Annotated in this window: 48 protein-coding genes and 2 tRNA genes (2 of these 50 cut by a window edge); 28 read left to right on the top strand and 22 right to left on the bottom strand. The window is 60.9% G+C overall.

Annotated features, from left to right (window positions below; all coding sequences use genetic code 11):
• From JDW18_RS18290 to JDW18_RS18315, 6 genes are all read right to left on the bottom strand, one after another.
• On the bottom strand, positions 1–525 hold the 5' portion of the coding sequence (locus JDW18_RS18290; RefSeq protein ID WP_218240999.1) for a phosphatase PAP2 family protein. It extends 165 nt beyond the left edge of the window; 525 of the gene's 690 nt are visible here — the first part of the coding sequence; it begins with the start codon at positions 523–525; its stop codon lies beyond the left edge, outside the window.
• 105 nt (positions 526–630) lie between these two features.
• A complete protein-coding gene (locus JDW18_RS18295) occupies positions 631–1,092 on the bottom strand; it encodes a c-type cytochrome (protein WP_218241001.1) in 462 nt (153 codons plus the stop codon).
• Between the two features lie 185 nt (positions 1,093–1,277).
• A complete protein-coding gene (gene purH / locus JDW18_RS18300; protein ID WP_218241003.1) occupies positions 1,278–2,864 on the bottom strand; it encodes a bifunctional phosphoribosylaminoimidazolecarboxamide formyltransferase/IMP cyclohydrolase in 1,587 nt (528 codons plus the stop codon).
• A gap of 87 nt (positions 2,865–2,951) precedes the next feature.
• Entirely contained in the window at positions 2,952–3,185 is a 234-nt protein-coding gene (locus JDW18_RS18305) for a Fis family transcriptional regulator (protein WP_218241005.1), read from the bottom strand.
• On the bottom strand, positions 3,182–4,243 hold the full coding sequence (gene dusB, locus JDW18_RS18310; protein ID WP_218241007.1) for a tRNA dihydrouridine synthase DusB: 1,062 nt from the start codon (positions 4,241–4,243) through the stop codon (positions 3,182–3,184). Before dusB ends, JDW18_RS18305 begins: the two co-directional genes overlap by 4 nt.
• A gap of 168 nt (positions 4,244–4,411) precedes the next feature.
• The gene (locus JDW18_RS18315) at positions 4,412–5,164 is read right to left on the bottom strand and encodes a M15 family metallopeptidase (RefSeq protein ID WP_218241009.1); all 753 of its coding nucleotides are present in this window, start codon (positions 5,162–5,164) and stop codon (positions 4,412–4,414) included.
• A gap of 92 nt (positions 5,165–5,256) precedes the next feature.
• On the opposite strand from JDW18_RS18315, the gene JDW18_RS18320 reads away from it, so the two are divergent.
• Positions 5,257–5,772 (top strand): YqaA family protein, encoded by a 516-nt coding sequence (locus tag JDW18_RS18320; protein ID WP_218241011.1) that lies wholly within the window; start codon positions 5,257–5,259, stop codon positions 5,770–5,772.
• On the opposite strand, the gene JDW18_RS18325 is transcribed toward JDW18_RS18320, so the two are convergent.
• From JDW18_RS18325 to JDW18_RS18335, 3 genes are all read right to left on the bottom strand, one after another.
• Complete coding sequence (locus JDW18_RS18325) at positions 5,769–7,217, bottom strand: carbohydrate porin (protein ID WP_218241013.1); 1,449 nt, start codon at positions 7,215–7,217, stop codon at positions 5,769–5,771. The two genes, JDW18_RS18320 and JDW18_RS18325, sit on opposite strands and share 4 nt — an antisense overlap.
• Positions 7,218–7,701: 484 nt before the next feature.
• The gene (locus JDW18_RS18330) at positions 7,702–9,024 is read right to left on the bottom strand and encodes an MFS transporter (protein WP_218241014.1); all 1,323 of its coding nucleotides are present in this window, start codon (positions 9,022–9,024) and stop codon (positions 7,702–7,704) included.
• A gap of 39 nt (positions 9,025–9,063) precedes the next feature.
• Positions 9,064–10,371 (bottom strand): gallate dioxygenase, encoded by a 1,308-nt coding sequence (locus JDW18_RS18335; RefSeq protein WP_218241016.1) that lies wholly within the window; start codon positions 10,369–10,371, stop codon positions 9,064–9,066.
• Between the two features lie 153 nt (positions 10,372–10,524).
• Between JDW18_RS18335 and JDW18_RS18340 the strand changes: the two genes are divergently transcribed.
• On the top strand, positions 10,525–11,424 hold the full coding sequence (locus JDW18_RS18340; RefSeq protein WP_218241017.1) for a LysR family transcriptional regulator: 900 nt from the start codon (positions 10,525–10,527) through the stop codon (positions 11,422–11,424).
• A gap of 262 nt (positions 11,425–11,686) precedes the next feature.
• On the opposite strand, the gene JDW18_RS18345 is transcribed toward JDW18_RS18340, so the two are convergent.
• The 8 genes from JDW18_RS18345 to JDW18_RS18380 all read right to left on the bottom strand — a co-directional run bounded on the left by JDW18_RS18345 (position 11,687) and on the right by JDW18_RS18380 (position 19,715).
• A complete protein-coding gene (locus JDW18_RS18345; RefSeq protein WP_218241019.1) occupies positions 11,687–12,196 on the bottom strand; it encodes a nuclear transport factor 2 family protein in 510 nt (169 codons plus the stop codon).
• Between the two features lie 125 nt (positions 12,197–12,321).
• On the bottom strand, positions 12,322–13,317 hold the full coding sequence (locus JDW18_RS18350; protein ID WP_218241021.1) for a tripartite tricarboxylate transporter substrate binding protein: 996 nt from the start codon (positions 13,315–13,317) through the stop codon (positions 12,322–12,324).
• A 132-nt stretch (positions 13,318–13,449) separates the two neighbouring features.
• On the bottom strand, positions 13,450–14,319 hold the full coding sequence (nadC, locus tag JDW18_RS18355) for a carboxylating nicotinate-nucleotide diphosphorylase (RefSeq protein ID WP_218241023.1): 870 nt from the start codon (positions 14,317–14,319) through the stop codon (positions 13,450–13,452).
• 161 nt (positions 14,320–14,480) lie between these two features.
• Positions 14,481–15,428: an NUDIX hydrolase gene (locus JDW18_RS18360; RefSeq protein WP_246610065.1), complete on the bottom strand. Its 948-nt coding sequence runs from the start codon at positions 15,426–15,428 to the stop codon at positions 14,481–14,483.
• A gap of 100 nt (positions 15,429–15,528) precedes the next feature.
• Positions 15,529–16,812 (bottom strand): sensor domain-containing diguanylate cyclase, encoded by a 1,284-nt coding sequence (locus JDW18_RS18365; RefSeq protein WP_218241025.1) that lies wholly within the window; start codon positions 16,810–16,812, stop codon positions 15,529–15,531.
• Between the two features lie 227 nt (positions 16,813–17,039).
• On the bottom strand, positions 17,040–18,134 hold the full coding sequence (gene ychF / locus JDW18_RS18370) for a redox-regulated ATPase YchF (protein WP_218241028.1): 1,095 nt from the start codon (positions 18,132–18,134) through the stop codon (positions 17,040–17,042).
• 251 nt (positions 18,135–18,385) lie between these two features.
• Entirely contained in the window at positions 18,386–18,604 is a 219-nt protein-coding gene (locus JDW18_RS18375; protein WP_246610067.1) for a hypothetical protein, read from the bottom strand.
• 223 nt (positions 18,605–18,827) lie between these two features.
• Positions 18,828–19,715: an MOSC domain-containing protein gene (locus tag JDW18_RS18380; protein WP_218241030.1), complete on the bottom strand. Its 888-nt coding sequence runs from the start codon at positions 19,713–19,715 to the stop codon at positions 18,828–18,830.
• A 178-nt stretch (positions 19,716–19,893) separates the two neighbouring features.
• Here JDW18_RS18380 and JDW18_RS18385 point away from each other — a divergent pair, with 178 nt between their 5' ends.
• The 4 genes from JDW18_RS18385 (at position 19,894) to JDW18_RS18400 (ending at position 24,642) form a co-directional block, all read left to right on the top strand.
• A complete protein-coding gene (locus JDW18_RS18385) occupies positions 19,894–21,018 on the top strand; it encodes an FAD-dependent monooxygenase (protein ID WP_218241031.1) in 1,125 nt (374 codons plus the stop codon).
• Between the two features lie 126 nt (positions 21,019–21,144).
• Positions 21,145–21,852, top strand: a complete 708-nt coding sequence (locus JDW18_RS18390) for a DsbC family protein (protein WP_218241032.1) — start codon at positions 21,145–21,147, stop codon at positions 21,850–21,852.
• A gap of 93 nt (positions 21,853–21,945) precedes the next feature.
• Complete coding sequence (locus JDW18_RS18395; protein ID WP_218241033.1) at positions 21,946–23,763, top strand: M61 family metallopeptidase; 1,818 nt, start codon at positions 21,946–21,948, stop codon at positions 23,761–23,763.
• 99 nt (positions 23,764–23,862) lie between these two features.
• The gene (locus tag JDW18_RS18400) at positions 23,863–24,642 is read left to right on the top strand and encodes an enoyl-CoA hydratase (protein ID WP_218241034.1); all 780 of its coding nucleotides are present in this window, start codon (positions 23,863–23,865) and stop codon (positions 24,640–24,642) included.
• A 75-nt stretch (positions 24,643–24,717) separates the two neighbouring features.
• Here the strand turns inward: JDW18_RS18400 and JDW18_RS18405 are convergent, their stop codons facing one another.
• Entirely contained in the window at positions 24,718–25,881 is a 1,164-nt protein-coding gene (locus tag JDW18_RS18405; protein ID WP_218241035.1) for an ABC transporter substrate-binding protein, read from the bottom strand.
• Positions 25,882–26,093: 212 nt separating this feature from the next.
• Here JDW18_RS18405 and JDW18_RS18410 point away from each other — a divergent pair.
• The 3 genes from JDW18_RS18410 (at position 26,094) to JDW18_RS18420 (ending at position 27,912) form a co-directional block, all read left to right on the top strand.
• Positions 26,094–26,170: transfer RNA gene (locus JDW18_RS18410), tRNA-Met, on the top strand.
• 121 nt (positions 26,171–26,291) lie between these two features.
• Positions 26,292–26,368: transfer RNA gene (locus tag JDW18_RS18415), tRNA-Met, on the top strand.
• 374 nt (positions 26,369–26,742) lie between these two features.
• Positions 26,743–27,912, top strand: a complete 1,170-nt coding sequence (locus JDW18_RS18420) for an MFS transporter (protein WP_246610576.1) — start codon at positions 26,743–26,745, stop codon at positions 27,910–27,912.
• A 79-nt stretch (positions 27,913–27,991) separates the two neighbouring features.
• Here the strand turns inward: JDW18_RS18420 and JDW18_RS18425 are convergent, their stop codons facing one another.
• Positions 27,992–28,864 (bottom strand): TOBE domain-containing protein, encoded by an 873-nt coding sequence (locus JDW18_RS18425; RefSeq protein ID WP_218241036.1) that lies wholly within the window; start codon positions 28,862–28,864, stop codon positions 27,992–27,994.
• Between the two features lie 97 nt (positions 28,865–28,961).
• On the opposite strand from JDW18_RS18425, the gene modA reads away from it, so the two are divergent.
• The 3 genes from modA (at position 28,962) to modC (ending at position 31,747) form a co-directional block, all read left to right on the top strand.
• On the top strand, positions 28,962–29,768 hold the full coding sequence (gene modA, locus JDW18_RS18430) for a molybdate ABC transporter substrate-binding protein (RefSeq protein ID WP_218241037.1): 807 nt from the start codon (positions 28,962–28,964) through the stop codon (positions 29,766–29,768).
• 115 nt (positions 29,769–29,883) lie between these two features.
• A complete protein-coding gene (gene modB, locus JDW18_RS18435; protein ID WP_218241038.1) occupies positions 29,884–30,552 on the top strand; it encodes a molybdate ABC transporter permease subunit in 669 nt (222 codons plus the stop codon).
• Positions 30,553–30,661: 109 nt separating this feature from the next.
• Entirely contained in the window at positions 30,662–31,747 is a 1,086-nt protein-coding gene (gene modC, locus JDW18_RS18440; protein WP_218241039.1) for a molybdenum ABC transporter ATP-binding protein, read from the top strand.
• Positions 31,748–31,769: 22 nt separating this feature from the next.
• On the opposite strand, the gene JDW18_RS18445 is transcribed toward modC, so the two are convergent.
• On the bottom strand, positions 31,770–33,011 hold the full coding sequence (locus JDW18_RS18445) for a cytochrome P450 (protein WP_218241040.1): 1,242 nt from the start codon (positions 33,009–33,011) through the stop codon (positions 31,770–31,772).
• Between the two features lie 115 nt (positions 33,012–33,126).
• On the opposite strand from JDW18_RS18445, the gene JDW18_RS18450 reads away from it, so the two are divergent.
• The 8 genes from JDW18_RS18450 to JDW18_RS18485 all read left to right on the top strand — a co-directional run bounded on the left by JDW18_RS18450 (position 33,127) and on the right by JDW18_RS18485 (position 41,943).
• Entirely contained in the window at positions 33,127–33,603 is a 477-nt protein-coding gene (locus JDW18_RS18450; RefSeq protein WP_218241041.1) for a helix-turn-helix domain-containing protein, read from the top strand.
• A 60-nt stretch (positions 33,604–33,663) separates the two neighbouring features.
• Complete coding sequence (gene fdhD, locus JDW18_RS18455) at positions 33,664–34,545, top strand: formate dehydrogenase accessory sulfurtransferase FdhD (RefSeq protein WP_218241042.1); 882 nt, start codon at positions 33,664–33,666, stop codon at positions 34,543–34,545.
• Between the two features lie 6 nt (positions 34,546–34,551).
• Positions 34,552–35,559 (top strand): ion transporter, encoded by a 1,008-nt coding sequence (locus JDW18_RS18460; protein ID WP_218241043.1) that lies wholly within the window; start codon positions 34,552–34,554, stop codon positions 35,557–35,559.
• 90 nt (positions 35,560–35,649) lie between these two features.
• A complete protein-coding gene (locus tag JDW18_RS18465; protein ID WP_218241044.1) occupies positions 35,650–36,075 on the top strand; it encodes a hypothetical protein in 426 nt (141 codons plus the stop codon).
• A 160-nt stretch (positions 36,076–36,235) separates the two neighbouring features.
• The gene (gene miaB, locus JDW18_RS18470) at positions 36,236–37,564 is read left to right on the top strand and encodes a tRNA (N6-isopentenyl adenosine(37)-C2)-methylthiotransferase MiaB (protein WP_218241045.1); all 1,329 of its coding nucleotides are present in this window, start codon (positions 36,236–36,238) and stop codon (positions 37,562–37,564) included.
• 172 nt (positions 37,565–37,736) lie between these two features.
• On the top strand, positions 37,737–40,049 hold the full coding sequence (locus JDW18_RS18475) for a hypothetical protein (protein WP_218241046.1): 2,313 nt from the start codon (positions 37,737–37,739) through the stop codon (positions 40,047–40,049).
• Complete coding sequence (locus tag JDW18_RS18480; RefSeq protein WP_218243978.1) at positions 40,031–41,230, top strand: hypothetical protein; 1,200 nt, start codon at positions 40,031–40,033, stop codon at positions 41,228–41,230. Before JDW18_RS18475 ends, JDW18_RS18480 begins: the two co-directional genes overlap by 19 nt.
• Positions 41,227–41,943: a DUF1266 domain-containing protein gene (locus tag JDW18_RS18485; protein ID WP_218241047.1), complete on the top strand. Its 717-nt coding sequence runs from the start codon at positions 41,227–41,229 to the stop codon at positions 41,941–41,943. Before JDW18_RS18480 ends, JDW18_RS18485 begins: the two co-directional genes overlap by 4 nt.
• 96 nt (positions 41,944–42,039) lie before the next feature.
• Here JDW18_RS18485 and JDW18_RS18490 read toward each other — a convergent pair whose 3' ends face one another.
• Together JDW18_RS18490 and ffh are read right to left on the bottom strand one after the other, a co-directional pair.
• A complete protein-coding gene (locus JDW18_RS18490; protein ID WP_218241048.1) occupies positions 42,040–42,618 on the bottom strand; it encodes a C40 family peptidase in 579 nt (192 codons plus the stop codon).
• Between the two features lie 296 nt (positions 42,619–42,914).
• Positions 42,915–44,303, bottom strand: coding sequence for a signal recognition particle protein (gene ffh / locus JDW18_RS18495; RefSeq protein ID WP_218241049.1), 1,389 nt, complete (start codon positions 44,301–44,303; stop codon positions 42,915–42,917).
• A gap of 254 nt (positions 44,304–44,557) precedes the next feature.
• On the opposite strand from ffh, the gene JDW18_RS18500 reads away from it, so the two are divergent.
• From JDW18_RS18500 to JDW18_RS18535, 8 genes are all read left to right on the top strand, one after another.
• Entirely contained in the window at positions 44,558–48,451 is a 3,894-nt protein-coding gene (locus tag JDW18_RS18500) for a response regulator (protein ID WP_218241050.1), read from the top strand.
• Between the two features lie 9 nt (positions 48,452–48,460).
• Positions 48,461–49,390 (top strand): diguanylate cyclase, encoded by a 930-nt coding sequence (locus tag JDW18_RS18505; RefSeq protein WP_218241051.1) that lies wholly within the window; start codon positions 48,461–48,463, stop codon positions 49,388–49,390.
• Positions 49,391–49,436: 46 nt separating this feature from the next.
• A complete protein-coding gene (locus JDW18_RS18510; protein WP_218241052.1) occupies positions 49,437–50,243 on the top strand; it encodes a cytochrome C assembly family protein in 807 nt (268 codons plus the stop codon).
• Complete coding sequence (locus JDW18_RS18515) at positions 50,240–50,491, top strand: PP0621 family protein (protein ID WP_218241053.1); 252 nt, start codon at positions 50,240–50,242, stop codon at positions 50,489–50,491. The genes JDW18_RS18510 and JDW18_RS18515 overlap by 4 nt, the downstream gene beginning before the upstream one ends.
• A gap of 3 nt (positions 50,492–50,494) precedes the next feature.
• Entirely contained in the window at positions 50,495–52,285 is a 1,791-nt protein-coding gene (locus JDW18_RS18520; RefSeq protein ID WP_218241054.1) for a sensor histidine kinase, read from the top strand.
• A 14-nt stretch (positions 52,286–52,299) separates the two neighbouring features.
• Positions 52,300–53,775 carry a sigma-54-dependent transcriptional regulator gene (locus JDW18_RS18525; protein WP_425514814.1) on the top strand — a complete coding sequence of 492 codons (1,476 nt, stop codon included), beginning with the start codon at positions 52,300–52,302 and terminating at the stop codon, positions 53,773–53,775.
• A complete protein-coding gene (gene ampD / locus JDW18_RS18530; RefSeq protein WP_218241056.1) occupies positions 53,759–54,367 on the top strand; it encodes a 1,6-anhydro-N-acetylmuramyl-L-alanine amidase AmpD in 609 nt (202 codons plus the stop codon). The genes JDW18_RS18525 and ampD overlap by 17 nt, the downstream gene beginning before the upstream one ends.
• Before the next feature lie 541 nt (positions 54,368–54,908).
• Positions 54,909–57,671, top strand: the 5' portion of a protein-coding gene (locus JDW18_RS18535) for a ribonucleoside-diphosphate reductase subunit alpha (protein WP_218241057.1). 150 nt of this gene lie beyond the right edge of the window; 2,763 of the gene's 2,913 nt are visible here — the first part of the coding sequence; it begins with the start codon at positions 54,909–54,911; its stop codon lies off the right edge, out of view.

Raw genomic sequence — 57,671 nt, forward strand, 5'->3', positions numbered from 1 at the left:
ACACAGCCAGACGCGCCCCTTGCCCCACTGACACTGGCAGATGGCCAGACAGGTCAGCGCCGTATAGACGATGTGCAGCGAGGGCAGCAGATTGTGCGGCTTGTCCACAAAAAACATGGCCGAGAAGATGCTGCGGTAAGGCTCCGCGTCCGGGATGACGCGCTCAAACGCCAGATTGGCCGGGAACAGCACAAAGACCAGCCCGCAGATCAGCGTGCCCGCAATCTGGCGCTTACCCAGCGCCGACAGCACCGGCTGCTGCACCAGCCACAGCGGTAGCAGCAGAAACGGAAAAAAGGAGAAATAGACAAAGATGAATTCCGGCACCAGCGGAATCATGGCGTCCCAGCGCGTGATGAAGTCATAGCGCTGATCGCGCAGACTGGCCAGCCAGTTGGCCGTGGGATAGACCGCATAAGACGCAATCAACACCCAGACCGCCCAGAACACAAAGCCGCGCTGCTTGCGCGAGGACGGGGGGTGGGGTTTGTGGGGCTGAGAGGCGGCGGTCACGGGCTCGGTCATGCGCGGATTATGAAATGGCTGCGCAAGCTGCACCGTAGTCTGAAAGGCAAAAAAGACAAAAGGCCCAAAGCATTACGCTTTGGGCCTTCGAGTATCACTGGCTGCTTACTTGTCTGATGCGTCTGGTGTCTCCAGAGCCTTGGCCGACATCACCCAGCGTGCCATTTGCAAGGCATCCGCCTCACTCACCTGAGGATGGCGCGGCATGATGACATTGCCCCAGACACCCACACTGCCGCCGCGAATCTTGCCAGCCAGATAGCTCTGAGCATCAGCCTGCGCCGCATACTTCTGCGCAATCTCGGTAAAGCCCGGGCCCACAAACTTGCGATCCAGCCCATGGCAGCGCATGCAGTCAGCGCCCTCCACGAGCTTGCGAGCCTGCGCCAGCTCAGGCTTGGTCTCCACCATCGCATCCGCCGCCTTCTCAGCTGTGCTGACCCGCATGATGCGCCAGCCAATATTGGCCACGCCCGCCGCAGAAGCCAGCATGACCAGCCCGATCAGCCAGCCAATCCAGCGCGGCCGAGGCGGGTAGTTTTCTTCGTCGTCGATAGGGTCAGTCATAGCAAAGCAGATTCACAAAAAAGTATGGCCAGCAAACGCCAGCCATTGAGCACATTACCCGAACAAGCACACCCCATCAAAGGGACAGCAAGCAAGGGCCGCCCCGCAGCGAGGCTGTCGTCCCCCTCCCTAGCGCGCAGCGCGTAGAGAGAGGGGGAAGGCGCAAAGCGCCTCAGGGGGTGTTTTTAGTGACGGAAATGGCGCACGCCGGTGAACACCATCGCCACGCCACGCTCGTTCGCCGCGTCGATCACTTCCTGATCACGCATGGAGCCGCCGGGCTGTGCCACGCAGGTTGCACCTGCATCGACCACCACATCCAGACCGTCGCGGAAGGGGAAGAAGGCATCCGACGCCACGACGGTGTTCTGCAGCGACAGCTTGGCCGCTTCTGCCTTGATGGAGGCGATGCGTGCCGAGTCCAGGCGCGACATCTGGCCAGCGCCCACGCCCATGGTCATGCCGTTCTTGCAGAAGACGATGGCGTTGGACTTGACGAACTTGGCAACCTTCCAGGCAAACAGCAGGTCTTGCAGTTCTTCTTGCGTGGGTTGCTTGATAGTCACGACCTTCAGCTCTTCGAGCTTGAGTTCATGGTTGTCAGCCGATTGCAGCAGCAGGCCCGAGCCCACGCGCTTGGTTTCCAGCGCATTGCGCACGGCACCGTAGTTGGCAGGCAGTGCAATCTTCATCAGGCGCACATTGACCTTGGCCTTGAAGATTTCCAGCGCTTCGGCGCTGAAGTCGGGGGCCATCAGCACTTCGACGAACTGCTTGGACACAGCTTCGGCAGCGGCCTTGTCCACAGGGCGGTTGAAGGCGATGATGCCGCCGAACGCGCTGGTGGGGTCGGTCTGGAAGGCCTTGGAATAAGCCTCGAAGGGGTTGGCACCCACGGCCACGCCGCAGGGGTTGGCGTGCTTGATGATGACGCAGGCTGGCACCTCAAAGCTCTTGACGCATTCCCAGGCGGCATCGGCATCAGCGATGTTGTTGTAGCTCAACTCCTTGCCCTGCAGTTGCACGCCAGTGGCCAGCGAGCCATCAGCCACGTTCACGTCGCGGTACCAGGCGGCTTGCTGGTGGCTGTTTTCGCCATAGCGCAGGTCTTGCACCTTCAGGTACTGCTCGTTGAACTGGCCCGGGAAGGATGCGCGCTCAGGCACATATTCTTCGCTCAGCTTTTCGTCTTCGAACTTCACGGAAGACAGGTAGTTGCTGATGGCACCGTCGTACTGGCTGATGCGGTTGAATGCAGCGACCGACAGATCGAAACGCAGCTTGTTGCTCAGCTTGCCAGCGGCCTTGAGCTCGCCCAGCACGGCTTCGTACTGGTCTGCAGCGGTGACAACGCCCACATCCTTCCAGTTCTTGGCGGCGGAACGCACCATGGCGGGGCCGCCGATGTCGATGTTCTCGATGGCGTCAGCCAGTGTGCAGCCAGCCTTGGCCACGGTGGCTTCAAAGGGGTAGAGGTTCACGACCAGCAGGTCGATGGTCTCGATGCCGTGCTCCTTCAGCGCTGCCATGTGGGCAGGCGTGTCGCGGCGGGCCAGCAGGCCGCCGTGCACCATGGGGTGCAGGGTCTTGACGCGGCCATCCAGCATTTCGGGGAATTTGGTGACTTCCGCCACTTCGGTCACAGGCAGGCCCTTGTCGGCCAGCAGCTTGGCAGTGCCACCGGTGGACAGCAGCTGCACGCCCAGAGCGTGCAGGGCTTGCGCAAATTCGACGATACCGGTCTTGTCAGAGACGGAGATCAGAGCTTTCATGGGCGTCAATTCAAAGTTTGGATAAAAACAAGCTGCAAGCGCATATGTATCAAACGCTTGCAGCTATGGATTTGGAAGCACTACAACTCAAAGCAGCTGGTGGTCCAGCAGTTTTTTGCGCAGGGTGTTGCGGTTCAGGCCCAGCCAGTCCGCAGCACGCGACTGGTTGTTGTCGGCCTGGTTCATGACGACTTCCAGCAAAGGCTTCTCGACGAGACGAATCACCATGTCATAGACATTGGCGGGTGTTTCGCCTTCGAGATCGCGGAAGTAGCCCTCCAGGCTGTCGCGCACGACTTGTTCTAAATTCTGATTGCTCATGCAGTCATTCCTGCGGGTTCTTCCAGCTCGCTGCTATCAGCAGCAGCCGTGACAGCCGGTATGCGGTCCATCTGCTGCGCCAAGGCATCCAGATAGTCCGCTACGGCCTGCCATTGCACCGCGCAGTCCTCAATAGTGTTGATGTGTTTTCTGAATTCTTCCCCACCCGGAAGAGCCCGCAGATACCACGCAATATGCTTGCGTGCGCTGCGAACACCCGTTCCCTCGCCATACAGGCTGTAGTGATCCTGTAGGTGCTCCAGCAGCAGGCGGCGCAGCTCGGCCACCAGGGGCGGCGCCATGTGCTCGCCCGTTGCCAGAAAGTGCGCGATCTCGCGAAAGATCCATGGCCTGCCCTGCGCTGCACGACCAACCATGATGGCGTCAGCCCCTGTGTAGGCCAGCACATCGCGGGCTTTCTCGGGGCTGTTGATATCGCCATTGGCCACCACGGGCACGCTCACGGCCTGCTTGACGGCAGCCATCGTGTCGTACTCGGCAAAGCCTTTGTAGCCTTGCTCGCGGGTGCGACCATGCACCGTCAGCATCTGAATGCCCACGTCTTCAAACTGGCGCGCCAGCAGAACGGCGTTTTTGTGCTCATCGCACCAGCCGGTGCGCATCTTCAGCGTAACGGGCACGTTGTAGGGGCGTGCAGCCTCGACGACAGCACGGGCAATCTCCACGGCCAGGGGTTCGTTCTGCATCAGGGCGGAACCCGCCCATTTGTTGCAGACCTTCTTGGCCGGGCAGCCCATGTTGATGTCGATGATCTGCGCGCCGCGCTCGATGTTGTAGACAGCCGCCTCGGCCATCATGGGCGCTTCGGTACCAGCGATCTGAACGGAGATCGGGCCTGGCTCGCCTTCATGATTGGCACGGCGGCTGGTTTTCAGGCTGTTCCACAGGTCTTTGCGCGATGTCACCATCTCGCTGACCGCGTAGCCCGCGCCCAGGGCCTTGCACAACTGGCGAAATGGCCTGTCCGTCACACCCGCCATGGGCGCGACAAACAAACGATTTGCCAATGGAATATGACCAATGTGCAGAGCGGGCATGAAAGGGGTTCTGGGGTCGCCGCAGGCAGTGCTTGCCTGAGGCCGACCGGGTGCTGGAAAAGAGGGCTGAATTATACCTGCTCAATTTTTCAGCAAAGGCAAACTCTCCGCATCACCCTGCAGGGCGAGTCACTATCGAGCCTCGCCCGCAGCCAGACTCGGTTTTTGTCAGTTCTTGCGCACCGGCACGTTGAAATACTGTTCGGGATAGGGCTCGCTGACCAGGGTGTAGTGCCACCATTCCTCGGGCAGATTCTTCCAGCCATGCTTTTGCATCAGCGCCCGCAGCCAGCGGCGGTTGTGCTGCACATCGGGGGACTGGCGGGTGTTGTCGGTATGCGACTGCTCGTCAAACATATCGAAGGGCGTGCCCATGTCCACATCAATACCGTCGGCCAGCGGGCCACGCACCAGCTTGCTGGCGCGCCGGGCATCCAGCACCACCAGCGTCATGTCCACCGTGCTGGCACGGCTGTGGCCGGATTTTTCGGCAATATAGCCGCGTTTGAACAGCTCGCTTTTGGGAACACGCGGGTAGTACATATCCTTGTTCACCTGATCGGCCTGATCCTTGCCCCAGCGCACAAAGTCATCCACAGCCACCTGCGGGCGGTAGCAGTCATAGACCTTGATCGCCAGCCCATTGGCCAGCAGTTCCTTTTGCACAGCAGCCAGCGATTGCGCCGCCGGGCGGCTGAGCCAGCACACGCCCGCCTCATAGCCCGCCACAGGCCGGCCCATGAAGTTGTGGCGCGTGGCATAGCGCATGTCCTGCCTCACCCCGGCAGCCACACTGGCCAGCGGCACCAGATCAGCCGCCGCTTTTTCCTCTGATGGTGGCGTAGTGCCCATATTCTGTGCGCAGCCAGCTATCAAAATTAAAGTAAAAGCCGCAACCGCAACCCGGGGCTGAAAACTCATGCTGATATCTCCATACGCTAGCGACCTTGCAGGATATTGGTCGAATGCGCGATTGTGCCGCAGCCTAAACTTACGCCCCTATGGAAGCATGGATGCATCAAGTGCTGCAATGGCTGGCCCTGCCGGAGCTGGGTCTGAGCACGGTTTTTATTGTGGCGCTGGTCTCGGCTACGCTGCTGCCGCTGGGCTCCGAGCCTGTGGTGGCCGCCCTGGTCACGGCCAGCCCCGAGCTGTTCTGGCCCGCCGTAGTGGTGGCCACGGCAGGCAACACCATTGGCGGCGCCATCAGTTGGTGGATGGGGCTGGGCGCACACAAGGCCTGGAACAAGGCCCGCAAGCTGCGCCACCAGCAAGAAACACCGCCGGCGCGCAAAAGCATGCACAACCAGTCACGCTGGCACCGCATTGCCCGCTACTGGCTGCGCAAGTACGGCGCCAAGGCCTGCCTGCTGAGCTGGCTGCCCGTGGTGGGCGACCCGCTGTGTGCCGTGGCCGGCTGGCTGCGCCTTCCCTTCTGGGCCTGCGTGTTCTATATGGCGATTGGCAAGTTTCTGCGCTACACGCTGATGACAGCGGGCCTGCACCAGATCATCAGCCACCTGTTTTAAAACTCGGTGTGCAGGCGCACCGCCAGCGCGTTGACCGGGCCGCGATCGGCGTTGTATGCGGGATTGCGAATATGCTGCCAGTCAAAGCTGACGCTGGATTTCTTGCCTAGCCCCACGCTGTAGAACATCTCCAGAATGTCCTCGGGCTTGTAGTTCATGCGGCCATCGCCAATGAACGGACCCATGCCGCCAGCGGCCAGATACTGCCGGTGGGTGGAAGACAGAAAGTTGCGCACCACGCCGATGCCCAGCGTATCCTTGGCGCGGCCCCATTTGCGCCCCTGAATCAGCAAACCGGCAGACAAAGAGCGGTCGATTTCCGTGAAGGCATAGATTTCGGTCTTGCCATCGGCCCAGCTGGCGCGGGCAAACAGGCCTACATCGTCCGTCAGCGCCTGCTCCAGATTCAGGCCAAAGCCATGCTTGCTTTTGGCGCCATAGCGGGCGGTATTCAGGTCGGGCACTGCCCCGGTCTGCGCCGCCTGGCTCAGGGCGTCGCTATAGCTGCTCATCACCGCATGATTGCGAAACGCCAACGCGCGCAGCTTGCCGGGCTGGCCAGCCAGCGTGTGGGCGTGGGCGATTTCGATCTGATCGCCATAGTGCTTGAAGATGCGGTAGTCCAGCGGCTGGCCATTGGGCTCCTTGGGCTGGATGAAGCGGCCAAAGCGCAGTTCCCAGTCATCATGGAACCACTCAATGACCGCGCCCCAGGTATAGCCACGCGCATCGGCTGCGTAGTCAAACGCGCCCTGCGTCATCAGCGACCAGTTCATGAACTGGGTGCGCGGGTCGTGGTTGTAGCGGTTGTCGTCAAAGAGATCGATGACCGCCATATTGCCCACCGTGAGCACGGTGCGGCGCTTGTCCACCATGCCAGCCAGCTGGCCAGCATCTGACTCCACCGCTTCCAGCTCGCCGCCCTGGTTCCAGGTCTGGCGCAGATAGGCGCGTGCGCGGTACACCTTGAATTGCGACCCCGCCGTCTTGGCCAGCTCGCCATTGGTGGGACCGCCAAGACCGGCCAGGTGCGATAGCGCAATGCCTTTGGCGCCTTCCAGATCCAGATACACCTCGCCGCCAGCCCAGGGGCGATAACCAAAGGAAGCTGTTGCGGTCAGCGAATAGCTGCGTTCACGCTCGGGCGACAAGCTCATCGGGCCGCTGTAAGGCGCAGAAAAGGCGCGCTTTCTTTGCCAGACATAAGTGCTTTGCAAGTGGGCATTCCACTTCTCTGGCTCTACCGTCGCTGCCGCTGTTTCTGCGGCAGACGAAACTGCGGCAGGCGAATCTGCGGCAGGCGAAACTGCAGGCGCGGCCGCCTGTGGTTCATCAACGACTTGAGCTACCGCCGGCACACCCCATGCCAGGCAAAGAGCGGCCACGCCGACCGCACAGACACGCCAGCCGCGCTCGCGTCGGCTCATTGATTTGGGTTCGCGCATTCAAATTCCTCGCTACGCATTCGCACCACTTTGAATTGGTGGCAGAAACAGCGTGCTATCCGCCCGGAAAAGAAGCCATCAGCCAGCAACGCATGCAGGCATGGCTCCAGGCAAGCCATGCGCAGATATCGTTGAGGGAAAATGGAAAAGGCCAGTGCCGCAAAGGGACGCCAGGAGCAGATCGCCCTCTGCACCCTGTGGCTCACACAAAGACGTCAGCGAGCCTGCAGCGCACCGATGCATGTCACCGGCCTACAACAATCACTTGAGCAGCTAGTCACTGCCGTCCTTATGAAATGAAATTGCGCGGATTATAGGCAGCCCATGCTGCACTGCAATATCGCTTTGTATCGCGGTGTGACTACGCCACAGGCCATGACCTTTGCTGCGTTGTCATCACATCGTCATATATGCACCAAGCCAGTGTCTTTATAGCGCAGGTAGCTATCAAAATAGAAAAGCCCGGATGGCCCGGGCTTGGTTCTTACTGAGTGCTCAACCCTCTTCGATTGAGCAGGATGGACAAGCTGGCAAGCACTGCAGGCACCGCCAGCGCGTAGAAGATGCCACTGAAGCCCCAGCCCTGGCTGAGCAGCACACCACCAATCGACGAGCCCACGATGGAGCCCAGCCGGCCCACGCCCAGCATCCAGCTGACACCCGTAGCTCGTGCCAGTGTGGGATAGCAGCCGGGAGCAAAGCCGTTGAGGCCAGTCTGCGCACCGCTGAGGCAAAAGCCCACACAGGTCACCAGCACCACCAGCGATGCCGACAGCAAGCCAATCTTGCCCGTGCAGACCAGCGCCACCGCGCCCAGCAGGTAGGAAGCGGCAATCACCCGGTTGGCGTTGAAGCGGTCCATCAGCCAGCCCACCAGCAGCGCACCCACGGTGCCGCCCACCTGAAACATGGCTGTCACGGTGGCAGCGCGGTCCACGCTCATGCCGGCATCCTTCATCATGGTTGGCAGCCAGCTGGTGGTGAGATAAATCACCAGCAGCCCCATGAAATAGGTGGACCACAGAGTCAGAGTGCGCAGCTTGAAGCCCTGGCTGAACAGAACGGCAATGGGCTGGCGTGCGGCCACCGCTGGCTCACCACTTTCAAAGCGCTGAATATCGGCCATGGGAACCTGGGTCACACGGCCCAGCACCTTGGCGATGCGATCCGCACTCATCCCACGTGTCACCATGAAACGCGCCGACTCTGGCAGGTACAGATACAGCAGCGGCAGCATGAGCAGGGGCAGCGCACCACCCACATAGAGCACCGACTGCCAGCCCCAGTGAGGGATGAGCCCCGCCGCGATAAAGCCCACCACGCCCGAGCCCAGATTGAAGCCCGTGAACATGGCAGCCACCAGAAAGGAGCGGCGGTGCTCAGGCACATATTCGGACAGCAGTGTTGTGGCATTGGGCATGGCCGCACCCAGGCCCAGGCCTGTCAGCAGACGCCATAGTGCCATCTCGGTCACATTCGAGGCATGGGCAGTGCACAGCGTGCACAGGCCGAAGAACAGCACCGAGCCCAGCAGCACCTTGCGCCGCCCCCACCAGTCCGATGACGAGCCCGCCACCAGCGCACCAATGGCCAGGCCAATGGGCGCAGCGCCCATCACGGCGCCGAATGCGGGGCGAGAGATTCCCCATTCAGCAATGATAGAAGGCGCGACAAAGCCCATGATGGCCACGTCCATGCCATCCACGGCAACGATACAAAAGCACAGCGCAATCAGCACCCACTGGTTGCGCGAAAGCGCATGCTGGTTGATGAACTCGCGGATATTGAGAGAGGAAGATTTCGACATGTCTGCTCCTTGGAATTTGTTTTTTGGCGACATGGCTTCTTACTGAGCCGTGGCCTTGAAGCCATCGGCAATCCGCGCCAGCCCTTCCTTGCCGGCCACGGAATACAGCGCGTTGGGCGCATTGCGTGTTTTCTGAAACTCCTCCAGGCTCTGGCCACGCATGGCCGCATAGATATGCAGATTGGAGACGCCGATAACCGCGCCCAGTTTTTCCAGCATGAAAAAGATCACGCCATAGTGAATCAGTCCGCGCCAGTTGCGGCTGCGCACCAGCTCCTGCTCCTCGGCAGTGAGACCGGCTTGCGCATAAGTGGCTTCTTCGTCAGCACGGAAGGCGCTGCGAAATTCGGGATGGATGAGTTCATGCAGATAGCGGTTGAGGCGGTAGGCCTTGACGCTGCGCTCCAGCGTGAACGGATAGCTGCCCGCCAGCTTTTCCGCTCCCGCCAGCTCCAGCGCCATGCGGGCCTGGTGCCGCGCAATCGGGCCGGGCAAGGGCTGCTGCTGGGCCTCGTTTTCATAGATGGCGACGGCAATGCCCGTCATGGAGGGCAGGTAATAGCTCTGATGCACCTTGCGCACATTGGCCGAGAGCGCACCGCGCATGATGAGCCACATGATGACTTCAGCACCTTCCATGCCGCCCAGCTCTGCCAGTTCTGCCTGCGTGAGCGAAGCCAGATACTCAGGGTCTTTTTCGATCAGCTGCAAAAACTCCTGATCCCAGGGCTGGTTGTTGAAGCCTGCACGCTCACCATGCACTTGGTGCGACAGGCCGCCCGTCGCCACAATGGCGACCTTGAGGTCTTCGGGATAGCTTTCGATGGCGCGACGCAGCGCCTGGCCCAGCTTGTAGCAGCGGCGGCCCGATGGCACGGGAAACTGCAGCACCCCCACCTGCAGCGGCACGATCTGCAGCGGCCAGCCCTGCTCTGTCTTGTCGCACATCACGGACAGCGGCGAGAAGCAGCCATGGTCCAGTGCCTTGTCCTGGAAAAAGGACATATCGAACTCTTCGCTCATCAGCGACTGGCCAATATGGCGTGCCAGCGCACTGTGGCCACCGATGGCAGGCAAATCGCGTGCGCCGCCGCCTTCATCGGCCACTTCGTACTTTTCGCCCACGCCCAGCGCAAACGCCGAGTAGTGGTCGAAGAAGAATGAAGTCACGTGGTCGTTGTAGATCATGAACAGCACATCGGGCTTGCGCTGTTTGATCCATTGCTGCACGGGCTCAAAGCCCTCGAAAATGGGCGCCCAAACGGGGTCCTGCTGTTTGTTGGCATCGACAGCAAAGCCGATGGTCGGGGTATGCGAGGCGGCAATTGCGCCAATGATCTGTGCCATGTTCTATCTCCTTGGGCTGGCCGCGGCCATGCGTTGCGGCCGAGCGCGCCATTGTTCGCAAGCCCCTGCTCACAGGGAAGATGCAGGCAAGCAAGGCGCGATAAACAGCGGTTATCGCTACAGTGCTTGGCACATGCACTGCCGCCCTTCGCCATGAAACTTGCCACCTTGAATGCCTTGATTGCTGCCGTTGAAGATGGCAGCCTGCGCTCAGCCGCAAGGCGCGTGGGCCTGTCTCAGCCTGCGCTGACCAAAACCATCCGCGAGCTGGAACTGGAGCTGGGTGCCGAGCTGCTGCAGCGCAGCTCTCGCGGCGTCACGCCCACGGCGCAGGGCCGCCTGCTGTACGAACATGCGCTCAGAGCCACGCGCGAGCTGGGCAGCGCCGTCACCGCCATACGCCAGATGAATGGGCAAATGGTGGGCGAGGTACATATCGGTGCCGTGCCGCTGGCCGTGATGCTGCTGATTCCCGAAACCCTGCGCACCTTTGGCCAGGAATTTCCGCAAATTCGCCTACGCGTGAGTGAGGAGCTTTATGTGGAGCCGCTGCACAGCCTGCGCAGCGAAGAAGTGGATGTGACCGTAGGCGGCATTCCCGCCGACCTGCCTGCCGGTGAGTTCATGGTCGAGCGCCTGCTGCAGACCACCATGGTGCCCACGGTACGCAAGGGCAGCCGCTGGCTCAAGGCCAAGGAATTGCGTGATCTTCAGGATGCCCGCTGGGTGCTGACTGGCGCCAGCGGCGAGTCAGGCTACGCCAAGCTGCTGTTTGCCCAGCATGGCCTGCCGCCACCCCATGTGGGGGCACTGGTCAACTCCACACTGGCTCTGCTGTCGCTGGTGGTCTCGGGCGACTGCATCGCCCTCATGCCAGAGCAGATTGCACGCGGTGCGCTGGCGGCAGCGCATATCTCCATCATTCCCATCCGCGAGCGCGGCCTGCCACTGGAAGTTGGAGCCATCATGCGCAGCAACGCCATGCTGTCACCGGTGCTGCGCCAGCTCACGGCGCACCTGCATCGCGCTGCGCACCATGTGCAAAAAATTTAGGGCCTGTTGAGAATTGAGCGAGGTCGCGAAGGATTCTGGCCGCTTGCCAATCTAGGCGCGTGACGCCGTGCGGGTGCCCACCCGCACAAGACGCGCAACGACGAGTGGCGAGCGGCCAGAGTCCCTCCCTTTGGGTTGCAGCGACAGGAAGCCGTCTGCGTTGTTGCATGCCCTTGCAAGGCATGAGCATTGCTTCGGTCATGCGCCTAGCATCCAGCCTCCTGTCGCTGCAATGCGATCCCCGCCTAAATCTCAACAGACCCTAGAACATTGAGTTTCCGCTAGCGGTTGACTCGGGCACAGGCTGAATCACATCCCAGTGCTCGACGATCTTGCCGTTGGCATCAAAGCGAAAGATATCCACGATCGCCACGCCGCGATCCTGCGGGCCGGTGGTGGTGTGCACATGCAGCGCCACCAGATCGCCATCCGCAATGGCCTGTGTGATGCGGCTTTGGCGCTGGGGGTTTTGCGCAAAAATCTGCTGGAAAGCACCCACGAAAGCGGCCTTGCCATTGGGCACACGCGGGTTGTGCTGGGTATAGCTGTCGCCAATAAAGCGGTCTGCCGCCGTCAGGTCGTGCTTGTTGAAAAACTGGTCGTAGAACGTGACTGCGCTTTGCTTGTTGCGCTGCGCCTTCACCGCCGCATCGATTTGCACAACAGCACTGCCCGCGCCCGCGTTACCGGGCTGGCTAGAGCAGGCACCAAGGGCCAGGGTGGCAGCAATCAGGCTCAAGGCCGCAAGCGAAGAAATACGTTTTTTGGACATGTCAGGCCATCCGTGAAGTGACAAAACCTGTTTATCGCTGACTTCAGCCCATGCCAGCCGCAGCCAGCGACATCAAGTCCTGTCGGTCAACTTCGCCCTTGGGACCCGACTGCCTGCAAAGCTGCTCAATCAACCTTCAAGCCCAGACTCTCGCTGAGCAAGGCATAGCGCTGCATATCGGCCTGTATCTGCTGCGCAAACTGCTGCGGTGTCTGCTCAAGCAAGCTATAGCCCTGCTGGCCCAGCGCCTGCTGCATTGCAGGTTGCTGCACGATCTCATTGAGCACCTGATTCAGCCTTGCCACCACCGCATCAGGTGTTGCCGCTGGTGCCAGCAGGCCATGCCACTGCTGCACGGCAAAGCCCTTCAAGCCCTGCTCTGCCACGACAGGAACCTGGGGCATCTGAGCCACACGCTTGGGCGCCGTAATTGCAATCGCCCTTATCCGCCCCGCCTCCATCAAAGGCGCAGCGCTGCTGGCAGTCACCATGCCTAGCGGAACCTGAGCGGCAGCCACCGCTGTGACAGCCGGGCCACAGCCCTTGTAAGGCACATGCTGCAAGTGCGTGCGAGCCGCCTGCGCCAGCATCTCACCCGCCATATGCTGAGGCGTGCCATTGCCGCAACTGGCAAAACCCAGGGGCAAGGCCTTTGAAGTCTTAGCCAGCACATCGGCCATGCTGTGAATGCTGCTGGATGCAGGCACCACCAGTACCGATGCAATCGTGCCCGCATTGAACACGGCCTTGAAGTCCTTCTGAGGGTCAAAATCCAGATGCCGGTACACACCCGGGTTGATGGCAAAGGTACTGTTGACCATCAGCAGCGTGCTGCCATCGCCCTTGGCCTGCGCCACTTCACGCGCACCGATATTGCCGCTGGCGCCGGGCCGGTTTTCCACCACCACCGTCTGCCCTATGCGCTGCTGCAGCTCAGCCCCCAGCTTGCGTGCCAGCAGGTCTGTGCCGCCACCTGGCGGAAAGGTCACAACAATGGTGATGGGCTTTTCAAAGCGCATGGCGGCAGTGCCCGTGCGGGCCTGCCACAGGCCAGCACAGGCCGTTGCCACAACCGCCGCAGCCAACACGACAAGCCCGCGACGCTTAGATGTCGATGACATCACACCCTCCTTCCAACCGACAAGCCTCAAACGAAGCACGGCCCAACCCAGAGACAGCAAGCAAGCGCCGCCGCGCAGCGAAGCTGTCGTCCCCCTTGGGGGAAGCCGCGCAGCGGCTCAGGGGGGGTAATTTCATACATCCAGGCCAATATCCAGCACCCTGGCGCTATGCGTCAGCCAGCCCACGGCGATCTGGCCCACGCCCGTGGCAGCCACAGCAGGGGCGGTTTCAGGTGTGATGCGGCCCGAGGCTTCGGTAATCGCCCGCCCCTTGCACATGCCCACAGCAGTGCGCAAATCGTCCAGACTCATGTTGTCCAGCAGCACCACATCCACACCCAGCGACAGCGCCATATCCAGCTGCGCCAGCGTGTCCACCTCCAGCTCAATCTTGACCATATGGCCCACGCCCGCCCGCGCCCGGCCCACGGCTGTAGCCAGATCTCCGGCCAAGGCAATGTGGTTGTCCTTGATGAGCACGGCATCATCCAGACCAAAGCGGTGATTGCTGCCGCCGCCCACGCGCACCGCGTACTTTTGCAGCGAACGCAGGCCCGGCATGGTCTTGCGCGTGCAAGTCACGCGGGTGCCAAAGGACTTGATGGCCTCGGCAATCGAATGCGTGGCTGTGGCCACACCGCTTAAATGGCAGAGGTAGTTGAGCGCAGTGCGCTCGGCCGTCAGCATGGCGCGGCTTTTGCCGCGAATGCAGGCGATTTCCGTGCCCGGTTGGAGCAGCGTGCCATCGCTGCAGCTGACTTCGAACTGCATCTGCCCATCCATCAGCGTAAATGCCAGACGCGCCAGATCAAGGCCTGCCAGCACGCCCTCCTGGCGAGCCACCAGACGCAATTCGTCCGTTGCGTCGGCAGGCACAATGGTGTCTGTGGTCAGGTCCCCCGCGCGGCCCAGGTCTTCCAGCAAGGCCATGCGCACCAGCGGCTCCAGCATCACATCGGGCAGGGGTGAAACGGGCAAGGCGGCGATTTTATTAATGCTCATTTTGAGTATTTGTATAGAGTAAAAAACGCGATGCCTGTCTCCTGCATCGCGTCGTAAGGGGTTTCACGCAATTATGCTAACTCTGAGCATTATTAAGGTCAAGACCCCGTTCGTCAATTCAGTCATCAGAACAGCGGGCGATGAACCTGAAAAAAGGCGGGTCAGTGATCTCTTGCCAGCGGCAGCTTGTTGCCTGCAATGGCGCGCTCCAGCATCACATTGCGCTGAAAACGAAACAGCTTGGCCGGGCGCCCTGCGCCAGCCGCTGTCATCTGGCCGGTTTCTTCGACCAGCGCCTGCTGCTCAATCAGGCGGCGAAAGTTCTGCTTGTGCAGGCAGCGCCCGGCCAAAGCTTCCACCGCCTGCTGCAGCTGCAGCAGCGAGAATTCCTCGGGCATCAGCTCAAACACCACGGGGCGGTATTTGATCTTGGCGCGCAGCCGCGCCATGCCGGTGGCCAGAATGCGGCGATGGTCGTTGCTCATGGCCATGCCCGGCAACAACTGCGCGGCAGGTGCAGGTGCACCGTCGCGCCAGGATTCGGCGACAAAACCGGCCTCGAACAGCAGCTCATAGCGCTGCAGCACCAGCTCTTCGTTCCACTCATGGTCACCCAGGCCAAAAGTCATTGCAGCCCTTTGCCAGCGTGCGCTTCTAGCTACGCTATCTGAAGCAGCCTCGCTCCAATCCTGCAGTGCAGGCGCAATTTTTTCCTGCACCACGGCAGGCATGCCTTCGCGCCAGTCTTCCCAGGGGAAGTAGCGGTACCAGTCCTGCCAGCCCGGCTGGGCCTGCCCCGCCTCATCGAGCTCGCGCGTCAGCGCCAGATAGCTGATGGAGATGGCGCGCATGCCCAGCTCCTGCGAGCGGTCGCGGTCTGCAAATGTGTAGAGCTGCTCCACAAAACCCAGCGGATGGTGGGTTTGTGTCTCCACCCAGGCCCGCAGGCTGGCCTGCAGCGAGCGGTGATTGCTGGTGAACGGCCCGGCAGGCAGCGCCAGCCCTGAGCGGGTGGTCAGAATGCGAGGCTGTCCGCCGGTGACGGCCACCAGAACCGCCACCAGATCGGCCTGCACTGAATGGGCTGTGAATTCGTTCGAACCGATCAAAACTTGTCGCGCTCCGGCATCTTGAAAATGGGCAAATTCTACGGGCTAGCAAAGACTGCGCGGCACACTCGGCAGCGCGAGGAGATCAACCAGCGCGTTCTTACATGCCTGTAGCCAACGCCACCTGGTTTCGTCCACGCTCCTTGGCCCGGTACAGCGCGCAATCGGTGCGGTGCAGCAGCGTCTCCTCGGTTTCATGCGATTGCCACACCCCCACGCCCAGCGAGATGGTAAGACGCCCAGCCTCGGCATCCTCGCACGCCGCCACGGCACTGCGAATGCGCTCGGCAGACTCCAGCGCTTCATTCACACTCACGTTCGAGAGGATGACCAGAAACTCCTCACCGCCCCAGCGCACCACCCGGTCGTAATGGCGCACCTTGTCAGACAGGGCTTTGCCCACCATCTGAATCACCCGGTCGCCCACGGCATGGCCAAACTGATCGTTCACGCGCTTGAAATAATCGATATCGACCAGAATCAACCCATACGACTGCCCTTGAGAAACCGCCAGCGCCTGGCAGCGCTTGAGTTCGGACTCGCCCGCATGGCGGTTGAGCAGCCCGCTGAGCTTGTCCCGGGTAGCCTGCTCGCGCAGTGCCATTTCGCGCTCAACCGCATCGCTCACATCTCTGGACACACCCACATAGTGGGTGATTTCACCCGCATCGTTGCGCAAAGCCGTCACGCTTTGCTCTGCGTAGTACAGGCTGCCACTTTTATGGCGATTGACGAACGTGGCCCGAAAACTCCGGCCATTGGCCACGGTGTCTTCCATCTGCCGGTAAAAATCCATCCCGTGAATGCCTGAGCGCAGCAGCGTGACAGACTGGCCCTTGAACTCGGCATAGGAATAGCCGGTCAGTTCCTCGAAGGCATGGTTGACAAAGACGACTCGCAACTGCTGGTCTGCCAGCAAAATCGCTTCATCCGCCGCATTCAGCGCCCGCGCCAGCAGTTGCAAATCCTGCTCGGCCCGCACCTGGGCAGAAATATCGCGCTGCACCGACACAAAATGGCATATCTGCCCATTGCTGTCGCGCACGGGGGAGATATTCCACTCCACGCAATAGGTTTCGCCATTCTTTCGGTAATTGATGGCGCGGCCTTCAAAATAGCGCCCTTCGCGCAAGCACTCGCGCAGTCGCTGCAATACCTCGCGATCGGTTTGCGGCCCGCCCAGAATGCGGGGCGACTGCCCTATCAGCTCATCGCGGGTATAACCCGTCATGGCGCACAGCGCTTCGTTGCAGTACTGAATCAGCGGCCCTTTTTCGTCCTGCGCCGCATTGGTAATCAGCACTGCACTGAATGATTGCTCCACGGCGACCTGCAACAGCGCCGCATTGACAGACGGTGTGCCTAAAACGCTCACTTCAGCCATGGACAGAGCTCCGCCAAACCCGATGGCGCAGTTGTACCTGAATCGTTTACTTATTGATACCTGTCAAGCAGCAGGCGAACGAAAAATTTGCCCCGTGCTGGTATCTCCGTGCCTGCCAGTTCATTGAAAACGGTACAAAAAAACCCGCTATCTGCATAGCGGGTTTGGATTGTTTTTGAGCCCTGGCGCACGACTGCCGGGCGCCAACACATCAAAATCAATAGCAATTAGACGTTGAACAGGAAGTTCAGCACATCGCCATCCTTGACGATGTATTCCTTGCCTTCAGCGCGCATCTTGCCGGCATCCTTGGCGCCCTGCTCGCCCTTGTACTGGATGTAGTCTTCAAACGCGATGGTCTGGGCACGGATGAAGCCGCGCTCGAAGTCGCCGTGAATCACGCCAGCAGCCTGAGGTGCGGTGGCGCCCACGCGCACGGTCCAGGCGCGCACTTCCTTTTCACCAGCGGTGAAATAGGTTTGCAGACCCAGCAGCTTGAAGCCAGCGCGAATCAGGCGGTTCAGGCCCGGCTCTTCCAGACCCAGCTCTTCCAGGAACATGTCGCGGTCAGCATCGTCCATTTCGGACATTTCGGCTTCGATCTTGGCGCAGATGGCCACCACAGGGGCGCCCTGGGCTTCGGCATAGGCCTTGAGCTGGTCCAGCAGGGGGTTGTTTTCAAAGCCGTCTTCGCTGACGTTGCCCACAAACATGGCAGGCTTGGCGGTGATCAGGCAGAAAGGCTTGAGCAGGGGCGCGTCTTCCTTGGACACCGGCACCACGCGGGCAGGCTTGCCAGCGTTGAGCGCTTCCAGAATGGGGGTCAGCAGGGAAACCAGCTTGGCGGCTTCCTTGTCGTTACCCGACTTGGCGGCCTTGCTATAGCGGTTGATAGCCTTTTCCACCGTGGCCATATCGGCCAGGCACAGCTCGGTCTGAATGACTTCGATGTCGGCAATCGGGTCCACCTTGTTGGCCACGTGGATCACGTTGGGGTCTTCAAAGCAGCGCACCACGTTGACGATAGCGTCGGTTTCGCGGATGTGGGCCAGGAACTGGTTGCCCAGACCTTCGCCCTTGGAAGCGCCAGCCACCAGACCGGCGATGTCCACAAATTCCACGATGGCGGGAACAATGCGCTCGGGCTTGACGATCTCGGACAGCTGATCCAGACGGGGATCAGGCACTTCCACCACACCGGTATTGGGTTCAATGGTGCAGAAGGGGTAATTTTCAGCAGCAATGCCCGCCTTGGTCAGCGCGTTGAAAAGAGTGGACTTGCCCACGTTGGGCAGGCCAACGATGCCGCATTTGAGGCTCATGGAATTTCCTTTGGTATCAATGCACTATCGAGCACCACACCCTCGTGGTCGAAGTGCCCGACCCGCATTGAGGCGAATCTGGTTGTTCTTGAGCGTGACCTTCCACCCAGCCATGGCGAATAAAGGTCACGAAAACCCTTGATTGTAATGAACCGGCGTTTATTGCTGACGAGCGTGCGGTGGATGCACCTATACCGCAGCAAAAAGCCTGCATTGCGCAGGCTTTGATGTGGGCCGCCGAAGGACCTGCTTCAGGCTAGCAGCGCACTCTGCAGCGATGGAAGCACGGGGCTGAAGAGCGAGTACAGCCCGGTTGCCTTCCCCAGCGGCTGCAACTGGCATTCAGGGCTGCACAGGTATTTGGTCATGCAGGGCTTGTCGCTGCCGCGATGCAGTGCTGCCACTTTCTGCGGGAACTCCAGCACCCACTCCCCCACGCTGCAGCCGATATGTGGACGCCCGTCAGGCAAGGCAAGGCAAAGTCTGCGTCAGGGGCGCGGCACAGCACGCGGGCGATCTTTCCTGCGAATGCGCTGTTGCCTGTCAAAACAACAAAGTCTCCTGATTTCAAAGCAGTCATGATGTCCCTCCTTGTGCCTGTCCGCCATCGTTCACTGGATTGAACCGTGAATCCCTGGCGCCGAACGCCTGATGGTGCCGCCATCGTGTGACAGACAAATGCTTACAACTACTTCATTCAAAGCAAAGTTGTCCGCCCAGCCGCTGACCGACGGTCAGCAGAACGCTGGCGCCCGCCTCCTGTGGCAATCCTTGAACGACGGCGTTCATGCCGAAAGTGATTGCTCCATCCATTCTGGGGTCTTGGCGGTATTGAAAAATTTCATTTCCAACCGCATCGCCAGGTATTGCGGTGTCGGGGTCAATATCAGGGATGGGGCAGCGGGTGCATGGCTTGCAAGGGCGCAGGCTCAAGCCGGACTGGCCCAGCAGGTCCAGTTGCTCCACTCTGTCCTCATCATGGGCTTCCAGGCCAGAAATCACGATATTCGGACGAAAGCGGCGCGCATCCACGGCAGCCGCGCCATTGCGAGCAAGGCGCTGGTTCAGATCATCCACCGCCGCCTGACTGAGGATCAGCAGCGGGTAGCCATCCGCAAAATGCACGGGCGCATCGCCCTTTTTCACCCAGCGGTCGCTGGCCTGGCGTGGCTGGGCCGGGTCAAAGCGCACCAGTCGGCAATCGGCCTCCAGTACTTTGCTGAGCCACTGCTGGGCAGGCAGCGCCCACTCGCCCAGGTCCCTGGCCTGCACCGTATCGCTCCAGACCGTCGCTTTGCAGGCCTGCCCCTGTGCCAGCAGCGGAATCTGCAAAGCACTGTGACCGGGCGCATGCAGAACCAGGTGCTCCTCCGTGATTTCCGGGCGAATCAGCACCATGCGCGGGTGGCTGCGCTGGGTGAGGAATTCGCCATCGGCATCAACCACCATCCAGTGCCTGTCCCACTGCAGGCCATGGCGCATCAAACGGGCCTGCGGCACGGAAATGCCCGCACAGGACTTGATCGGAAAAATCCACAACTGATCGATCTGGCCCGCGACGTCATAGTCAAGCTCATCCATGGGTGCTCCTTGCAGCATCGTTAAATTCAGGGTCATTTTGCCTTCAAGCCCAAAGGGGGCTTGCGCCAGGCGCTATGAATGATGCAGCCCGCACTGCAGACAGGTTCGTGCGGCTGACTGCAGCCTGCGGTTTCCACCATGATCACTGAGGCTGCCTGCGCCTCCTACAATGCCGGACATGGCGCAAACCTTTGATGTATGTATTCGCGGAGCCGGCATTGTGGGCCGGACCTTGGCTCTTTTGCTGGCGCGTGAGCGTCTGCGCGTGGCGCTGGTCGCCCCTGCGCAACCCAGATCCCAGCACAAGGATGTGCGCGCCTATGCGCTCAACGCCAGTTCCAGAGCCGTACTGCAGTCGCTGCGCTGCTGGCCTGATGATGAAGACGCCACGCCCGTGCTGGGCATGCAAGTGTTTGGCGATCTGGATGGACAGGTGCAGTTTGATGCCGCATCGCAGGATGTGGAGGCTCTGGCCTGGATTGTCGATGTGCCCGCGCTGGAGCAGCGTCTGTCCGAGGCCGTGCGCTATCAGCCCCAGGTGGAAATTGTCAAAGAGCCGGTGGAAGCCGCCCTCACCGCCGTCTGTGAAGGCCGCGCCAGCAGCACGCGCACCGAATTTGGCGTGGATTTCTCCGTCACCCCCTATTTCCAGCATGCCATTGCCACGCGCCTGCGCTGTGAGATCTCTCATGGCGGCATTGCCCGCCAGTGGTTCACGCCCGAAGGCATCCTCGCCTTCCTGCCCATGGGCGGCACCGAGGGCCATGAGGTCGCCGTGGTCTGGTCGCTGGAAAAATCTCTGGTGCCCGAATGGCTGGACAGCGATGAAGAAAGCTTTACCACGCGCCTGCAAGCCATCAGCCAGAACGCGCTGGGCCAGCTGGAGCTGACGGCCGAGCGCGCCACCTGGCCGCTGCAGCAGGCCGTAGCTGACCGCTGGTGCGGCCCGCTGACCCAGAATTCCACCCAAAGCTGGGTGCTGGCAGGCGACGCCGCCCACAATGTGCACCCACTGGCAGGCCAGGGCCTGAACCTGGGCCTGGGCGATGTGCAGGCGCTGGCGCGCATTCTGCAAGAGCGCGACTACTGGCGCAGCCCCGCCGACCTGAAGCTGCTGCGCCAATATGAGCGCGAGCGCAAGGCGTCTCTCGCCCCCATGGGTCTGGCCATGGATGGCCTGCAGCAGCTGTTTGCCCGCCCCGAAGTGCCTGTGCAGATGCTGCGCAACTGGGGCATGAAAGGCTTTGAGCGCAGCGGCCCGATCAAGTCCTGGATGGCCAGGCAAGCCATGGGCCTGCTCTGAAAAGCGCAGCACCGGGAACCCTTGCCGCCCTGCACACTCCAAGCATCAGCCCTGCCATCACTGCACAGTGACTGGCAGTCAACGTCTACTCCACGCTGCAGCCTGCTGCAGCCCAAGATTTAAGCCATGAAACTTGTTGCCTGCGCGCTGGCTGCTGCCAGCCTGACCTTCGGAATGAGCGTTCACGCTCAGGATGCCAATCTCAAGAAGACGCTGACCGAGCGCATTCCCCAGCTCGAAAAAATCGACGAAGTGCGTGCCACGCCCATGGCGGGCCTGTACGAAGTGCGCACGGGCACGGACATCTTCTACACAGATGCCAAGGGCAACTATCTGATTCAGGGTGAGCTGATCGACACCAAGGCCAAGCGCAATCTGACTGAAGACCGCATGACCCAGCTGACGGCGGTGGACTTCAAGCAGCTGCCGCTCAAGGACGCCATCACCATCGTGCACGGCAAGGGCGAGCGCAAGATGGCCGTGTTTGAAGACCCGAACTGCGGCTACTGCAAGCGCTTTGAAAAAGACCTGCAGAGCGTGGATAACGTCACCATCTACCTCTTCCTCTACCCCATCCTGAGCCCCGATTCGGCCGAGAAGTCGCGCAACATCTGGTGCGCCAAGGACCCCGCCAAGGCCTGGCATGAGCAAATGCTCAGCAGCAAGAACGCCGCTGCCGCCCAGTGCGATCCTGCCGCCATCCAGCGCAATCTGGCCTTTGGCCGCAAGTACAAGATCACCGGCACCCCCACCATCGTGTTTGCCAACAATGTGCGCGTTCCCGGCGCCATCTCGGCCGCCGAAGTGGAAAAGCACCTGGCCGCCGCCAAGTAATCTCACTCACATCGCCGGGGCAGTGCGCTGCAGATGCCACATCCAGCGCGCTGCGACAGCCTCGCATGCTCCGGCCGCATTTCTGGAGCTGTCATGACTGCTGTTCTCAATCCTTCCGGCATTCGCCCCGGCATCCGCTACGCCGTGCAGGCCAGCGCGGTAGACGCTCATCTTTTTGATGTCACCCTGCATATCGCCAAGCCAGCGGCCAACCAGTTGCTTTCTCTGCCCGTGTGGATTCCCGGCAGCTATCTGGTGCGCGAGTTTTCCAAAAACCTGCAAGGGCTGAGCGCCACACAAAACGGCCAGCCGATTGAAGCTCATCAATTGAGCAAAAATCAATGGAAAATCGGCTGCAGCCAAGGAGATACATGCGTCATCAGCTATCAAATTTGCGCCTACGACACATCGGTGCGCACCGCCTGGCTCGATAGCCGCCGTGGCTTTTTCAACGGCACCAGCCTGTGCCTGCGCGTGCATGGTCAGGAAGATCAAGCCCATGCGCTGGAGCTGCTGACCAGCCCCGCCACTGAAAGCTGGCAAATCGCCACCGGCCTGACTGCTGCGAAGGTGGATGCCAACGGCTTTGGCCTCTACACCGCCGCCCATTACGACGAGCTGGTGGACTGCCCCGTGGAGATGGGCCAGTTCTGGCGCGGCAGCTTTACCGCAGGCGGCGTGCCGCATGAGTTTGTGGTGGCCGGTGCCGCCCCCAGTTTTGACGGCGAGCGCCTGCTGGCCGACACCCAGAAAATCTGCGAAACCGAAATCGCCTTCTGGCACGCCGATGGCAGCCAGCCGCCCATGCAGCGCTATGTCTTCATGCTCAATGTCGTGGACGACAGCTATGGCGGGCTGGAGCACCGCAACAGCACGGCGCTGATCTGCGGCAGGCGCGACCTGCCCCGCAAGGGTGAAGCCAAGGCAAGCGAGGGCTACAACACCCTGCTGGGCCTCATCAGCCACGAATACTTTCACACCTGGAACGTCAAGCGCCTGCGCCCTGCTGAATTTGCACGCTACGACTACGAGCAGGAGAACTACACCGAGCTGCTGTGGTTCTTCGAGGGCTTTACCAGCTACTACGACGACCTGTTTCTGCGCCGCGCTGGCCTGCTGGACAATGCCCAGTACCTCAAGCTCATCACCCGCACCATCAACCAGGTGCTGCAGACGCCGGGCCGCCAGGTGCAGTCCGTGGCCGAGGCCAGCTTTGACGCCTGGGTCAAGTACTACCGCCAGGACGAGAACACGGCCAACCACACGGTCAGCTACTACACCAAGGGCTCGCTGGTGGCCCTGTGTCTGGACCTGGCCCTGCGCGCCCACGATTCGCACAGCCTTGACGACGTCATGCGCAGCCTGTGGCAGCAAACCCAGGGCGGCCCCATCAGCGAAGCCGATGTGCTGGGTGTTGTGACCCGCCTGGGCAGCCCGGCCATTGCCGCGCAACTGCACAGCTGGGTGCACTCCACAGATGACCTGCCCCTGCGCGAGCTGCTGGCCCAGCATGGCATCAACGCCAAGGTCGAACCCGCCCAGCTGGCGCAGAAACTGGGGCTGCGCGTTCAGGAAAACCATAGCGTGCAAATCAAGACTGTGCTGCGCGGCGGCCCTGCTGAGCAGGCCGGAATGATGGCAGGCGACGAGTGGCTGGCCATTGCCGTGGACGGCCAACGCTGGCGCATCAGCAAACTGGACGATGTGACTTTGTACGCGGGCAGCTCCAATCCAGTCACCGCCTGGGTGGCGCGTGATCGCCAGATTCTGGAGCTGACGCTGCACCTGAGCCCCGCCACCGCCAAACCCGCCAGCGAGGATGCAGATAGCGCCACCGCCATCAGTAATCTGGGGCTGGAAATCAGCGACAAAGCCACGGCAGAGCGCTGGCTGACAGGCGCAGCGGCGTAATCAGCCCTTCAAACGCTGCTGCTGCGCGACAGCCTGCTGCCAGCGTCAGCGGTTATTCTTGGCAGCAGCAACGACCCCATCTATTAGCAGGAGACAAACTTGGCCTACGAAACCATCGAAGTCCGCGTGGAAGCGGAAAAAGTCGGCGTCATCACGCTGAACCGCCCCAAGCAGCTCAACGCACTGAACGACCAGCTCATGGACGAGCTGGGCGACGCGCTCAAGAAGTTCGATGCTGACAAAAGCATTGGCTGCATGATCATCACCGGCAGCGAGCGTGCTTTTGCCGCCGGTGCCGATATCGGTGCCATGGCCAAGTACAACTTTGCCGATGCCTACGGCGGCGACTACATCACCCGCAACTGGGAAGCCATTCGCACCATCCGCAAGCCCGTGATTGCCGCCGTCAGCGGCTTTGCGCTGGGCGGCGGCTGCGAGCTGGCGATGATGTGCGACTTCATCATCGCCGCTGACAACGCCAAGTTCGGCCAGCCCGAAATCAAGCTGGGCGTGATTCCCGGTGCTGGCGGCACGCAACGCCTGCCCCGCGCTGTGGGCAAGAGCAAGGCCATGGACATGGCCCTGACCGCCCGCATGATGGACGCCACCGAGGCCGAGCGCGCTGGCCTGGTCAGCCGCGTTGTGCCTTTTGACAAGCTGATGGACGAAGTGCTGGGCGCTGCCATCATCATCAGCGGCTTCTCTCAGCTGGCTGTCATGGCCGCCAAGGAATCGGTCAACCGCGCATTTGAAAGCGGCCTGTCTGACGGCGTGATGTTCGAGCGCCGCCTGTTCCACGCGCTGTTTGCCACGCAGGACCAGAAGGAAGGCATGGATGCCTTTGTGAACAAGCGCCCTGCCAACTTCACACACCAGTAAATCCATCGGCGCTATGACGTGCCATGAAAAAAGCGCCACATGACTGTGGCGCTTTTTTGTTTCGAGGCGCTTCAATTAGCTGATCAAACGGCCGCTGCCATCAATCGTCACCGTATCGGTATAGCTATTGCCTTCGCGCACATTCTTGCCAAAGTTCAGACGCACGCCGCCAATATCAAAGTTGGACAGGCTTTCCAGCCCCGCGATCAGGCTTTCACGATCCGCCTTGGGGCCAGCGCGGCGCAGGCCTTCGGCCAGCACATAGGCATCCACATAGCCCTCCAGACTGACCAGAGATTCACTCTCGAATCCGGCCGCCTTCATATCGCGACGGTACTGGCGCACGATCTCGAACTTCTGCGCATTGGGCGAAGGCACGATCACCGAAAAGAAAGGCCTGTCATTGCCCTTGGACAACTTGGCCAGATTGGCCGCCGTGCCGCTGACGGACAGGCCATAGCACAGCGAGGCACCACCCGCCGCGCGATAGGACTGATAAAAAGCAGGCGTAGTGCCCGCCAGGCTCATCACCAGCACCTGAACCGGCAATTTCGCCAGTTGCTGCGCGGCGGCATCCACTTCAAGACTTGCCGTACCCGGCGTGCTGGCAATGCCCACGGCCTCGATCTTGCGCCGCGCCAGCGAAGCCTGAAACGACTCCAGCACAGACTGACCAAAGGGATCGTTGGGGTAGACCAGACCAAAGCGTTTGAGGCCCAGGTTGTCCGCCAGCTTGACCAGACGCTCCACCTCCTGATCGTAATTGGTGCGCACCCAGAATACGTTCTTGGCCCCGCTCTTGTGCAGCGCCGTCGCGCCCGTGTTGGGGCCGATGATGGGCAGATCGCGTACCGCCTTCATGATCTCCGCCGTCTGGCGTGTGCCTTGCGGATGGATCAGTGCCAGCACACTCGGGTCAGCCGCAAAACGCAGGGCGTTGTCCTTGGCCTTGCCCGCGTTGAATTCATCGTCGGCCTTGATCAGCTCAATCTGCCGCCCCTGAATGCCACCGGCGCGATTGACGGCGTCGAAATACGCCTTGGCGCCATTCAGCAGGCCCTGGCCATTGAAGCGCTCAACACCCGTATCGGCAATCGTGGCGGCGATGCGCAAGGTAGAGGACTGGGCTTTGGCCACCCACGGAGTACCTAGCAAAGAAGCTCCGGCTGCTGCCAGCAGGGTGCGGCGGCGGGACGAGGAAAGGGATGTATTGGATAGCTGACTCTCTGACACGCTCACGACTCGCTTCAAGATTTCGGAATCGCAAACTATTGTTAGACGCTTGGTTTGTGTCAACAGTACCGTCACCTATACGACATTCGACTCCTATCAAACCTTGACCGGCTGCTGATCAAGCGCAACAGGCAGACAAAAATTCGCTGCTGCGCCTACACAAAAATTCTCATCTGTTTTTTAGCGGCAGGTTTTTTCTGTATATAATCGCTATCTCTGGTCGTGTAGCTCAGTTGGTTAGAGCGCAGCATTCATAATGCTGATGTCGCAGGTTCAAGTCCCGCCTCGACCACCAGACATAAAACCGCAGTGTTTGCAAAAGCACTGCGGTTTTTTCTTTCCCCAGTGCTTTCTGCACAAAATTTTCCCCAGTTCGCCCGAAGGCCACTTTTTTGGCCATAGAATTGCGGTCTGTCGGTCGTATAGCTCAGTTGGTTAGAGCGCAGCATTCATAATGCTGATGTCGCAGGTTCGAGTCCCGCTACGACCACCAAATACAAGCCCTAGTTGCTCACGCAGCTGGGGCTTTTCGCTTTTTACAGAGGCGACATTGTTTTGCGCTGCCCTTTCTGCCCTGCAGAAAGCCATGCAGTCCGCAATCGCAATGCTCCAGCCGACCCACACTCCCCTCAAGGACTTTTCCGTGCCCGTTGCACCTCAAGGATGCTGCACGCACGCTGCGTGCCCGCGCGCTGGTCTTTCGCCCAGCGAGGGCTTGCTGTTTTCTGCAAGAACAGCCCCTCGGGTACTAAAAGTTCGTTTTCGCTCAAGGACTCTCCCGTGACCACACAAACCACAGGCGCCGTGGCAGGCACAGCCACGCCCGCCGCTCCAACAGAAGTCAACGGATACAGCTGGAAAGCACTCATGGGCTCGGCCGTCGGCTACGCCATGGACGGCTTTGACCTGCTGATTCTGGGCTTCATGCTCTCCGCCATCTCCAAAGACCTGAACCTGACGCCCGGCCAGGCTGGCTCGCTGGTGACCTGGACCCTGATCGGCGCCGTCTTTGGCGGCATCGTCTTCGGCATGCTCAGCGACCGCTTTGGCCGCATTCGTGTGCTGACCTGGACCATCGTGCTGTTTGCCGTCTTCACCGGCCTGTGCGCCTTTGCCCAGGGCTACTGGGACCTGCTGGCCTACCGCACCATTGCAGGCATTGGCCTGGGCGGCGAGTTCGGCATTGGCATGGCCCTGGCCGCCGAGGCCTGGCCTGCCCGCCACCGCGCCCGCGTCTCCTCCTATGTGGCGCTGGGCTGGCAGCTGGGCGTTCTGGGTGCAGCGCTGCTGACCCCGCTGCTGCTGCCACTGATTGGCTGGCGCGGCATGTTCCTCGTGGGCGTGATTCCCGCTGTCGTAGCCTGGGTCATCCGCCACCAGTTGCACGAGCCTGAGGTGTTTGTGGCCAAAAGCAAGCAGCAGCGCCCCTCTGCCATGCACTGCCTCAAGCAGCTGATGAAGGACAAGACCACAGCCAAGATCAGCCTGGGCGTGATCGTTCTGACCTCGGTACAGAACTTTGGCTACTACGGCATCATGATCTGGATGCCCAGCTTTCTGTCCAAGCAGATGGGCTTCAGCCTGACCAAGTCCTCCATGTGGACAGCCGTCACCATTGTTGGCATGTCGATTGGCATCTGGGTGTTCGGCCAGCTGGCTGACCGCATTGGCCGCAAGCCCACCTTCCTGATCTTCCAGGTCGGTTCCGTCATCTCCGTGCTGGCCTATTCCCAGCTCACCGATGCCACGGCCATGCTGTGGGTGGGCGCCATCATGGGCTTGTGCGTGAACGGCATGATGGGCGGCTATGGCGCTGTCATCAGCGAAGCCTATCCCACCGAAGCCCGCGCCACTGCGCAGAACGTGCTGTTCAACATCGGCCGCGCTGTCGGCGGTTTTGGCCCAGTCGTCATCGGCGCGCTGGCCATGGCCTATTCCTTCCAGGTCGCCATCGCCCTGCTGGCCGCCATCTATGTGCTGGACATGCTGGCCACGGCCTTTCTGATTCCCGAACTCAAGGGCAAAGAACTTCAATAAAGATAGCAGCTACCGCATATAGAAAAAGCGCCAGAGCCTAAAAAGCCTGGCGCTTTTTTATGTATTGAGTAAGAGGTCTTTACTGCGAAGCCACCGCCACCACCACGGCAGATTCCGCCACCTCCAGCCAGACCTGGTCATCCGCAGCCAGGCCGCTCATGGCCGGGGCAAAGCCTACGATCTGCGCGCCCCAGTTCAGGCGGCAGATGGCTTCATCGCTGGCGGTGACGTCTTCTGAAACCGTGGCTGCGCCATAGGTAGCGCGCTGCACTGCGGCAGGCCACAGGTTGATGGGCTGGGCCGAGGCGGCCGGGCGTTCCTGCCCCAGCCAGACTTTGACAGCCGTGGCCTTGCACAGCGCCAGCACCTGCACGCCGGGCGCCAGGCCCAGCAGTTCATAGCTCTCGGGGGTGATGCGTGCAGCAATGATCCAGTCAGAGCCTGCATCGCTGGCCGCACGCAGCCAGACGCGAATCTGGCTGCCCATGGATTCAACCTTGAGCACCGTGCAGGGCCACTGGTTGCGCATGCTGGTCATCAGGCCTAGATTCGGGTGCGTGCCTCCCGGGGTGCCAGCTTTCATGCGCTCCAGCAACTCGGTGCGCAGCTTCACCATGGCCTCTGCGGCATACAGCAATTCTTCACCCGCTGGCGTAATCTGCGCGCCGCCGCCACCCGCACCGCCAACGCTGCGCTCCACCAGGGGCACACCCGCCAGATTGGTCAGGGTATCGATGGCCTGCCAGGCCGCCTTGTAGCTCACCCCCACATCACGGGCCGCCTGAGAGATGGAGCCACTTTGCGAAATGCCACGCAGGATGGCGATGCGACGGTCGGCCATGTCGTAGCCCAGCGCCTGAGAAACGGAGTCCGAAGACAGCGCCGCAGTCTGCACGCCCTCTTCTTCGGACATTTCAAATTGTTCTTGTTCGAAATTATTGGTATCTGACATAAGCCGCCATCATGCCCTGCCTTGGATTTTCCTAGCGCCCCTCAGTTTTTCAAAAAGGCTACACTTCGCTATTCCTTTAATGAATAGCGATCTTGCAATGACACAGATGACTGCCCGTTCCACACGTTTTTCCTTTCAGCGGGTTCGCTCTGCGGCCATGATCGCCACGGTGACAGGCACTGCCATGCTGAGCCTGTGGTCTGCGCAGGCCCAGGCGGCTGAAGTCTCGGTGGCTGTGGCGGCCAACTTCACCGCGCCCATGAAGAAGATTGCGGCTGAATTTGAAAAGGACACCGGTCACAAGGCTGAGCTGTCCTTTGGCGCCACTGGCAAGTTCTATGCGCAGATCAATAACGGCGCACCGTTCGGCATCTTGCTGGCCGCCGATGACACCACGCCCGAAAAAATCGCCAAGGAAGGCAAGGGCGTCGCCGATTCCCGCTTTACCTATGCCATTGGCACACTGGTGCTGTGGAGCCCCAAGGCCGGTTATGTCGATGACAAGGGCGAAGTGCTCAAGACCGGCGACTACAAGCACATCGCCATTGCCAACCCCAAGCTGGCGCCCTATGGCACAGCCGCCATGGAAGTTTTGACAAAGCAGGGCCTGACAGCCCAGGTGCAGCCCAAGATCGTGATGGGCGAGAACATTGCCCAGACCTACCAGTTCGCCGCCAGTGGCAATGCACAACTGGGTTTTGTGGCGCTGTCGCAAGTCATGGAAAACGGCAAGATTCGCGAAGGCTCGGCCTGGCAAGTGCCCGGCAATCTGCATGAACCCATCCGCCAAGACGCCATTGTGCTGAACAGCGCCAAGGACAACGAAGCCGCCGCTGCGCTAATGAAGTATCTGCGCAGCCCCAAGGCGCACGAGATCATCCGCTCCTACGGTTATAGCTTCTAACGCTTTATTGACAATGGCTTGAGGCCGTTTTGCCTATAAGCCTCTGACGCCACCCTCCGCTCTGCCCTTGGTGCCTCTCGGCTAAGCTGGGACAACAAGGGCCTTTTTTGACCTTATGCAACTGAACGCCGAAGACTACGCGGCCATCTGGCTCACTCTCAAGCTTGCGGGGGTGACCACGGTACTGCTGATGCTGCTGTGCACACCGCTGGCCTGGTGGCTGGCACATACGCGCTCGCGCTGGGCCGGGCCGATTGCCGCCGTCGTGACCTTGCCACTGGTGCTGCCGCCCACCGTCATCGGCTTTTATTTGCTCATCGTCATGGGCCCCAATGGGCCGGTGGGCCAGTTCACCGAATGGCTGGGCCTGGGCCGTTTGCCATTTACCTTTGCCGGCCTGGTCGTCGGCTCGCTGATCTATTCCATGCCCTTTACCGTGCAGCCGCTGCAGCGCGCTTTTGAAGCGCTGGGGCCGCGCCCCATGGAAGCCGCTGCCAGCCTGGGCGCCAGCCCCATCGACCGCTTTCTCACCGTAGCCCTGCCGCTGGCCCGCCCCGGCTTTATCACCGCTGCCGTGCTGACCTTTGCCCACACCGTGGGCGAATTTGGCGTGGTGCTGATGCTGGGCGGCAATATCTCGGGCGAGACGCGCGTGGTCTCGGTACAGATCTACGACCATGTGGAAGCCATGGAGTACGGCCATGCCCACCTGCTGGCCGCTGGCATGGTGGCGTTTTCCTTCCTTGTTTTGCTGGCACTCAACTGGCTCCAGCCAAAAAAATGACCCCCACGCTTGCTTCACTGACGTGTAACCGCTGCCCCCCAAGGGGGCCCCGACCGGCTACGCCGATTTTTGCCTTGGGGCGGCCCGGCGGCAAAAACACCTGGCTGTTATGAGCAGTTCAAATTTCATACAAGCCCGCCTGCAACTGCAGCGCGCTGACTTCTCTCTCGATGTGAATCTGCAGTTGCCTGGCCACGGCGTCACCGCACTGTTCGGCCCGTCCGGCTGCGGCAAGACCACCTGTCTGCGCAGCCTGGCAGGCCTTGAGCGTGCGCAGGGCCGCGTCACCGTCAATCAGCAAATCTGGCAAGACGACGCCCTCAAGCAATGGCTGCCCACACATCAACGTGCGCTCGGCTATGTGTTTCAGGAAGCCAGCCTGTTCACCCACCTGTCGGTACAGAAAAATATCGACTATGGCTTGAAGCGCACCCCCGTCGAGCGGCGCAAAGTCTCCAAAAAACAGGCCGTAGAACTGCTGGGCATAGGCCATCTGATGGAGCGCATGCCCGCCACACTCTCTGGCGGCGAACGCCAGCGCGTAGCCATTGCCCGGGCGCTGGCCACCAGCCCCGAAGTGCTGCTGATGGACGAGCCTCTGGCCGCGCTGGATGCCCAGCGCAAAGCCGAAGTTCTGCCCTATCTGGAGCAATTGCAGCGCCACCTGCAGATACCGGTGATCTACGTCAGCCACTCCATGGACGAAGTGGCCAGACTGGCACAGCACATGGTGCTGCTGAATGCAGGCCGGGTGCTTGCTGCGGGTGCAGTTGCCGAGCTGCTGTCCAGCCTTGATCTGCCACTGGCGCAAGGCGATCTGGCATCCAGCGTGGTTCATGCCACCGTGCAAGACCACGATGCAGCCAACCACCTGAGCACGCTGCACTTTGACGGCGGCCAGCTGCAACTGGTCATGGCACGCCCACGCGAAATCGGCAGCCAGGTTCAGCTGCGCGTGCAGGCCCGCGATGTGAGCCTGAGCCTGACGCGCCCCGAAGCCAGCAGCATTCTCAACATCCTTCCCGTGCAACTGCTGGGCCTGCGCGAAGACGGACCGGGTCAGGTCATGGTGTCGCTGCAAGCCGGCCAGACCCGGCTGCTGGCGCGCATCACCCGGCACTCGGCCACCGCCCTCGGGCTGCAGGCTGGCATGCAGCTGTTTGCGCAGATCAAGGGTATGGCACTTTTGGACTGAAGCGCTTATCTGAAAAGCGCTATCAGCTCTTGAATCTATAGCACACAGGCAGGCTCTTGAGCGTACCCACGAAATTGCTTTGCGCCTGCACGGCTTCGCCCGCCAGTTCGATATGCTCCACGCGCTGCAGCAGCTGCTTGAAGAAGGACTTGATCTCGTTGAGCGCCAGCAACCGACCCAAGCAGAAGTGCACGCCAAAACCAAAGGCCAGATGGCGTGAATTCGTGCGCTGCACATCGAAGCGGAAGGGATCGACAAACGCCTCTTCATCGCGGTTGGCAGACAGGTACAGCATCGCCAAACTGTCGCCCGCCTTGATCTGCTTGCCACGCAGCACATAGTCCTGCGTGGCGGTGCGCATCATGTGGCGTATGGGCGTAACCCAGCGTACCACCTCGTCGGCTGCGCCTTCATTCCACAGCTCGGGGCGATCGCGCAGCAGTTGCAGCTGATCGGGGTTTTGCAGCATGGCCAGCAGGCCACCAGCCAGAGCCGAGGCTGTGGTCTCATGCCCTGCGGTGCTGGTAACCAGCAGATAGGACAAGGTCTCCAGCATGGCCATGGGCGCGCCGTCGATGACGCCGTTGGCAATCACGCTGGCCAGATCGTCAGTGGGCTCGCGCCTGCGCCGCTCCACCAGCTCACCCAGATAGCCCATCAGCTGCATGAACACGGTGCGACCATAGTCGCCGCTGTCGTCCTGCATATCAGGGTCGCTGGCACCAAACAGCTGCTGGGTGCTGCGCAGCACAAACTGCATATCCGATTCGGGCAGGCCCAGAATTGTCATGATCACAGACAGCGGCACAAAGTTGGCAATGTCGGCCGCAAAGTCGCACTGGCCGCCTTGCTCCTGCATGCGGTCAATCCAGTTGCTGCACACGGTATCGACGCGCGACTGAAAGCGCGCCACGCCCGGCCCCATAAACCAGCTTTGCGCCACGGCGCGGTATTTGCGGTGATCAGGTTCATCCATATCCAGCAGGCTGCGCACCATGGCCGTGCGCTTGCCCAGGGCCGCCGTGGTCTGATCCTCCACCTCTCGCGGCACCAGGGTCACACGCGGCTCGTTGATAAAGATCTGGTGCTGGCGCTCCACTTCCATAATGTCGGCGTGGCGAGTCACGGCCCAGAAGGGGCGGTATGGCTCCTGATCAATCCAGGCCACAGGTTCTTCACGGCGGTAGCGTGCATAGCGGGCATGCAGCAGTTCGGGGTTGGCATAAACACCGGGGCTGACAATATCGTTCACAGGGGCAAGCATGCTGAGGTCTCCTTTTTTATGACGAAACTCTGCAGCGCACTCCCACTGCAAAGCCTGGGAAAACTCTAGCCGTCAAAGCCTCCGATGGGACAGCCAGCCTACCCATAATGGGTAGATGCAAGACAGCCATCCACTGACGCAAAGCCCGCAGTTTCAGGCGCAGAAGCATCGCATCTCCATCACCATGTCGGGCTTCACATTGCCGCTGCTGCGCGGCGTGTACCAGGCTTTTGGCGGCGACATTCTGCTGTGCATTGTTCTGGGGGAAATTGCGGTGCACAACGCGGGGCGCTGGCTGGCGCAGGAGGACAACGACCCGCAGGTGCTGGAAGACCTGCAGCGCCATCCCGAAGTGCTGCGCCCGTGCAATGCGCTGTCGATTGCCGAAGCCACCGGCATTCCGCGCGAGACTGTGCGCCGCAAGGTGCTGACGCTGATTGAGCGCGGCATGGTTTACCGCGCCGACAACGGCCAGTTGTTTGTTCACCCGTCCGTGCCGGAGCAGACAGAAGCCGTCACCCACTCCATGGTTCCCGCCCTGCTGGAAGCGGCCCAGCGCATACAAAATCTGCTGAAGCCTGCGGAAACCTGAGGGCAGAACCGCATAACAAAGGGCGCTGCAAGTCCATGCGGTGCTGACTATCATCAGCCCATGACTGAATCTGCCTGCCCTCTACCCTCGCTCGAACCTCTGGCGGCGCTGCAAAGTCATGCCGTACAGTTTCACAACGCCGGGCAGACCGAGGTGCAGCAGCGCGTGCTGGCCGCCGAGGTGCCGATTGCACTGGTCTTCAACGGCATATCGCACGCGGTGATGATGGGCTCGCCCGGCGACGTGCAGGACTTTGCACTGGGCTTTGCGCTGACCGAAGGCATCATCGACAGCTCTGCCGATTGCTATGGCATCGAAGCCCGCCCGGTTGCTGCCGCAGCCGCTGGCTTGCCCGAAGGCATGGACGGCATGGAGGTGCAGCTGGACATTGCCTCGCGCTGCTTTGCACGGCTGAAAGACAAGCGCCGCCGCATGACGGGGCGCACCGGCTGCGGTGTTTGCGGCGTGGAAAGTTTTGCCGCACTGGATTTGTCTTTTGACGCCCTGCCGGCGCATGACTGGCTTGAGCGCATTGATTCCGCCACCGTCTGCAAAGCCATTGATGCCTTGCCGCCCCACCAGATTCTGAATGCCGAGGCCGGAGCCATTCACGCCGCAGGCTGGGCCACGCTGGACGGTGAAATTACCGATGTACTGGAAGACGTGGGCCGCCACAACGCGCTGGACAAGCTGATAGGCCGACTGGCGCGCACCGGCAGGCTGGGCGAGCCTGGCTTTGTGGTGCTCTCCAGCCGCGGCAGCCATGAGCTGGTGCGCAAATGCGCCAAGGTGGGCATTGCGGCGCTGGCCACCATCTCGGCCCCCACGGCCATGGGCGTGCGCATGGCAGAGCTGACAGGTCTGCGCTTCTGGGGCCTGTGCCGCCCGCCCAAGGCAGTGCTTTATGTTGCAGGCTCATCCACCCCATCGACAAACGCCTGAATTCCTATGAACCTCCACCTGCATGGGAACCCATGGCTGGCGCTGCGTAAATTCTTCTACGACTATCTTCACGACGAGAAGAATGAAACCCGCCTCAGCAAGACCTTCAACTATCTGCTGATTGCCTTGATCATTGGCAATGTGGTGGCGGTTTTGCTGGAGTCCGTCAACGATATCTACAAAGCCAATCAGCGGTTTTTTGATATTTTTGAAAATATCTCCATCGTCATTTTTTCGGCGGAATACATACTGCGCTTCTGGTGCGTGGTTGAAGAAAAGCCGCAGCAAGCAGCCTGGAAGACACGCTGGCAGTGGGTTACCAGCGGCGGCGCCATCATTGATCTGCTGGCCATATTGCCCGCTTACATCAACTTCTTTGTCCACATCGACCTGAGATTCCTGCGCATTCTGCGGCTGCTGCGCCTGCTCAAGCTCACGCGGTATTTCACCTCGCTGCAAATGCTGCTGCGCGTGATTGAAAGAGAAAAAGGCTCGTTTCAGGCCGTAATCTTCATTCTGAGCATCTTGATCGTCATGGCCGCCGCTGGCGTCTATGTGGTGGAGAACCAGGCCCAGCCCGACGTTTACAGCTCCATTCCCGCCTCCATGTGGTGGGCTGTGGTGACATTGACCACCGTGGGCTATGGCGATGTCACGCCGATCACGCCGCTGGGCCGGGCGCTGGGCGCGGTCATCACCATTCTGGGCCTGGGCCTAGCAGCGCTGCCAGCCGGTATTCTGGCCACCGGCATTGCCAATGAGCTGGAAGCGCGCAAGCAGGAAATTGCACTGAAGTTTCAGGAGCTGCTGCAAAGCCAGCAGATCGATCTGCTCAAGGATCAGGCCAAGATTGAAGAAATTCGCCTGCAAGTGGGGCTGACACCCGAGCAGACGCATGACATCGTGCTCAAGCTGATTCGCGAGCAGCAGGAAAAAGCGCTGGCCGACAAGCACTACCAGTATTGCTTTTGCCCACATTGCGGCAACCGACTGCCACAAGACCGGCCGGACTGAGCGCGGCCCAGTCACCCTCGAATGGCCGACTAGAGAGGTCGCAGCGGCAGAACTTCGTAGAATCCCGGCTCCAGCCCCTGGATATACACCATGAATCGCTGCACCATTTCTTCTCTGCGCCCCTCTCCCAGCCGCCGCCTTTTCAGCTCTGCCCTGCTGGCTGCGGCGGCCACCGGCTGCCTGCTGACGCAGGTGACACTGGCCCAGGGCCTGCCGTCCAACGACACGCGCAACTTTCCGCCCACGGCGCAGTTTGGCGAACTGACGATTACCAACTTCCCCGAAGTTGCCATCAACGGCACGGCCATTCGCACCACACCGGGCTTTCGCCTGTTCAGCCAGGAGCGCACCCTCGTCTTTGCCAGCAATTACGCAGGCCAGAAGATGCTGGTGGGCTATGTGATTGAGCCACAGACCGAAGGCCTGCACACGGCCTGGATTCTGACGCCCGCCGAAATCGAAAAATACAAGCCCATTCAGCCGCGCAGCCTGCTGCAGCGCGTCTTTGGCAGCTGATTCGGCGCATAGCACCTGCTATTGATTTCAAAGCTGCTTGCGCTTGCAGTGCAAGCACTTCAATGATTTTTCTATTTCAAACCAAAGTCTGACCAGCGCTAGCCGCTATGACTTTGTGCTTGGCTTGCTGCAAGCCATACACCCCATATAAGAGCGCCCCATGAGCAAAAAAGTCTTTATCAAAACCTTTGGCTGCCAGATGAACGAGTACGACTCGGACAAGATGGCCGACGTGCTGGGCGCAGCCCAGGGCTACGAGCCCACGCAGGATGTGGAAGAAGCCGACCTGATTCTGTTCAACACCTGCTCGGTGCGCGAAAAGGCACAGGAAAAAGTGTTCAGCGATCTGGGCCGCATCCGCCACCTCAAGGAAAAAGGCGTGCTGATTGGCGTGGGCGGCTGCGTGGCCAGCCAGGAAGGCGCTGAAATCATCAAGCGCGCACCGTTTGTGGACGTGGTCTTCGGCCCCCAGACTCTGCACCGCCTGCCCGAGCTGCTGAACGCCCGCGCCGCCAAGGCCAAGCCGCAGGTGGATATCTCCTTCCCTGAAATCGAGAAGTTCGACCACCTGCCCCCCGCCCGTGTGGAAGGTGCCTCGGCCTTTGTCTCGATCATGGAAGGCTGCTCCAAGTACTGCAGCTACTGCGTGGTGCCCTATACCCGTGGTGAAGAAGTCAGCCGTCCGTTTGAAGACGTGCTGGTGGAAGTGGCAGGGCTCGCCGACCAGGGCGTCAAGGAAATCACGCTGCTGGGCCAGAACGTCAACGCCTATCTGGGCAAGATGGGCGACACCACCGAGATGGCCGACTTCGCGCTGCTGCTGGAATATGTGGCCGAAATTCCCGGCATTGAGCGCATTCGCTACACCACCAGCCACCCCAACGAGTTCACGCCGCGCCTGATCGAAGCCTACGCCAAGATTCCCAAGCTGGTCAGCCACCTGCACCTGCCTGTGCAGCACGGCAGCGACAAGATTCTGATGGCCATGAAGCGCGGCTACACGGCTATGGAATACAAGAGCACGATCCGCAAGCTGCGCGCCATCCGCCCCGATCTGGCCATGAGCAGCGACTTCATCGTGGGCTTCCCCGGCGAGACCGAGGAAGACTTCCAGAAGATGATGAAGCTGATTCACGATGTGCGCTTTGACAACAGCTTCAGCTTTATCTTCAGCCCCCGCCCCGGCACGCCTGCGGCCAATCTGCCTGACGACACACCGCACGAAGTCAAGCTGCGCCGCCTGCAGGAGCTGCAAGCCGTCATCAACCAGAACATCAAGGAAATCAGCGAAGAGCGCGTGGGCACCGTCCAGCGCCTGCTGGTCGAAGGCGTGAGCAAGCGCGACGGCAGCGAGCTGATGGGCCGCACCTTCTGCAACCGCGTGGTCAACTTCCCCGGTAACGAACGCCTGATTGGCCAGTTGGTGGACGTGAAGATCACCGAGGCCAAGGCCTACACCCTGCGCGGCGAAGTGCTGCTCAAGGACTGACCCACGGCCACAAGCTCTGCCCAGAAGCCAGCCTTGTGCTGGCTTTTTTGTGCCTTCCCTCGGGCAGTAACAGGAGGTGACAAGCGCTGAACGATTGACGTGGGCGTCAAATCAACCGCTAGGATGGAAGACTGTTGGGGGCCACGCTGCCTCGGATTGATATCTGGACACCATGAACCAAACTGCTGCACTTCAAGGCGATGCGCTGTATGCGCTTCTCGATCAAGCGAAAGAACTGGTCTATGACGACAACGGCCCGGGCGATGTCGCCATCAGCCGCGAAGAGCGCATGGCCGCTGCCGCCGAGCTGCTGGAGCAGCAAACCTATGCCCCCACCAGCGTGGATGAGCTGGAACGCCTGCACGACTTTCTGGCCTATCTGGGCCGCAACCAGACCGCCAGCCAGTTGCTGCAAACGCACCGTGAACGCGTGCTGGCAGCCGAAACCGATCCCTCCCGCCACGCCCATGGCGATATCCGGCTGGCGCTGAGCGATATTCAAAGCCGCACCGAATTTGACAAGCCCGCAGCCATTGCGCTGCTCATGCCCACGCTCCAGAAGATCGAGGCCCTGCCCGATCAGGACGAGAGCAACTACTGGGACTTCTGGCAGAACCAGGCTTACAAGCTGCAGGCCTGGGAGATGAACGCCATCGCCATCGACATGCGCCGCGCCCGCGAGCGCCGCGACCCCGATCTGGCCGATGACGCCGCGTTTCGTGATGCCCTGGCCTGCGTTCGCAAGGCAGAGCTGGCGCAGCGCGCAGGCAAGCCCTCAGAAGTCGGCCCCCTGGTGCAGACCGCCATCAACACGCTGCGCGATGCGCCTGCCGATCAGCATGTGGAGTTCGACCAGTGGATGCAGCTGGCAGACCAGTCGCTGCCACTGGCCGCGCAAAGCCTGCCATCGCTGCTGATGGCCTGCGAGCAGCAACTAGCCCAGCGAGAGCAGCCCGCCCCATCGCAAGCCATCAAAGCCCACCGCAAGGTGCGCATCGTTCGCCTGCAGGCACAGGCCTGCGCGCAAGCTGGCCAGCTGGAAGCCGCGCTGCAGCTGGCTCCGCAAGGGCACTTCGGCCTGACCGATGATGCTGGCGACCCCTTTACCGCTCTGCACCTGGAATGGCTGGTGCAGGCAGGCCACATGGACGAGGCTGCCAATCTGGCGATGGAGTCCGTGCTGCACGCCCGCCCGGTTTCAGCCGTTACCGCCTACCATCTGGCGCGCCAGCGCTTTGATACCGACCCGACACGCTCCATCACCTGGGCCTTGATTCTGGCCATGGGCGGCATCGACGAAGACATGCGCCAGTTGCTGGCGCAAGAAGACATGGCCGCCCACCCGCCCGAGTTCTATATGAATATGGTGCGTGCCGCACAGCCGCAGCACCCGGTGCTGGCCGTCATCGAAGGCATGAAATGGGCCTCAAAGCGCAAGATGGAGCAAGCCCTGCCGCTGCTGGAGCAATCGGTCGGTCTGCACCCCGAGTTTGCCGACACCGACAAGCTGCCAGCCCTGTGGGCCGCCCGCTTTGCCGTGCTGCCCCTGGAAGAAGCGCTGGCCCGCCCCTTCCCTGAATCCCATGGTGGCCACTGGTGCTATGCCGCTGGTGTGGTGCTCGATGATGAGGACGACCTGGCCCCGCTGATGGGTGGTAAAAAGAATGTACCGTCCGAAGAAGTACGCGAGCCGCTGGTGGTTCGTTACTACGAGATGGGTCTGGCACGCTTTGAGCATTTCTGGGCCACGAATCAGGGCGCGTTCAAGGATGCCGACCTGCATGTGTACTCCATGCTGTGCAACAACCTGGCCATCAAATACCGCTTTGCCGAACGCTATGACGATGCTGCTGCCCTGCACCGCAAGGGTTTGGAAAGCAGCCCGTTTGCCGAGCATCAGGATGGGCTGATGTGGTCCGCCATCCTCAAGGACGACGACGCCGAGATCGTGGCCGAAGCCGAGCGCTTGTGGCACTTTGTGCAGGACCACGGCTATGGCCGCCATGACCCGACCAACTACTTCTCCACCGTTGCCATGTCGCTGTACAAGCTGGACCGCGACGATGAAATCAGCATCTGGCTGGAACGTCTGGACCAGTGGTTTGAAGAGCTGGACGAGGAAGAGCAGCAATCCGAGCGCCGCGACTATCTGGCTACGCTGATGAGCATGCTGGATTTCCAGTCCAGCACCCGGCCCGAGCTGGTGCTGCCCCGCCTGCGCGCCCATCAGGCCGAAGTCACCGCCCTGCGCGACTGCTACCCGCTGCGCCGCCTGGCCTGCGCGCTGGAAGCCTATCCCGAGCACCTGGAAGAATCGCTGGCGCTGCACAAGCAGGCCAGCACCTTCCTTGACAAGGACGACGACGAGGACGAGCGCCGCATGAGCCGCGAAGGCATTGCCCGCGCAGAGCGCAAGATTGGCGAGCGCGATGCCGAGGCCGGTGGCCAGTCCAGCGGTCGCAAGCCCTGGTGGAAATTCTGGTGAGCGAGGCAAAATCCGCAGGCGCAGCCAGCGCCTATCAGGCCCGCGACGTGGTCAACGCCCCCGCCATCAAGGAGGCCATCGCCGCGCGCAGCGCCGCACGCGGCGATGCCCCTGATGTCGCGGCCTGGCTGGCCAACCACTTTTGCCGCCATGTGATTGGCAATCTGCAGGCCGATGCGCCCGTGGTGCAGATGATTGCCGATGGGCACGCACTGCAGGAGCTGCTGGGCCGCAAACCAGCCCCCGCCTGGGCACTGGAGCGCCTGAGCAAGAAAGCCAGCGGCTTTCCCCTGCCCAATCTGTACTGGATTGTTCCCGACGCCCCCGCCGTGCTGGCGCTGGAAAACCGCCTGGTGGAGTTTCTCTCCACCCGCAAAGGCACATCGCTGGAAGGCAAGCTGCAGCGCGTGAATGCGCCGCAGGCACTGGCCCGCTGGACGCTGGAGCATCTGTCCTTCCAGCAAAAGCAAAACAGCGGCTGGATTGAGCACTCCAAGGACGCCGTGCGCGGCCTGCTGCCCGGCCAGCAAGGCATTTTCTTTGAATTTGATAGCAAGAGTGCCAATCTGCGCAAAGAGATGGCTTATGAAAGCCAGATGATGGGCCACTGTGTGGGCCAGTTTGCCGACCGCAAGCAATTCCAGGGCGGCTATGGTGAGCACTACGCTGAGGGCCTGCTGTCCGGCAAGATGCGGCTGTTCAGCTACCGCACCGGCTCGGCCCAGCCGCGCATCACCGTCAACGCCTTTGTGCAAAAAGACGGCACGCTGCAAATCGAGCAGATCAAGGGCAAGCAAAACCGCCCGCCCATCGCCCGCTACGTGCCCGATGTGGTGGCCCTGCTCAACCACCAGCCGCTCAATGACGAGGTGCCCGACGACGCCCTGGCCATGGGCGTGCTGCGCCGCCCGGCCCATTTTCTGCAAGCCAACCCGCAACTGGCGCCCTGGTGCGCCGTGCAGGATCTGACCAGTGACGCCGAACAGCTGTGGCTGATGCAACAGCACCCCGAGCTGCTGAGCAGGCTGGATCTGCAGTCCCCGCTGATGCAGTGGATGGTGGCTGCGCGCAAGGACTCTGTGGATAACGAGGTGCTGGAGAAGATGCCCAAATCCGCCGCGCTGCAAACCACGCTGCAACTGGCCCGCAAGCGCCCTGCCCGCAGCGGAGGCCGGATATGAGCGGCTGGACGATTTTTGCGCTGGTCATTGCACTGATTTACTGGGTACTGCGCGGTGGCTTCAAGCGCCTCAAAGCAGCCAAGGCCCGTGGCGACATGATCAGCTACAGCGCTGGCAGCCCCGAGCGCAACTGGGCGCTGGCCCTGGCCCACCCCACGGCCTACCACGCCATGCAGGGCGGCTTTGCCAGCGACCTCTATGGCGCGGACGATGCCCTGGCCAAACAGCTGCGCCCCATGATCCTGCACCACCTGGGCCTGCGCACTGACTTGAGCGACGAGCAGGTGCGCCTGCAACTGCCTGACGCCCTGCGCCAGCGCTGGTTCATGCTGGATCTGCAACGCCCGTCACGCAGCGACGAGCCACGCGCTGCCATGGCGTTTGCCTGTGCACGCGTCACCTTTTTTGTGCGCTGCGCCCACCTGCTGGGCTGGGTGGATGAAGATGCGCAGTGGCAGGTGCTGATGCTCAACGCCCAGCGCGCCCAGCAATGCTTTGGCAGCTGGCTGGACTTTGGTCAGGCCTATGCCCAGGGCCGTGCCCAATGGGTGGGCACTGGCCGCAGCGACGTGCTGGGCAAAGTCGTAACGCCCGAAGAAGTGGCCCAGTGGGTGACCGAAGAGCAGCACCCCTGGCATGTGATGGACTGGAATCTGGTGCTGGAGCCTGCTGTTGATGCAGCGCCAGAGGCTGCGATGGCTCAAGCTGCATAGACAAAACAGGCTCAACCCCTTACCTATGAAGCGCTGGTAGCTATCAAAAACAAAGGACTGCCAGGCAGTCCTTTGTACTTTTCACAGCACACTCACTCAGGCAAAAATACTTCTTGCCTCGGTAAATCGCTTGGCGAAATACACGTTATCCATGCGCACTCGCTGCACCGTCCCGCCGGTGGATGGCGCATGCACAAACTGCCCGTTGCCCACAAAAATACCCATGTGCGAATAGCGCCCGCCCAGCGTATTGAAAAAGACAAAGTCGCCGCGCAGCAGATCACGCCCCGAGACCGGGTTGCTGGACTGCGCCCACTGCGATGTGGTGCGCGGCAGCCTGCGCTCGGTCACGCCGCCTACCGCCCACTGAATCAGCCCACTGCAGTCAAAGCCGCCTTCGGGTGAATTACCGCCATAGGTATAAGGCGTGTTCACCACCAGCATGGTGCGTGCCAGCATGCCTTCGCGCAGATCGTCGGACAGATTCAGCGAATTGACCGCCCTGGCACCGCCGCCGCTGCTGCTTTGCGCGGCCTGTGTCGGTCTTGCGGGTGGCTTGGACGAACAGCCCGCCAGCAAAGCCAGCAGCGAACCGGCGCCCGCCATCAGCGCCACGCGCCGCTGTGAATCCTGCGGCAAGCCCAAATCCATGGAGGTGCTAGCTTGTACTTTCATAGCGCCCATGTTCTCAGAAAGCTGCGCCAGGCTCCAGTCATAACCCTTGAGGCTTATAAAAAAGTGAGCTGCTTGCGCCAACCAGATCATGAAAAAAACGATGAAAACCATCGAAATTCAAGAACCAGCAAGCGCAAGCAGCTCACTTTTTAGAATCAAACAATCTCAAATCAAGCATGCCTCCACCCAGAGGCGCCGAGCAAGAGCCGCCTCGCGGCGAAGGCGCCGTCCCCCTCCGCGAAGCAGAGAGGGGCACCCGGCTAGGGGGAAGCGGCAAAGCCGCTCAGGGGGAGCAATCAGAACGGCAGCTTCGGCATGCCACCGCCCATCATCCCCTTCATGGCCTTCATGCCGCCCATCTTCTTCATCATCTTCATCAGACCGCCGCCCTTGAACTTTTTCATCATGGTCTGCATTTGCTCAAACTCCTTGAGCAGACGGTTGACTTCCTGAACCTGCACGCCAGCGCCATCAGCAATGCGCTTTTTGCGCGTGGCCTTGATGAGAGCCGGATGCTTGCGCTCCTTCATGGTCATGGAGCAGATGATGCCTTCCTTGCGCTTGATCTCGCGCTCGGCCTTGTCCATATCGACCTGACCGGCCTTGCCCGCCAGTTCGCTGGGCAGCTTGTCCATCAGTTGGGACAGGCCGCCCATCTGCTTCATCTGCTGCAACTGGGCCAGAAAATCGTTCAGATCAAAGCCGTCGCCGCTCTTGAGCTTCTCGGCCATCTTCTGCGCGGCTTCCATGTCCACGCCCTTGGTGACCTGCTCGACCAGAGCCACGATGTCGCCCATGCCCAGCACGCGCTGTGCGTGGCGGTCGGCGTCAAAGACTTCCAGACCATCGATCTTTTCCGAGACACCGGCAAACTTGATGGGCGCACCCGTGATCTGGCGCACGGACAGGGCCGCACCACCACGCGAATCACCGTCGAGCTTGGTGAGCACAATACCGGTCAGCGGCAGCGCTTCCTTGAAGGCCTTGGCGGTGTTGATCGCATCCTGACCCTGCATGGCATCCACCACGAACAGGGTTTCCACAGGCTTCAGAATGGCGTGCAGGTCCTTGATTTCCTGCATCAGCAGTTCATCAATGGCCAGACGACCGGCCGTGTCCACCAGCAGCACGTCAAAGAAATGCTTTTTGGCGTAGTCAAGGGCTGCCAGCGCAATGTCGCGAGGCTTTTGGTCGGGGGTCGAGGGGAACCACTCGGCGCCCGCCTGTGCAGTCACGGTCTTGAGCTGTTCGATAGCAGCAGGGCGATACACGTCACCCGAGACAGTGAGTACTTTTTTCTTGCGCTTTTCGATCAGGTGCTTGGCCAGCTTGGCCGTGGTCGTGGTTTTACCTGCACCCTGCAGGCCGGCCATCAAAATGATGGCGGGAGGCTGGGCGTTGAGGTTGATATCCGCCACGCCTTCGCCCATGGTGGCAGCCAGCTCTTTGTTGACGATGGACACCAGCACCTGGCCGGGCTGCAAAGAGCTGATGACTTCCTGGCCCAGCGCTTTTTCTTTGACGCGAGCAATGAAATCACGCACCACGGGCAAGGCCACGTCGGCTTCCAGCAGGGCCATGCGCACTTCGCGCAGCATGTCCTGAACGTTGGATTCCGTGATGCGGGCCTGGCCGCGCATCTCTTTGACAAGGCGCGAAAGTTTATCGGTCAGTGCGGAGGCCATAAGCAAAAAGCATTCGAAAGAGGTAGACAGACAAGGGGCTGCGACGATGGTGAGCACCAGCATCAGACTGCCCGCTGCAAGAAGCCACAAGGCTATGTATATAGAGCATTTTACCCGCTCCCCTCTGCCAGGCATCGGGCTGCCATCTGGACTCCGAACCACACAGGGGACTTGGCACAGACGGCATCGCAGGTAACATTTGTATAAATCCAAGCAATAAGCCGCCCCGCTGTGGGCTGCAATCGAGGTATCCGATGCTCAATGTGCTGTATCGCCAGTTTCTAGAAAGCTATGCCGATGCGTTTTTCCTGCAAAACAGCGAAGGCCGCTTTCTGGATGTCAATGAGCAGGCTTGCATCAGCCTGGGCTACCGCCGTGAAGAGCTGCTGCAAATGCGGGTTCACGAAATCGCTGCGGACTACAACGATGCCGATCTGCAGCGCATGTGGGACGATACCGCCCCTGGCGCCAACTATGTGATTCAGGATCACCACTACCGCAAGGATGGCAGCGTGCTTCCGGTGGAAGTCACCATCAGCTGCCAGCTGGTCGATGGCGAAAAACACTATTTCACGCTGGCGCGCGACATGACGGAGACCAACCGCCAGGTTGACGAGATCAACAAGCTCAATGCCGAACTGCAGCAGCAGATTCAGGAGCGCACCCGCCAGTGGCAGGATTCGACCCGGCTGCTCAATTCGGTGATGCGCGGAACCTCAGACATTGTCTTCGTCAAAGACCTGCAGGGGCGTTATCTGTTCGCCAACCCTGCATCGGACAAGGTGGCCCGCGTGCCCGAAGGCGGCACCATCGGCAAGACGGACGAAGAGCTGCTGGGCGGCAAGAACAGCTTTGCCGATGATGATGCCCAGGCGCTGGCCAGCCCGGAGCCTGTGGTCTCTCTGGCCTATGCCGTTGTGGATGGACAAAAGCATGTTTTCCAGTCCATCAAGAGCCAGTACCTGGACGAGCAGGGCCGGGTCATAGGCCTGCTGGGCATCTCGCGCGACATCACGCAAATTCACGCCGCCGAGCAGCAGTTGCGCATGAGCTATGACTCGCTGCGCCGGGCCGAGCGCCTGTCGCGCATCGGCAGCTGGACGCTGGACATTGCCACAGGCGAATTTCTGGCCTCGGACATGATGTACGAGATGAATGGCGTGGACCCCAAAGGCCCGCGCCTGACTCCCGAAGATTTGCAAGGTTTGATGAGCCCGGCCGACCACGCCAAGGTTGTGGAAGCCATCAACCTGTGCGCACAGACGGGCCAGTCATACACACTGGATGTAATCCACACCACCGCCGACCGCGGCAGCTTTCCGGCCTGCATTCTGGGCCAGGCCGATCGCGATGAGCAGGACAACATCATCAGCATCAGCGGCACGGTGCAGGATCTGTCTGAGCGCGAAGATGCCAAGCTGCGCCTGGAGGCGCTGGCCGACAACCTGCCCAGCGGCGCCATCTTCCGTCTGGAAAAAGATGGCCCCGGGCTGCGACTGAGCTATATCAGCGCCGGTGTGGAGCGCTTGATCGGTATCTCTGCCGCGTCCATCATGGCGGACCGGCAAAACTACCTGAACTCCATCCACCCCGATGATCTGGAGGAATACAACCAGCTGATGAATTTGTCGTTTCAGCAGCTCACGCTGTTTGATCACAGTTTTCGCATCATCAGCCCCGGTGGTACAGAGCGCTGGCTGCGCTGCCGATCGGCCCCCAGACGCATGGAAAGCGGCGTGGTCTGGGATGGCATCCTGCTGGACATCACCCGCGAGCGCGAGGCCGAACTGGCACTCAAGCAGGCCAAGGAAACGGCAGAAAGCGCGGAACGCGCCAAGTCTGACTTTCTGGCCACCATGAGCCACGAAATCCGCACGCCGATGAATACCGTCATCGGCATGACCCGGCTGGTGCAGCAGACGCCGCTGTCGCCCAAGCAGCGCAACTATCTGGAGAAGGTGGAACTGTCGGCCAACGCGCTGCTGTCCATCATCAACGACATCCTGGACTATTCCAAGATCGAAGCGGGCATGCTGGCGCTGGAGGCCGTGGAGTTCGCGCTGGACGATATTCTGGAAACGGTCTCGGCTGTCACCACCTTGCGTGCCGAGGAAAAAGGCATTGAAGTCGTCTATTCGATTGCACCGGAAGTGCCGCGCCATCTGCGGGGCGACCCGCTGCGGCTGAGCCAGGTACTCAACAACCTGGTGAGCAATGCCATCAAGTTCACCCACCATGGGGAAGTCGTTGTCGCTATCGAGCTGGAGCGCCCGGCACTGCTGTCCACTCGCGCGCCGGAGACCCATATTCTTCGCATCAGCGTGCGCGACACTGGCATAGGCATGAATGCGGGGCAGATTTCCCAGCTCTTCCGCCCGTTCTCTCAGGCCGATAGCCAGACCACGCGCCGCTATGGCGGCACCGGTCTGGGCCTTGCCATCTGTCACAGGCTGGTTCAGCTCATGGGCGGCCAGTTCGATGTGCAAAGCCAGATCGGCGTGGGCAGCATCTTTGTATTCACGGTGCAGATGCAGGCCACCGCCACGCCCAATATCCGCCCCCAGCTCTACCGTGTGGGCGCTGCCGATCGGGTGCTGATCGTGGATGACAATGCCAGCGCACGCGACATTCTCAGCACCATGGTGCGCGGCTTTGGCATGCGCACCGACACGGTGGAAAGCGGCGACAAGGCGCTGGCTGCGCTGCACATGGCCTCACGCAGTGGCTCGCCCTACTGTCTGGTGCTGATGGACTGGCGCATGCCAGGCATGGATGGCCTGGAAGTGGCGCGCCGCATTCGCGAGGAGGAGCGCCTGTCCACCACCCCGGCCGTGTTGATGGTGACGGCATACGGGCGCGAGGAAGTTCTGCGTCAGGCGGATCGTCTGGGTCTTCAGGGTCTGCTCGTCAAGCCGGTGACGGAGTCCGTGCTCTTCAATTCCATTCTGGAAATTCTGCAGTCCTACGGCCCGAACCATACCCCTGCGCCCTCCCTCTCTGCGCCGCCATCCATGTCCGGCATGCCTGCGCTGCAACGTTATCCACAGCTCAAGGGGCTTCGCGTGCTGGTGGTGGATGACAACGCACTGAACCGCGAAGTGGCAGCCGACTTTCTGGAACTGGTCGGCGTGAGCGTGGAGACCGCCAACGATGGCCTGTGCGCACTGCAGGCACTGGAAGCCAAGACCTTCGATATCGTGCTCATGGACGTTCATATGCCCAATATGGACGGCCTGCAAGCCACCCGGGCCATTCGCAACACGCCAGCACTGAGTCATCTGCCCGTGATTGCCCTGACAGCCCAGGCCCGCCTGGAAGACAAGGACGCCATCGAAGCCGCCGGCATGAATGCGCATCTGAGCAAGCCCATTGATGAGTTTCAGCTCTATGAAACGCTGTGCCAGTGGCTGCCTTCTGCCCAGGCATCTGCCCCCGGCCCGGAAGCTGCCTTCATCAGCGCTGATGCAGCGCCCGAAAACCTGCAGAGCCAGCAATACCGGGTGGACATGCAGCAGGTGCAGCAACGCTTTCGCGGCAACACCAATCTGATTGGGCGTGTGCTCAACGGCTTTTTCCGGGACTTCAGCAATGCGCCCGCACAGATGCAGGAAATGCTGCAGCAAAGCCAGTGGCAAGACCTTGGCATGCTGGCCCACACCCTTAAAGGCTCGCTGGGCTATCTGGGTGCAGATGCATTGATGCAGGAAGCTGCCGAAATCGAAGCGCTGACGCGGCAATCTCCGCACAGCGAAATTCCCCAGCCCATGGAAGTTCAGCAGCAACTGCGCCAGCGCGTTCCCTTATTTGGCCAGCATCTCGAACTGCTGCTGGCCAGCCTGCCGGGAGCGCAAAGCCCGCAACCGGCCAGCAGCGCCAGCACCGCAGGCCACAGCGCATCGCCCGAAGTCAAGGAAGCTGTGGAACGACTGCGGCAGTTCATTGTGGACGGCGACTACGCGGCGCTGGAAGAATTTGAAAGACTTCAGCGCCTGCTGGACATGCGCCGCCATGGGGTGCTGCTGCAGAAAATCCGCAAAAATGTCGAAGACTTGGAAGCCGAGGCCGCTCTGCAAGAGCTCTCGCACCTTGAGCAACAACTGCGAATGACCTCGCCATCGCAGCCAAACTCCTCCTATCCACAAGAATAAGCACGGTCTATGCTGGAAGAACTGGAACAAGAGCAACCCACCATCCTCATCGTTGATGATGAGCGCGTCAATCGCACCATGCTGGCCGAGTTGCTGGGCCAGCAATACCGGGTTCTGCTGGCCAAAGATGGCCCTGGTGCACTGACTATTGCGAACCGTGAAGCCCACCGCCTGATGCTGATCCTGCTGGACGTCAGCATGCCGGGCATGGATGGCTACGAAGTGCTGGCTCAGTTGCGAGGCAATGAAGCCACGGCCAATATTCCCATCATCTTCATTACCGGCCAGAGCGATGCCGCTGCCGAGGAATACGGCCTGCGTCTGGGCGCAGCCGACTATGTCTCCAAGCCCATACGCCCTGCCGTGGTCAGCGTGCGCGTGCGCAACCAGATCGAAATGGCCTTGCAGCGCCGCACGCTGGAGCGTCTGGCCCATGTGGATGGGCTGACCAGTCTTTCCAACCGCCGCCACTTTGACGACATGCTGCAGCGCACCAGCCGCCGCTGCCTGCGCACCGGCGAGCCCCTCGGTCTGGCCCTGATCGATATTGACCATTTCAAGCAATACAACGATCACTACGGCCACATTCAAGGGGATGAAGCTCTCAAATCAGTAGCACACACCCTGATGCAGCATGCCAGACGGCCATTTGACATTGCCGCCCGCTTCGGTGGTGAAGAATTTGCCCTCATCCTGCCTGGCCATACCGAGCCACAAACCCTGGTGGAACAATTCCGCCAGGATGTGGCCGGAATGGGCATCAGCCATGCGGCATCGCAAACTGCATCGCATCTGACCGTCAGTTGCGGCGTGCTGACCATTGCGCACCCGGGTGACGAAACCATTGAAGAGTGGCTGCAAAAAGTGGACAGCCTGCTCTACGAAGCCAAAACCCACGGTCGCAACCGTGTGCAAGCCGCCACCTACCAGCTGGATTGATGTCAACAAAAGGCGAGTGGCGGCCCACGGCACTATCATAGAAAGCATGCTCTCCCACCCGCTTACCGCTGCCAGCACCACCAGCTGGATTTTGGCCATTGCGGCAGCCATTGCCTATGCTCTGCCCGCTCTTGCAACACAAAAAATGCAGGAAAAGAGCGCGCGCCTCGTTCTTGGCCTGGCCTGGGCCCTGCATGCACTGAGTCTGGGCGTGGGCCTGCTCGGTGAGCAGCCCCGTTTTGGCTTTGCACCGGCGCTGTCCATCACCGCCTGGCTGGTTCTGACGGTTTATGTGGTCGAGCAGCAGCTGTTTCCCCAGCTGCGCTCGCGCTGGCCTCTGGCCACGCTGGGCAGTGTGGCCGTTCTTCTGGCCGTCATCTTTCCCGGCACACCGCTGCATGTGAATGCATCGGCCTGGCTGCCGCTGCACCTGGCACTGGGCATTGCCTCCTACGGCCTGTTCGCTGCGGCCGTGGTTCACGCCGCGCTGATGAGCCATGCAGAAAAGCAGATGCGCCTGGGCGCCGACCATGACGGCGGCCTACCCCTGCTGACGCTGGAGCGCCTGACTTTCCGCTTTGTGGGCGCAGGCTTCTTACTGCTGACCGCCACCCTAGCCGCTGGCTGGCTGTTTGGCGAGCAACTCTATGGCCGCGCATGGGTCTGGAATCACAAATCCGTGTTCTCCTTGCTGTCCTGGATCACTTTTGCCGTGCTGCTGTTCGGGCGCAAACGCTTTGGCTGGCGCGGCCAGAGCGCTGTTCGCGTGCTCTATATCGGTGCCGCTTTGCTGCTGCTGGCCTATGTGGGCTCGCGCTTTGTCATTGAAGTCCTGCTGGGGCGCATGGCATGAAATATCTGCTGGTACTCATTGTTGTGGCTATTGCCATTGGCATCTGGCGCAGCAAGCGCCGTGTTGCAGATTCAAGCCGCCCATCCGCACGCCCAGCCACGGCACTCAGCAAACCTCAGGCCATGGTGGAATGCGCGCACTGTGGCCTGCACTTGCCAAAGGCTGATGCTGTCAGCAACGCACAGGGCCAGCTTTTCTGCAGCGCAGAGCACCGCCGACTGGCGGCGCGCTCTCCATCCGATCGGTAAAGCATGGCGGCACCCCAATCTGACTGGCAGCACACGCTGATTCCGCTGGAGTCCGCCATCAGCCGCCAGGCCGATGTCAACCTGAAAGCACCGTTTGTTCGCCTCTGGCAGGCTTTTCTCAGTGGCCGTGTGCTGCTGGCTGTGGCTCTGATACTGCTGCAGACGCTGAACTGGCAGCTGCAAAACATCAGCTCGCCCCTGGTCTGGCTGATCTGCAGCACCTATCTGGCGCTGACGCTTGTCATGCGGCTGGCCGCCGCCAGCCATGTGCCGGCACCACAGGCAGGCATGCAGTGGCTGCCTGTGATTGGTGTGGATATTGCCGTGATTTTCCTGCTGCAGCTGCTGCAGGCAGGTTCTCTGAACTACACCGCGCTGCTGGCCATTCCCATTCTGATTTCATCAGCGCTGGGCGGCCTGCTGCTGGCCTTTGGCACCACTGCCGCCATCACGTTGCTGATGCTGGGCTACACCGCGTGGCAGTACTCCCACGGCCTGAGCGACGCTGCACAGACTTACTATCAGACGGCTTTTTCCTGCGCAGGCTATTTCTGCGTGGCCTACCTGACGCATGAACTGGCCAGGCGCTTGCGCGGAGAGCGGGCTGCCGCCATGTACAACCAGCTGCGCACGCAGACCCAGGAGCAGGTCAATGCGCTGGTGATCAACCACCTCTCGGATGGTGTGCTGGTGGTGGATTCCAGTCAACAAGTCTTGCAGGCCAATCCTGCGGCACTGCGTCTTCTGGGCCTTCCTGAGCACCACTCACAGCATTTTTCGCTGCAAACGCAAGCCTGGTGGCACCCTTTGACGGAAGTGGTGCAGGCCACGTTTACCCACGCCCGCCCCCTGTCCGTCACCGTGCATCTGCAAAGCAGTGCGCAAAGCGGCGTCACAGGTCTGGATGTCCGGGCACGCGTGACAGAGATGACGGCGTCTTTCATCGACAGCAACTCCAGCATCGATGCCGCCCATTCGCTGTGCGTGATGTTTCTGCACGACCTTCGGGAAATGGAAGCACAGCTGCGCACCGAAAAGCTGGCCTCCATGGGCCGCATGTCGGCTGCGGTGGCCCACGAAATTCGCAACCCATTGGCCGCCATTACCCAGGCCAATGCCTTGCTGGCTGAGGATCTGGGCAGTCAGCCCACCCATCAGCAGCTATGCCGCATCGTGGGCCAGAATGCCGACCGGCTGGCCCGCATCGCGGAAGAGATTCTCAACATTGCCCGCGTTCAGCAAAGCGGTGATGCCAGCCCCCCTCAAACCTTGAATCTGGACACCCACCTGGCGCTGAGTGTGCAGGAGTGGCAAAGTCAGACTTCGCCGCCCCGCCTGCTGACGCTGCAGCTCAATGCACCAGCTCGCCACATCGTCTTTGATGAAGAGCATCTGCGCCGCGTGCTCATCAACCTGCTGGACAATGCCCAGCGCCACCGCAGCAGCGCCCAGGACATTGCCAGCCTGCAGCTAATCAGCGGCTACGGCTGCGAAGAGCTGCGTGACAGCCATGCATCCCAGCAGGACAGCAGCTGGTTCATGGTCTGGAGCGATGGCGCGCCGCTGGAAAGCAGTGTGCAGCGCCATCTGTTCGAGCCTTTTTTCTCGTCGCAAAGCCGCTCCAGCGGCCTGGGTCTGTATATCTGCCGTGAGCTGTGCCAGCGCTATGGCGCCAGCATCAGCTACCAGCGTATGAAACGCGATGGCGTCGATGGCAATGCCTTCATCGTCAGCCTGCACACCAGCCCCGCGGCATCCTCAGACCGTTCCCTGTTTGACTCGATCATGGTGTAAGCCTAGTGACTTCCTTGCCCACAACACCCACCTCTGCCAGCATTCTGGTCGTGGACGATGAGCCCGATCTGCGCACGCTTTATGAACTGACCTTGCTGCGCGAAGGCTATCGTGTGGAGACCGCTGGCTCGGTCCAGGAAGCAAGAGAGCAACTGCAGGGCAAGCGCTTTGACGTGATGATCAGCGATATGCGCCTGCCAGACGGCACTGGCATGGAGCTGCTGCTGCAACTTCGCGAGCAGAACCGGACGGAGCGCTGCATTGTCATGACGGCCTATGGCTCGGCAGAAAATGCGGTCAACGCCTTACGCGCCGGGGCTTTTGACTACCTGACCAAACCCGTGGACCTGCGCCAGTTTCGCCAGGTGGTGGCCTCTGCCATTCAAGGCATTGGTGCAGTTCCCACGCCCGGCATCAGCCCCAATACAGCCAGCGATGCAGATGGCTGCAACCCCGCACAAGGCGACTCCGCCCTGCAGGCACTGGTGGGCAGCTCTGCCGCCATGCAAAGCGTCAAGCAGCGCGTTGCCAAGGTGGCCAAAGGCATGGCTCCCGTGCTTGTGCATGGCGAATCAGGCACGGGCAAGGAGCTGGTAGCACGCGCTTTGCATGCCTGCAGCCAGAGATCCGACGGACCCCTGATCGCCGTGAACTGTGGCGCCATTCCCGAAAACCTGCTCGAAGCCGAATTCTTTGGCGCACGCAAAGGCTCCTATACCGGCGCCACGCAGGACAGGCCGGGCTACTTCCAGGCAGCCCAGGGCGGCACCTTGTTCCTGGACGAAATCGGCGACCTGCCGCTGGCCATGCAAGCCAAGCTGCTGCGCGCCATTCAGGAGCGCAAGATTCGCCCACTGGGCAGCACGCAGGAAGAGTCCGTCGATGTGCGCATCGTCAGTGCCACCCACCGAGATCTGGCGGCGCAGGTGCAGACAGGACAGTTCCGCCAGGATCTGTTCTATCGCCTGAATGTGATTGAAATCACCCTGCCCGCGCTGCGTGAGCGCCGTGAAGACCTGCCCGAGCTGTGCAATGCCCTGCTGCACAAACTGGCCCATGAATCCGGCCTGCACACCCCAGAGCTTGACACCATCAGCCTGACCCAGATCGCTCAGCTGGAGCTGCCCGGCAATGTGCGCGAGCTAGAAAACGTGCTGCACCGCGCTATTGCGCTGGGTGATGAAGGCCCGCTGCGCCTGCCCGAACCGAGCAGTTCAGGAGACTCTTCATCGCTACCCCAAGCTCTTTCACCAGCCGCGTCGCCAGAAACCGGTACAGCCTTGCCTGCGGCTCTACCTCAAGACCTGCAAGCCTGGCTGGACGAGCAAGAGCGCAGCATTCTGGTTCAGGCCCTGCAGGACAACGGCTTTAACCGCACGGCCACCGCAGCACGCCTGGGCATCAGCCTGCGCCAGATTCGCTATCGCATTGAGAGACTGGGCATTGACCTGCCCTCCGAAGGAAACAAGCACCATGGCGACCACAGCTAAGCCAGCAGACCATCGCTCCACCTGGGAGTCCGGCTGGTGGCAGGCTGCGCACAAGCTAGCCTCTCCCAACTTCGGCCCGCGCCCCGCAGATGCCAGCATTGACCTGGTTGTTGTTCATTCCATCAGCCTGCCGCCGGGCCAGTACGGCACCGGCGCTGTGCAGCAGCTGTTCACCAACCAGCTAGACTGGGATGCACACCCCTACTATCAAGGCATTCGCGGGCTGGAAGTTTCCTCGCACTTCTTCATTACGCGCCAGGGCGAGGTCTGGCAGTTTGTGAGCTGTGACGACAGAGCCTGGCATGCAGGCGTCAGCCACTGGCGCGGTCGCGATCGCTGCAATGATGACTCCATCGGCATAGAGCTCGAGGGCCTGGAGGGCCTGCACTTCGAATCTGCGCAATATCTGGCGCTGCAGAATCTGTGCCAGGCCATTGGCGATCACTACGCCATTGCCTATATCGCTGGCCACGAACATATTGCCCCCGGCCGCAAGCATGACCCCGGCGCCGGCTTTGACTGGAAAGCGCTCACTGCACAGCTCAAAGCCCAAAGCAGCACCAGCCACTGGCAACTGCCCCCGCAAGTTTGAGCTTGCACACCCGCAAGCCGTTGAGCACTCTCAAATTCAGAGCGTCACACGCTTGCCATTCATGGCATTCATAGTTGCCTGAATGAAGAACCCTGTCGAGCTGTGCGACAGACGCTAGCTTTTCATGAGCAGCATCCACAGAGCCCGACCGTTCAACCCCGGTCACTGTGCTGTCAAGCAGCTTTTGCGCGCTGATGTCGCTTCTGCCAAACACACATATTTTTTACAAATTTGCGCGGCTTGGCAGCAGCACCGTGCAACGCCCAGAGGGCCTTGTGTGGCGGGGCTTTGGAGCGCATTGCGCGTCTGTCAAGTGACCTATGAAATGTCCGCTTCAGTAGTTTCATCAGGTCAGCCAGATTGAACAGCGATACACTACCGGTAGTGTTTCAGGGCGCTTCAGACCCTACATCTAGTGTTTACAAGTTGTGCACACCCTGTGCAAACCATGTGCAGACACTAGCGCCCGAATTCGTTTTTGATGGCCTGCCCAGAGTGCAGGCCTTTGTCTGCCTATCCACATATTGACCCTGAGGAACTTATGCAAGAAGCGTTGAACTCACTGCCTTCTGCCGCGCCCGACAGCGCAGCCAATTCTTCCTCCCCCAACGACAACTACCAGATCATCCGCCGCAGCGGTGATGTGGTGGCCTTCGCCCCCCAGAAGATTGCCGTGGCACTGACCAAGGCATTTCTGGCCGTGCGTGGTGCACAAGGCGCAGCTTCGGCCAGCGTGCGCGATACCGTCAACGAATTGACCGAAGGCGTGGTGCGCGCCCTGCTGCGCTCGCGTCCCGAAGGCGGAACGTTCCACATCGAAGACGTGCAAGACCAGGTTGAGCTGGGCCTGATGCGCGGCGGTCACCAGGACGTGGCTCGCGCTTACGTGCTGTACCGTGAAGCCCGCAACCAGGAACGCGCCGAGCAGAAGAAAGCCGCCGAAGCTGCGGCCAGCGCCGCCAAGGCCAGCAAGCCCGCCCTGCAAGTGACCGACAACGGCCAGCGCGTGCCGCTGAACCAGGAGCGTCTGGAAGCCCTGATTGCCGCATCCTGCCGCAACCTGAACGCCGACATTCAGGCTGCCCCCATCGTGGCCGAGACGCTGCGCAATCTGTATGACGGTGTGCCACTGACCGAAGTGTTCAAGGCCTCCATCCTGGCTGCCCGTACGCTGATCGAAAAAGACCCCGACTACACCTATGTCACCGCCCGCCTGCTGCTGCACACCATCGTGCGCGAAGTCATGGGCCGTGATGTGCAGCCTGCCGAAATGCAGGCCGCCTATGTGGACTACTTCCCCGGCTTTGTGCAAAAAGGCGTGGACAACGAGCTGCTCAACCCCGAGCTGCTGAACTACGACCTGCCCCGTCTGGCCCAGGCCCTGAAGGCCGAGCGCGACGAGCAGTTCGACTACCTGGGTCTGCAGACACTGTACGACCGCTACTTCCTGCACGTACGCAAGACCCGCATCGAGCTGCCCCAGTCCTTCTTCATGCGCGTGGCCATGGGCCTGGCGCTGAACGAGCCTGACCGCAATGCCCGTGCCATTGAGTTCTACGAGCTGCTGTCCTCATTTGACTTCATGTCGTCCACCCCCACGCTGTTCAACAGCGGCACACTGCGCTCGCAGCTGTCGTCCTGCTACCTGACCACCGTGCCCGACGACCTGGACGGCATCTATGAATCCATCAAGGAAAACGCGCTGCTGTCCAAGTTCGCAGGCGGTCTGGGCAATGACTGGACCCGTGTGCGTGCTCTGGGCTCCCGCATCAAGGGCACCAACGGCGAATCGCAAGGTGTGGTTCCCTTCCTGAAGGTGGTCAACGACACGGCCGTGGCTGTGAATCAGGGCGGCAAGCGCAAGGGCGCGGTCTGCACGTATCTGGAATCCTGGCACCTGGACATCGAAGAATTCCTGGAACTGCGCAAGAACACCGGCGACGACCGCCGCCGCACCCACGACATGAACACGGCGAACTGGATTCCCGACCTGTTCATGAAGCGCGTGATGGAAAAAGGCCAGTGGACGCTGTTCTCGCCTGCCGACACGCCTGACCTGCACGACCTGTACGGCGAAGCCTTTGAGAAGGCCTACACCGCTTACGAAGCCAAGGTGGACAGCGGCGAGCTGAAGCTGGCCAAGCGCATTCCTGCTGTGGACCTGTGGCGCAAGATGCTCTCGATGCTGTTCGAGACCGGTCACCCCTGGATCACCTTCAAGGACCCTTGCAACATCCGCTCGCCCCAGCAGCACGTAGGTGTGGTGCACTCGTCCAATCTGTGCACCGAGATCACGCTCAACACCAGCGACACCGAAACCGCTGTCTGCAACCTGGGCTCGGTGAACTTGGTCCAGCACATCAAGGACGGCAAGATCGACCATGACAAGCTGCGCAAGACCGTGAACACGGCCATGCGCATGCTGGACAACGTGATCGACATCAACTACTACGCCGTGCAAAAGGCCAAGGATTCCAATCTGCGCCACCGCCCCGTGGGCATGGGCCTGATGGGTTTCCAGGATGCGCTGTATGAAATGCGCACCGCCTACGCCAGCCAGGGCGCCGTCGAATTTGCCGACGAAGCCATGGAAGCCATCTGCTACTACGCTTACTGGGCCTCGACCGAGCTGTCCAAGGAACGCGGTACCTACTCCACCTTCAAGGGCTCGCTGTGGGATCAGGGCATTCTGCCTCCCGACACCCTGAAGCTGCTGGAAAAGGCCCGTGGTGGCTATGTGGAAGTGGACCGTTCGGCCAAGCTGGACTGGGACGCTCTGCGCGCCAAGATCGCCAAGGATGGCATGCGCAACAGCAACTGCGTGGCCATTGCCCCCACCGCCACCATCTCCAACATCGTGGGCGTGGATGCTTCGATCGAGCCTTCGTTCGGCAACCTGTCCGTGAAGTCCAATCTGTCGGGCGAGTTCACCGTCATCAACCAGTACCTGGTGCGTGACCTGAAGCGCCTGGGCCTGTGGGACGACGTGATGGTCATGGACCTCAAGCATTTCGACGGCTCGCTGCGCGCCATCGATCGTGTGCCGCAAGAGATCAAGAACCTCTACGCCACAGCGTTCGAAGTCTCGCCCGAATGGCTGGTGGAAGCCGCCTCGCGTCGCCAGAAGTGGATTGATCAGGCCCAGAGCCTGAACATCTACATGGCCGGTGCATCGGGCAAGAAGCTGCACGACACCTATATGCTGGCCTGGCTGCGTGGTCTGAAGACCACCTACTACCTGCGCACCACCAGCGCGACGCAGATTGAAAAATCTACCGTGCAAAGCCGTACGCTCAATGCCGTG

Source organism: Comamonas fluminis (genome assembly GCF_019186805.1).
Taxonomy (GTDB): Bacteria; Pseudomonadota; Gammaproteobacteria; order Burkholderiales; family Burkholderiaceae_C; genus Comamonas; species Comamonas fluminis.

Bases quoted from the DNA above. Each gene is read 5' to 3' on its own strand.
- JDW18_RS18330 (WP_218241014.1), bottom strand. From the start codon at position 9,024: ATGTCGAAATCTTCCTCTCTCAATATCCGCGAGTTCATCAACCAGCAT.
- JDW18_RS18505 (WP_218241051.1), top strand. From the start codon at position 48,461: ATGCTGGAAGAACTGGAACAAGAGCAACCCACCATCCTCATCGTTGAT.
- JDW18_RS18450 (WP_218241041.1), top strand. From the start codon at position 33,127: ATGCAAGACAGCCATCCACTGACGCAAAGCCCGCAGTTTCAGGCGCAG.
- modB (WP_218241038.1), top strand. From the start codon at position 29,884: ATGCAACTGAACGCCGAAGACTACGCGGCCATCTGGCTCACTCTCAAG.
- JDW18_RS18465 (WP_218241044.1), top strand. From the start codon at position 35,650: ATGAATCGCTGCACCATTTCTTCTCTGCGCCCCTCTCCCAGCCGCCGC.
- JDW18_RS18490 (WP_218241048.1), bottom strand. From the start codon at position 42,618: ATGAAAGTACAAGCTAGCACCTCCATGGATTTGGGCTTGCCGCAGGAT.
- miaB (WP_218241045.1), top strand. From the start codon at position 36,236: ATGAGCAAAAAAGTCTTTATCAAAACCTTTGGCTGCCAGATGAACGAG.
- purH (WP_218241003.1), bottom strand. From the start codon at position 2,864: ATGAAAGCTCTGATCTCCGTCTCTGACAAGACCGGTATCGTCGAATTT.
- JDW18_RS18425 (WP_218241036.1), bottom strand. From the start codon at position 28,864: ATGTCAGATACCAATAATTTCGAACAAGAACAATTTGAAATGTCCGAA.
- JDW18_RS18365 (WP_218241025.1), bottom strand. From the start codon at position 16,812: ATGGCTGAAGTGAGCGTTTTAGGCACACCGTCTGTCAATGCGGCGCTG.
- JDW18_RS18315 (WP_218241009.1), bottom strand. From the start codon at position 5,164: ATGAGTTTTCAGCCCCGGGTTGCGGTTGCGGCTTTTACTTTAATTTTG.
- JDW18_RS18445 (WP_218241040.1), bottom strand. From the start codon at position 33,011: ATGCTTGCCCCTGTGAACGATATTGTCAGCCCCGGTGTTTATGCCAAC.
- ffh (WP_218241049.1), bottom strand. From the start codon at position 44,303: ATGGCCTCCGCACTGACCGATAAACTTTCGCGCCTTGTCAAAGAGATG.
- JDW18_RS18510 (WP_218241052.1), top strand. From the start codon at position 49,437: ATGCTCTCCCACCCGCTTACCGCTGCCAGCACCACCAGCTGGATTTTG.
- JDW18_RS18305 (WP_218241005.1), bottom strand. From the start codon at position 3,185: ATGAGCAATCAGAATTTAGAACAAGTCGTGCGCGACAGCCTGGAGGGC.
- JDW18_RS18475 (WP_218241046.1), top strand. From the start codon at position 37,737: ATGAACCAAACTGCTGCACTTCAAGGCGATGCGCTGTATGCGCTTCTC.
- JDW18_RS18380 (WP_218241030.1), bottom strand. From the start codon at position 19,715: ATGGATGAGCTTGACTATGACGTCGCGGGCCAGATCGATCAGTTGTGG.
- JDW18_RS18335 (WP_218241016.1), bottom strand. From the start codon at position 10,371: ATGGCACAGATCATTGGCGCAATTGCCGCCTCGCATACCCCGACCATC.
- dusB (WP_218241007.1), bottom strand. From the start codon at position 4,243: ATGCCCGCTCTGCACATTGGTCATATTCCATTGGCAAATCGTTTGTTT.
- fdhD (WP_218241042.1), top strand. From the start codon at position 33,664: ATGACTGAATCTGCCTGCCCTCTACCCTCGCTCGAACCTCTGGCGGCG.
- nadC (WP_218241023.1), bottom strand. From the start codon at position 14,319: ATGAGCATTAATAAAATCGCCGCCTTGCCCGTTTCACCCCTGCCCGAT.
- JDW18_RS18295 (WP_218241001.1), bottom strand. From the start codon at position 1,092: ATGACTGACCCTATCGACGACGAAGAAAACTACCCGCCTCGGCCGCGC.
- JDW18_RS18345 (WP_218241019.1), bottom strand. From the start codon at position 12,196: ATGTCCAAAAAACGTATTTCTTCGCTTGCGGCCTTGAGCCTGATTGCT.
- ychF (WP_218241028.1), bottom strand. From the start codon at position 18,134: ATGAGCCTCAAATGCGGCATCGTTGGCCTGCCCAACGTGGGCAAGTCC.
- JDW18_RS18385 (WP_218241031.1), top strand. From the start codon at position 19,894: ATGGCGCAAACCTTTGATGTATGTATTCGCGGAGCCGGCATTGTGGGC.
- JDW18_RS18390 (WP_218241032.1), top strand. From the start codon at position 21,145: ATGAAACTTGTTGCCTGCGCGCTGGCTGCTGCCAGCCTGACCTTCGGA.
- JDW18_RS18485 (WP_218241047.1), top strand. From the start codon at position 41,227: ATGAGCGGCTGGACGATTTTTGCGCTGGTCATTGCACTGATTTACTGG.
- JDW18_RS18325 (WP_218241013.1), bottom strand. From the start codon at position 7,217: ATGCGCGAACCCAAATCAATGAGCCGACGCGAGCGCGGCTGGCGTGTC.
- JDW18_RS18320 (WP_218241011.1), top strand. From the start codon at position 5,257: ATGCATCAAGTGCTGCAATGGCTGGCCCTGCCGGAGCTGGGTCTGAGC.
- modA (WP_218241037.1), top strand. From the start codon at position 28,962: ATGACACAGATGACTGCCCGTTCCACACGTTTTTCCTTTCAGCGGGTT.
- JDW18_RS18340 (WP_218241017.1), top strand. From the start codon at position 10,525: ATGAAACTTGCCACCTTGAATGCCTTGATTGCTGCCGTTGAAGATGGC.
- JDW18_RS18500 (WP_218241050.1), top strand. From the start codon at position 44,558: ATGCTCAATGTGCTGTATCGCCAGTTTCTAGAAAGCTATGCCGATGCG.
- ampD (WP_218241056.1), top strand. From the start codon at position 53,759: ATGGCGACCACAGCTAAGCCAGCAGACCATCGCTCCACCTGGGAGTCC.
- JDW18_RS18395 (WP_218241033.1), top strand. From the start codon at position 21,946: ATGACTGCTGTTCTCAATCCTTCCGGCATTCGCCCCGGCATCCGCTAC.
- JDW18_RS18420 (WP_246610576.1), top strand. From the start codon at position 26,743: ATGGGCTCGGCCGTCGGCTACGCCATGGACGGCTTTGACCTGCTGATT.
- modC (WP_218241039.1), top strand. From the start codon at position 30,662: ATGAGCAGTTCAAATTTCATACAAGCCCGCCTGCAACTGCAGCGCGCT.
- JDW18_RS18460 (WP_218241043.1), top strand. From the start codon at position 34,552: ATGAACCTCCACCTGCATGGGAACCCATGGCTGGCGCTGCGTAAATTC.
- JDW18_RS18350 (WP_218241021.1), bottom strand. From the start codon at position 13,317: ATGTCATCGACATCTAAGCGTCGCGGGCTTGTCGTGTTGGCTGCGGCG.
- JDW18_RS18515 (WP_218241053.1), top strand. From the start codon at position 50,240: ATGAAATATCTGCTGGTACTCATTGTTGTGGCTATTGCCATTGGCATC.
- JDW18_RS18520 (WP_218241054.1), top strand. From the start codon at position 50,495: ATGGCGGCACCCCAATCTGACTGGCAGCACACGCTGATTCCGCTGGAG.